Annotated in this window: 58 protein-coding genes and 2 tRNA genes (2 of these 60 cut by a window edge); 32 read left to right on the forward strand and 28 right to left on the reverse strand. The window is 68.6% G+C overall.

The window, feature by feature from the left end:
• The 4 genes from GN153_RS00495 to GN153_RS00510 all read left to right on the forward strand — a co-directional run.
• On the forward strand, positions 1 to 1,213 hold the 3' portion of the coding sequence (locus GN153_RS00495) for an AMP-binding protein (RefSeq protein ID WP_159898699.1). Its footprint begins 440 nt before the window's first position; 1,213 of the gene's 1,653 nt are visible here — the last part of the coding sequence; its start codon lies off the left edge, out of view; the stop codon is at positions 1,211 to 1,213.
• Positions 1,214 to 1,381: 168 nt separating this feature from the next.
• A complete protein-coding gene (locus GN153_RS00500) occupies positions 1,382 to 2,320 on the forward strand; it encodes a replication factor A (RefSeq protein ID WP_159898701.1) in 939 nt (312 codons plus the stop codon).
• Complete coding sequence (locus tag GN153_RS00505; protein ID WP_159898703.1) at positions 2,320 to 2,958, forward strand: RPA family protein; 639 nt, start codon at positions 2,320 to 2,322, stop codon at positions 2,956 to 2,958. Before GN153_RS00500 ends, GN153_RS00505 begins: the two co-directional genes overlap by 1 nt.
• A gap of 134 nt (positions 2,959 to 3,092) precedes the next feature.
• On the forward strand, positions 3,093 to 3,530 hold the full coding sequence (locus GN153_RS00510; protein WP_159898705.1) for a CopG family transcriptional regulator: 438 nt from the start codon (positions 3,093 to 3,095) through the stop codon (positions 3,528 to 3,530).
• A gap of 36 nt (positions 3,531 to 3,566) precedes the next feature.
• Here GN153_RS00510 and GN153_RS00515 read toward each other — a convergent pair whose 3' ends face one another.
• On the reverse strand, positions 3,567 to 4,022 hold the full coding sequence (locus GN153_RS00515; protein WP_159898707.1) for a DUF5814 domain-containing protein: 456 nt from the start codon (positions 4,020 to 4,022) through the stop codon (positions 3,567 to 3,569).
• 99 nt (positions 4,023 to 4,121) lie between these two features.
• Here GN153_RS00515 and GN153_RS00520 point away from each other — a divergent pair, with 99 nt between their 5' ends.
• Positions 4,122 to 5,024, forward strand: a complete 903-nt coding sequence (locus GN153_RS00520; RefSeq protein WP_159898709.1) for an alpha/beta hydrolase — start codon at positions 4,122 to 4,124, stop codon at positions 5,022 to 5,024.
• Between the two features lie 94 nt (positions 5,025 to 5,118).
• A tRNA-His gene (locus GN153_RS00525) sits at positions 5,119 to 5,191 on the forward strand.
• A 105-nt stretch (positions 5,192 to 5,296) separates the two neighbouring features.
• On the opposite strand, the gene cmk is transcribed toward GN153_RS00525, so the two are convergent.
• The gene (gene cmk, locus GN153_RS00530) at positions 5,297 to 5,911 is read right to left on the reverse strand and encodes a (d)CMP kinase (protein WP_159898711.1); all 615 of its coding nucleotides are present in this window, start codon (positions 5,909 to 5,911) and stop codon (positions 5,297 to 5,299) included.
• Between the two features lie 115 nt (positions 5,912 to 6,026).
• Between cmk and GN153_RS00535 the strand changes: the two genes are divergently transcribed.
• From GN153_RS00535 to GN153_RS00555, 5 genes are all read left to right on the forward strand, one after another.
• A complete protein-coding gene (locus GN153_RS00535) occupies positions 6,027 to 6,449 on the forward strand; it encodes a cupin domain-containing protein (RefSeq protein ID WP_159898713.1) in 423 nt (140 codons plus the stop codon).
• 48 nt (positions 6,450 to 6,497) lie between these two features.
• A complete protein-coding gene (locus tag GN153_RS00540) occupies positions 6,498 to 8,534 on the forward strand; it encodes a DEAD/DEAH box helicase (protein WP_159898715.1) in 2,037 nt (678 codons plus the stop codon).
• 81 nt (positions 8,535 to 8,615) lie between these two features.
• On the forward strand, positions 8,616 to 10,493 hold the full coding sequence (locus GN153_RS00545) for an SLC13 family permease (protein WP_394350866.1): 1,878 nt from the start codon (positions 8,616 to 8,618) through the stop codon (positions 10,491 to 10,493).
• Between the two features lie 45 nt (positions 10,494 to 10,538).
• Positions 10,539 to 10,919: a 2Fe-2S iron-sulfur cluster-binding protein gene (locus GN153_RS00550; protein WP_159898719.1), complete on the forward strand. Its 381-nt coding sequence runs from the start codon at positions 10,539 to 10,541 to the stop codon at positions 10,917 to 10,919.
• A gap of 7 nt (positions 10,920 to 10,926) precedes the next feature.
• On the forward strand, positions 10,927 to 11,814 hold the full coding sequence (locus tag GN153_RS00555; protein WP_159898721.1) for a prenyltransferase: 888 nt from the start codon (positions 10,927 to 10,929) through the stop codon (positions 11,812 to 11,814).
• On the opposite strand, the gene GN153_RS00560 is transcribed toward GN153_RS00555, so the two are convergent.
• Together GN153_RS00560 and GN153_RS00565 are read right to left on the reverse strand one after the other, a co-directional pair.
• Positions 11,811 to 12,536: a DUF547 domain-containing protein gene (locus GN153_RS00560; RefSeq protein ID WP_236544722.1), complete on the reverse strand. Its 726-nt coding sequence runs from the start codon at positions 12,534 to 12,536 to the stop codon at positions 11,811 to 11,813. The two genes, GN153_RS00555 and GN153_RS00560, sit on opposite strands and share 4 nt — an antisense overlap.
• Positions 12,537 to 12,600: 64 nt before the next feature.
• Positions 12,601 to 13,302, reverse strand: a complete 702-nt coding sequence (locus GN153_RS00565) for a hypothetical protein (RefSeq protein WP_159898725.1) — start codon at positions 13,300 to 13,302, stop codon at positions 12,601 to 12,603.
• A gap of 121 nt (positions 13,303 to 13,423) precedes the next feature.
• On the opposite strand from GN153_RS00565, the gene GN153_RS00570 reads away from it, so the two are divergent.
• Together GN153_RS00570 and GN153_RS00575 are read left to right on the forward strand one after the other, a co-directional pair.
• Positions 13,424 to 13,606 carry a ribbon-helix-helix protein, CopG family gene (locus GN153_RS00570; RefSeq protein WP_159898727.1) on the forward strand — a complete coding sequence of 61 codons (183 nt, stop codon included), beginning with the start codon at positions 13,424 to 13,426 and terminating at the stop codon, positions 13,604 to 13,606.
• Positions 13,607 to 13,904: 298 nt separating this feature from the next.
• Positions 13,905 to 14,366, forward strand: coding sequence for a PadR family transcriptional regulator (locus GN153_RS00575; protein WP_201287776.1), 462 nt, complete (start codon positions 13,905 to 13,907; stop codon positions 14,364 to 14,366).
• 29 nt (positions 14,367 to 14,395) lie between these two features.
• On the opposite strand, the gene GN153_RS00580 is transcribed toward GN153_RS00575, so the two are convergent.
• Genes GN153_RS00580 through GN153_RS00600 form a run of 5 tightly spaced genes read right to left on the reverse strand, consistent with a single transcriptional unit; the run spans position 14,396 to position 18,446 of the window.
• Positions 14,396 to 14,833 (reverse strand): DUF7500 family protein, encoded by a 438-nt coding sequence (locus tag GN153_RS00580; RefSeq protein ID WP_159898731.1) that lies wholly within the window; start codon positions 14,831 to 14,833, stop codon positions 14,396 to 14,398.
• Positions 14,834 to 14,835: 2 nt separating this feature from the next.
• The gene (locus GN153_RS00585; RefSeq protein WP_159898733.1) at positions 14,836 to 16,788 is read right to left on the reverse strand and encodes a hypothetical protein; all 1,953 of its coding nucleotides are present in this window, start codon (positions 16,786 to 16,788) and stop codon (positions 14,836 to 14,838) included.
• Positions 16,781 to 17,275 carry a hypothetical protein gene (locus GN153_RS00590; protein ID WP_159898735.1) on the reverse strand — a complete coding sequence of 165 codons (495 nt, stop codon included), beginning with the start codon at positions 17,273 to 17,275 and terminating at the stop codon, positions 16,781 to 16,783. The genes GN153_RS00585 and GN153_RS00590 overlap by 8 nt, the downstream gene beginning before the upstream one ends.
• A 4-nt stretch (positions 17,276 to 17,279) precedes the next feature.
• Positions 17,280 to 17,876 (reverse strand): archaellin/type IV pilin N-terminal domain-containing protein, encoded by a 597-nt coding sequence (locus GN153_RS00595; protein ID WP_159898737.1) that lies wholly within the window; start codon positions 17,874 to 17,876, stop codon positions 17,280 to 17,282.
• A gap of 3 nt (positions 17,877 to 17,879) precedes the next feature.
• Positions 17,880 to 18,446 (reverse strand): archaellin/type IV pilin N-terminal domain-containing protein, encoded by a 567-nt coding sequence (locus GN153_RS00600; protein ID WP_201287777.1) that lies wholly within the window; start codon positions 18,444 to 18,446, stop codon positions 17,880 to 17,882.
• Between the two features lie 190 nt (positions 18,447 to 18,636).
• Between GN153_RS00600 and GN153_RS00605 the strand changes: the two genes are divergently transcribed.
• The 8 genes from GN153_RS00605 to GN153_RS00640 all read left to right on the forward strand — a co-directional run bounded on the left by GN153_RS00605 (position 18,637) and on the right by GN153_RS00640 (position 26,463).
• Complete coding sequence (locus tag GN153_RS00605) at positions 18,637 to 19,611, forward strand: FlaD/FlaE family flagellar protein (RefSeq protein WP_159898739.1); 975 nt, start codon at positions 18,637 to 18,639, stop codon at positions 19,609 to 19,611.
• Positions 19,611 to 20,054: a fla cluster protein FlaF gene (locus GN153_RS00610; protein ID WP_159898741.1), complete on the forward strand. Its 444-nt coding sequence runs from the start codon at positions 19,611 to 19,613 to the stop codon at positions 20,052 to 20,054. The genes GN153_RS00605 and GN153_RS00610 overlap by 1 nt, the downstream gene beginning before the upstream one ends.
• Positions 20,055 to 20,507 carry a CARDB domain-containing protein gene (locus GN153_RS00615; RefSeq protein WP_159898743.1) on the forward strand — a complete coding sequence of 151 codons (453 nt, stop codon included), beginning with the start codon at positions 20,055 to 20,057 and terminating at the stop codon, positions 20,505 to 20,507.
• Positions 20,504 to 21,214, forward strand: coding sequence for an ATPase (locus GN153_RS00620; protein ID WP_159898745.1), 711 nt, complete (start codon positions 20,504 to 20,506; stop codon positions 21,212 to 21,214). Before GN153_RS00615 ends, GN153_RS00620 begins: the two co-directional genes overlap by 4 nt.
• Positions 21,211 to 22,887 carry a type II/IV secretion system ATPase subunit gene (locus GN153_RS00625; RefSeq protein WP_159898747.1) on the forward strand — a complete coding sequence of 559 codons (1,677 nt, stop codon included), beginning with the start codon at positions 21,211 to 21,213 and terminating at the stop codon, positions 22,885 to 22,887. Before GN153_RS00620 ends, GN153_RS00625 begins: the two co-directional genes overlap by 4 nt.
• Entirely contained in the window at positions 22,887 to 24,626 is a 1,740-nt protein-coding gene (gene flaJ / locus GN153_RS00630; protein WP_236544723.1) for an archaellar assembly protein FlaJ, read from the forward strand. Before GN153_RS00625 ends, flaJ begins: the two co-directional genes overlap by 1 nt.
• Positions 24,627 to 24,687: 61 nt before the next feature.
• On the forward strand, positions 24,688 to 25,128 hold the full coding sequence (locus GN153_RS00635; RefSeq protein ID WP_159898749.1) for a FlaD/FlaE family flagellar protein: 441 nt from the start codon (positions 24,688 to 24,690) through the stop codon (positions 25,126 to 25,128).
• A gap of 141 nt (positions 25,129 to 25,269) precedes the next feature.
• Entirely contained in the window at positions 25,270 to 26,463 is a 1,194-nt protein-coding gene (locus GN153_RS00640; RefSeq protein WP_159898751.1) for a type I restriction enzyme HsdR N-terminal domain-containing protein, read from the forward strand.
• Positions 26,464 to 26,733: 270 nt separating this feature from the next.
• On the opposite strand, the gene GN153_RS00645 is transcribed toward GN153_RS00640, so the two are convergent.
• From GN153_RS00645 to GN153_RS00675, 7 genes are all read right to left on the reverse strand, one after another.
• Positions 26,734 to 26,805 (reverse strand) — tRNA-Ala (locus GN153_RS00645).
• A 31-nt stretch (positions 26,806 to 26,836) separates the two neighbouring features.
• Positions 26,837 to 27,145 carry a 30S ribosomal protein S10 gene (gene rpsJ, locus GN153_RS00650; RefSeq protein WP_159898753.1) on the reverse strand — a complete coding sequence of 103 codons (309 nt, stop codon included), beginning with the start codon at positions 27,143 to 27,145 and terminating at the stop codon, positions 26,837 to 26,839.
• Position 27,146: 1 nt separating this feature from the next.
• Entirely contained in the window at positions 27,147 to 28,415 is a 1,269-nt protein-coding gene (gene tuf / locus GN153_RS00655) for a translation elongation factor EF-1 subunit alpha (protein ID WP_159898755.1), read from the reverse strand.
• A gap of 173 nt (positions 28,416 to 28,588) precedes the next feature.
• Positions 28,589 to 29,533, reverse strand: coding sequence for a homoserine dehydrogenase (locus tag GN153_RS00660; protein ID WP_159898757.1), 945 nt, complete (start codon positions 29,531 to 29,533; stop codon positions 28,589 to 28,591).
• Positions 29,530 to 30,060 carry an amino acid-binding protein gene (locus tag GN153_RS00665; RefSeq protein WP_159898759.1) on the reverse strand — a complete coding sequence of 177 codons (531 nt, stop codon included), beginning with the start codon at positions 30,058 to 30,060 and terminating at the stop codon, positions 29,530 to 29,532. Before GN153_RS00665 ends, GN153_RS00660 begins: the two co-directional genes overlap by 4 nt.
• Before the next feature lie 117 nt (positions 30,061 to 30,177).
• Positions 30,178 to 30,396, reverse strand: coding sequence for a hypothetical protein (locus GN153_RS00670; RefSeq protein WP_159898761.1), 219 nt, complete (start codon positions 30,394 to 30,396; stop codon positions 30,178 to 30,180).
• 77 nt (positions 30,397 to 30,473) lie between these two features.
• Positions 30,474 to 30,848: a DUF5518 domain-containing protein gene (locus GN153_RS00675; protein WP_159898763.1), complete on the reverse strand. Its 375-nt coding sequence runs from the start codon at positions 30,846 to 30,848 to the stop codon at positions 30,474 to 30,476.
• A gap of 175 nt (positions 30,849 to 31,023) precedes the next feature.
• Between GN153_RS00675 and GN153_RS00680 the strand changes: the two genes are divergently transcribed.
• Positions 31,024 to 31,191 (forward strand): hypothetical protein, encoded by a 168-nt coding sequence (locus tag GN153_RS00680; protein ID WP_159898765.1) that lies wholly within the window; start codon positions 31,024 to 31,026, stop codon positions 31,189 to 31,191.
• A 121-nt stretch (positions 31,192 to 31,312) separates the two neighbouring features.
• Here GN153_RS00680 and GN153_RS00685 read toward each other — a convergent pair whose 3' ends face one another.
• Positions 31,313 to 32,122, reverse strand: coding sequence for a CPBP family intramembrane glutamic endopeptidase (locus GN153_RS00685; protein ID WP_159898767.1), 810 nt, complete (start codon positions 32,120 to 32,122; stop codon positions 31,313 to 31,315).
• A gap of 196 nt (positions 32,123 to 32,318) precedes the next feature.
• Between GN153_RS00685 and GN153_RS00690 the strand changes: the two genes are divergently transcribed.
• Positions 32,319 to 33,191, forward strand: a complete 873-nt coding sequence (locus tag GN153_RS00690) for a CPBP family intramembrane glutamic endopeptidase (RefSeq protein ID WP_201287778.1) — start codon at positions 32,319 to 32,321, stop codon at positions 33,189 to 33,191.
• 305 nt (positions 33,192 to 33,496) lie between these two features.
• Here the strand turns inward: GN153_RS00690 and GN153_RS00695 are convergent, their stop codons facing one another.
• Positions 33,497 to 35,686, reverse strand: coding sequence for an elongation factor EF-2 (locus tag GN153_RS00695; RefSeq protein WP_159898769.1), 2,190 nt, complete (start codon positions 35,684 to 35,686; stop codon positions 33,497 to 33,499).
• Between the two features lie 217 nt (positions 35,687 to 35,903).
• Between GN153_RS00695 and GN153_RS00700 the strand changes: the two genes are divergently transcribed.
• From GN153_RS00700 to GN153_RS00730, 7 genes are all read left to right on the forward strand, one after another.
• Positions 35,904 to 36,818 (forward strand): spondin domain-containing protein, encoded by a 915-nt coding sequence (locus tag GN153_RS00700; RefSeq protein WP_159898771.1) that lies wholly within the window; start codon positions 35,904 to 35,906, stop codon positions 36,816 to 36,818.
• Complete coding sequence (locus GN153_RS00705) at positions 36,819 to 38,291, forward strand: molybdopterin-dependent oxidoreductase (protein WP_159898773.1); 1,473 nt, start codon at positions 36,819 to 36,821, stop codon at positions 38,289 to 38,291.
• 118 nt (positions 38,292 to 38,409) lie between these two features.
• Positions 38,410 to 38,685, forward strand: a complete 276-nt coding sequence (locus GN153_RS00710) for a winged helix-turn-helix domain-containing protein (RefSeq protein WP_159898775.1) — start codon at positions 38,410 to 38,412, stop codon at positions 38,683 to 38,685.
• 1 nt (position 38,686) lies between these two features.
• On the forward strand, positions 38,687 to 38,983 hold the full coding sequence (locus GN153_RS00715) for a hypothetical protein (protein WP_159898777.1): 297 nt from the start codon (positions 38,687 to 38,689) through the stop codon (positions 38,981 to 38,983).
• A gap of 43 nt (positions 38,984 to 39,026) precedes the next feature.
• The gene (locus GN153_RS00720) at positions 39,027 to 39,518 is read left to right on the forward strand and encodes a cation:proton antiporter regulatory subunit (RefSeq protein ID WP_159898779.1); all 492 of its coding nucleotides are present in this window, start codon (positions 39,027 to 39,029) and stop codon (positions 39,516 to 39,518) included.
• A 61-nt stretch (positions 39,519 to 39,579) separates the two neighbouring features.
• Positions 39,580 to 40,791 carry a cation:proton antiporter gene (locus GN153_RS00725; protein ID WP_159898781.1) on the forward strand — a complete coding sequence of 404 codons (1,212 nt, stop codon included), beginning with the start codon at positions 39,580 to 39,582 and terminating at the stop codon, positions 40,789 to 40,791.
• 123 nt (positions 40,792 to 40,914) lie between these two features.
• Complete coding sequence (locus GN153_RS00730) at positions 40,915 to 41,721, forward strand: DUF5781 family protein (protein ID WP_159898783.1); 807 nt, start codon at positions 40,915 to 40,917, stop codon at positions 41,719 to 41,721.
• A 24-nt stretch (positions 41,722 to 41,745) separates the two neighbouring features.
• Here the strand turns inward: GN153_RS00730 and GN153_RS00735 are convergent, their stop codons facing one another.
• The 5 genes from GN153_RS00735 to GN153_RS00755 form a co-directional block, all read right to left on the reverse strand.
• Positions 41,746 to 42,450 (reverse strand): energy-coupling factor transporter transmembrane component T family protein, encoded by a 705-nt coding sequence (locus GN153_RS00735; protein ID WP_159898785.1) that lies wholly within the window; start codon positions 42,448 to 42,450, stop codon positions 41,746 to 41,748.
• Entirely contained in the window at positions 42,444 to 43,148 is a 705-nt protein-coding gene (locus tag GN153_RS00740) for an energy-coupling factor ABC transporter ATP-binding protein (protein WP_159898787.1), read from the reverse strand. The genes GN153_RS00735 and GN153_RS00740 overlap by 7 nt, the downstream gene beginning before the upstream one ends.
• Positions 43,145 to 43,732 carry a biotin transporter BioY gene (locus GN153_RS00745; RefSeq protein WP_159898789.1) on the reverse strand — a complete coding sequence of 196 codons (588 nt, stop codon included), beginning with the start codon at positions 43,730 to 43,732 and terminating at the stop codon, positions 43,145 to 43,147. The genes GN153_RS00740 and GN153_RS00745 overlap by 4 nt, the downstream gene beginning before the upstream one ends.
• 143 nt (positions 43,733 to 43,875) lie before the next feature.
• Positions 43,876 to 44,478 (reverse strand): 30S ribosomal protein S7, encoded by a 603-nt coding sequence (locus GN153_RS00750; protein WP_159898791.1) that lies wholly within the window; start codon positions 44,476 to 44,478, stop codon positions 43,876 to 43,878.
• Positions 44,475 to 44,903, reverse strand: coding sequence for a 30S ribosomal protein S12 (locus tag GN153_RS00755; RefSeq protein ID WP_159898793.1), 429 nt, complete (start codon positions 44,901 to 44,903; stop codon positions 44,475 to 44,477). The genes GN153_RS00750 and GN153_RS00755 overlap by 4 nt, the downstream gene beginning before the upstream one ends.
• 561 nt (positions 44,904 to 45,464) lie before the next feature.
• Here GN153_RS00755 and GN153_RS00760 point away from each other — a divergent pair.
• A complete protein-coding gene (locus GN153_RS00760) occupies positions 45,465 to 46,340 on the forward strand; it encodes a winged helix-turn-helix domain-containing protein (protein ID WP_159898795.1) in 876 nt (291 codons plus the stop codon).
• A 231-nt stretch (positions 46,341 to 46,571) separates the two neighbouring features.
• A complete protein-coding gene (locus tag GN153_RS00765; RefSeq protein ID WP_159898797.1) occupies positions 46,572 to 47,345 on the forward strand; it encodes an SDR family NAD(P)-dependent oxidoreductase in 774 nt (257 codons plus the stop codon).
• Between the two features lies 1 nt (position 47,346).
• On the opposite strand, the gene GN153_RS00770 is transcribed toward GN153_RS00765, so the two are convergent.
• The 5 genes in view from GN153_RS00770 to GN153_RS00790 are tightly spaced (at most 6 nt apart) and all read right to left on the reverse strand, a layout consistent with a single transcriptional unit that may run on beyond the window.
• Positions 47,347 to 47,769: a NusA-like transcription termination signal-binding factor gene (locus GN153_RS00770; RefSeq protein ID WP_159898799.1), complete on the reverse strand. Its 423-nt coding sequence runs from the start codon at positions 47,767 to 47,769 to the stop codon at positions 47,347 to 47,349.
• A 6-nt stretch (positions 47,770 to 47,775) separates the two neighbouring features.
• A complete protein-coding gene (gene rpoA2 / locus GN153_RS00775) occupies positions 47,776 to 48,990 on the reverse strand; it encodes a DNA-directed RNA polymerase subunit A'' (protein WP_159898801.1) in 1,215 nt (404 codons plus the stop codon).
• Positions 48,990 to 51,899: a DNA-directed RNA polymerase subunit A' gene (locus tag GN153_RS00780; protein ID WP_159898803.1), complete on the reverse strand. Its 2,910-nt coding sequence runs from the start codon at positions 51,897 to 51,899 to the stop codon at positions 48,990 to 48,992. Before GN153_RS00780 ends, rpoA2 begins: the two co-directional genes overlap by 1 nt.
• Complete coding sequence (rpoB, locus tag GN153_RS00785; RefSeq protein WP_159898805.1) at positions 51,900 to 53,732, reverse strand: DNA-directed RNA polymerase subunit B; 1,833 nt, start codon at positions 53,730 to 53,732, stop codon at positions 51,900 to 51,902. It abuts the gene before it with no gap.
• Position 53,733: 1 nt separating this feature from the next.
• Positions 53,734 to 54,636, reverse strand: partial view of a DNA-directed RNA polymerase subunit B'' gene (locus GN153_RS00790; protein WP_159898807.1) — the 3' portion only. The gene runs 660 nt beyond the window's last position; the window shows 903 of its 1,563 coding nt (coding positions 661-1,563); its start codon lies beyond the right edge, outside the window; the stop codon is at positions 53,734 to 53,736.

Raw genomic sequence — 54,636 nt, forward strand, 5'->3', positions numbered from 1 at the left:
GGACTGCCCGGACCTCGAGTACGTCGTCGCCGTCGACGCCGACGACCCGGAGGACGCCCACGAGTTCGAGGCGCTCCGGCGGGGGTACCCCCGGAGCATGAGCCTCGCCGAGACCGGCCCGGAGACGCCCGCGATCATCATGTACACGTCCGGGTCGACCGGGCCGCCGAAGGGCGTCCTCCACGGCCACGGGGTCTGGGTCGGCCACTGTCCCGCCTTCTACATGTATTTCGAGCGCGACGTTGGCGACTCGGTGTTCTGGACCCCCGCCGACTGGGCGTGGATCGGCGCGCTCGGCGACCTGGTCTTTCCCGCCTGGCACTACGGCCGCCCCGTCGTGGGCTACCCGATGGAGGGGTTCGACGCCGAGCAGGCGTTCCGGATCCTGGAGGGACACGGCGTCACCGACAGCTTCCTCCCGCCGACGGCCATCCGGATGATGATGACCGTCGACGAGCCCGAGCGGCGGTACGACCTGGACCTGAAGGCGGTCTGTTCGGGCGGGGAGCCGCTCACCCCCGAGATCCTGGAGTGGGCCGACGGGACGCTGGATGGCGTGGCCGTCAACGAACTGTACGGCCAGACCGAGGCGAACCTGCTGGTCACGAACTGCCGGGAGTGGTTCCCCGCCCAGGCCGGCAGCATGGGCAAGCCCGTCCCCGGCCACGAGGTGGCGGCCGTCGACCCCGACACGGGCGAGCGCAAACCCGACGAGGAGGTCGGAATGCTCGCGGTCCGCCGGGACGCCGACGACCCGGTCGTCTTCAGGGAGTACTGGAACCGCCCGGAGAAGACCGCGGAGGTGACCGTCACCGACCCCGAGGGCAACGACTGGCACCTGACGGAGGACCTGGGCTACCGGGACGAGGAGGGCTACTTCTGGTTCAAGGCCCGCGACGACGACGTGATCATCACGTCGGGCTACCGGGTCGGGCCCGGCGAGGTCGAGAGCGCCATCCTCGAACACGACGACGTCGAGCAGGCCGGCGTCGTCGGGATCCCCGACGAGACGCGCAACGAGGTGATCAAGGCCTTCGTCCAGCCCGTCGAGGGGGTGGAGGGCGACGACGAACTCCGCGGGGAGATCCGCGACCTCGTGCGCGAGAATCTGGCGAAACACGAGTACCCCCGCGAGATCGACTTCGTCGACGAACTCCCGACGACCACGACCGGCAAGATCCAGCGCCGGAAGCTCCGCGGCGAGGAGGCGTAGCTGGCGAGCCGGGCGCCACGACCCCACCAGCCGGGCGGGGAGACCGCACGAACGGTCCGGTTCCCTCCCGCGGATACACTTTCACCCCGCCTGCGGAACCTTTTATACTATCGGGCGTGAATCAGCGTATGTCTCCCACCGAAACACAGACCGGAGACAGTGAGCCCAATGAGTGAGACAGATTTGCGTACCCACGCGAGCGAGATACACGAACAGTTTGCGGACCATCTCGACGTGACCGTCGAGGAGGTGGCCGAGCGCCTCGATACGCTGGTCAATGAGTACAAGGTCCCCGTCAGCGAGGCCCGGCGCAGCGTCACGAACACCTACCTCGACGAGGCCGGGATGGACCGCGAGGAGATCTCCCAGGGGGGCGGGAACGAGCGCGTCGAGGTCGCCGACATCGACGCCCCCGAGCAGTGGGTCGACCTCACCGCGAAGGTCGTCGACCTCTGGGACGCCACCAGCGACGCCGTCGCCCAGGTCGGCCTGCTCGGCGACGAGACCGGAACAGTAAAATTCACCAAGTGGTCGAAGTCTGACCTCCCGAGCCTGGAGGAGGGGAAAGTCTACGACCTCCGGAACGTCGTCACCGACGAGTACCAGGGCCGGTTCTCGGTGAAGCTCAACCGGACGACCGTCATCGAGGAACTCGACGAGGAGATCGAGGTCGGCGACGACGCCGTCGAGGTGGAGGGCGCGCTGGTCGACATCCAGTCCGGTTCCGGACTGATCAAGCGCTGTCCAGAGGAGGACTGCACCCGCGTCCTCCAGAACGGCCGCTGTTCCGAGCACGGCGAGGTCGAGGGCGAGTTCGACCTCCGGATCAAGGGCGTGCTCGACGACGGCACCGACGTCCACGAGGTCATCTTCGACGAGGAGGCCACCGAGGCGCTGACCGGGATCACCCTGGAACAGGCCAAGGAGATGGCCATGGACGCGCTGGACACGACCGTCGTGGCCGACGAGATGCGCGAGAAGACGCTGGGCCGGTACTACCGCGTCGTCGGGCCGACGCTGGGCCGGTACGTCCTGGCCAACGAGACCGAGCACCTGGCCGGCGGGGTCGACCCTGAAGCTGCCCTCATCAAAGCGAGGTCGATATAATGGCGAGCACCCCAACCCGCGAGGTCGCACGGCGCGTCTTCGCACGCGAGTTCAACGACGCGAGTTTCACGTTCAAAGAATCGGACGACGAGCGCGCGCCGGTCTACCTGCTGTTGCCGACCGGCGAGCGCGCCAACCGCGTGTTCGTCGTCGGCACGCTCACCGAGACCGAGGACGTCGGCGAGGACTCGGAGTACTGGCAGGGCCGGATCGTCGACCCCAACGGTGACACCTTCTTCACCTACGCCGGCCAGTACCAGCCCGACGCCGCCTCGGCGCTCCGGGAACTCGAACCCCCGGCCTACGTCTCGGTGGTCGGCAAGCCCCGCACCTTCGAGACGGACGACGGCGAGGTCAACGTCTCGGTCCGGCCGGAGTCGATCACCGAGGTGACCGAGGCCGAGCGGGACCGCTGGGTGGTCGAGACCGCCGAGCAGACCCTCGACCGGATCCGGGCCTTCGACAGCGAGACGCCGGAGGCGTCGCACGAAGGCGGCGACGCCGCCGGAGTGGACGAGTACGTCGAGATGGCCCGCGAGCAGTACGGCGGCTCCGTCGACGCCTACAAGCAGGCCGCCATCGAGGCCCTGGAGAGCCTCGACGCCGAGGCCGAGGCCGAACCGGAAGCCGGCGCGTAGCGGCCACACACCCCCCGCGTTCCCCTTCCTTCCCCGCGTCCCTTTGCCGTTGCGAGCGCCCCAGCCGTGACACGGTCGGTCATGCGTCCGTCTGACAAACGGTTAAGTAGGAGGAGCGACGACCAGTTCGCACGATGGGCAACAAAAACAAGACGATCTCCTTTCGCGTCAGCCAGGAGAAGTTCGAGACGCTCCGGGACATCGCGGAGGAGCGTGACATCTCGCTTTCGGCGGTCTTCCGTGACTACGTCGACATGCTCGTTGCCCACGACGGCCAGGTCGAGGTCGTCCCCGAACACGAGGTCAGCGAGTCCGAAAGCTCTGGAACGGAGAGCTTCCCGCCGAAAGTCGAGGTGCCGAAGAGTTTCGTCCGCGAGCACGAGCGCCTCGAACTCGAGGCCGAGCACCTCCGCGAACAGCTCGAGGAGCACAAGCGCTACGTGACGAAGCTCCGCCAGGAGATCGACGAGGCCGACCAGGAGGACGTCGTCCAGCTCGAGGAGCTCGACGGCGACGAGGAGGAGGAACCCTCCTACCGGATCGGCTCCAGCTTCGAAGACAGCTCCTTCTGACCCCCTTCCTGGCTGACCGCCCTTCTCTCCGCCTCGCTACCGCACGAGTCCCTGCTTGAGCGCGCGCACCTCGCGCGCCGCGTCGTCCTGTCCGTCGACGTCCGCCAGCGCCTCCGCCGCCTCCAGAGTGCGGACCGAGCTGTCGAGAAATGAGAGGATGTCGCCGGGGTAGGCGTACAACATGTAGTCGTCGCCCATCACGTCGACGATGGCGTCCGGCCCCAGTCCCTGCTCGCGCAGCTCCAGCAGGTAGCGGACGAACTTCCGCTCCGGGCAGCCACAGTGGGGGCTGGCCTGGCAGTCACAGTCCATGAAGTCCTCCGCGAAGTCGAGCACCCGGTCCCGGGTCGCGTCGTCGAGCTTCGAGAGCCCCTCCCCCGAGAAGAGGATGTCCAGTGTTGCCCCCTTGAACGCCCCCTTCGGGAAGGAGGTCTCTAACTGGGAGGCGAGCTGGCGGTGGTTTTTGATGTATATCTTGTCGGTGACAGCCACGCGTTGTAGGACCCAGCATGTCTGCGGACAAAAGCGACACGGACCGCCGGCTGTCGGTCCCTCCCCCGATGTTTAGTGGGCGGCCGCCGAGAGAGCCTCATGAGCGAACTCGACGCGCTGGATGTCGAATCGGCCGACGGAACACGGATTCGCGTCTGGCGGCGCGCCCCCGAGGAGGCGACCGAGGCCGTCCTGTTCGTCCACGGCGCCACCTACGGCGGGCGGGCCGCGTTCGCCCCAGAGGGGTACTCCTGGCTGGAGGACGTGGCTGACGCGGGCCGGGCCGCCTACGCGCTCGACGCTCGCGGGTACGGCGATTCCGGGCGCCCGCCCGAACTCGACGCGCCGGCCGGGGACGGCGACCCCGTGGTCCGCGCGGAGACGGCCGCCCGGGACGCCCAGGCCGCGCTCGACGCGGTTCGGGAGTCCGTCGAGACGGTCCACCTGGTCGGTTACTCCTGGGGGTCGATGACCGCCGGCGTCCTGCTCGGGGGGCTGGGTGTCGACGTGGCTTCGCTGGTCCAGTACGCCCCCGTCTACTCGCCGGCCGCCGACCGGGAGTCCGACTTCTCGCCGGGCGACCCGCCCGCGGCCTACCGGACCGTCACCGAGGCCGAGACCCGGGAGCGGTGGGCCGAGCAACGGCCCGACCCGGTCCCGGACGGGGCCTTCGAGGCGTTCTGGGAGACGCTGCTCGACTCCGGCCAGCACGCCGGCGAGGGCCGGGTGGTCGCCCCCAACGGGACGCTGGTGGACCTGACAGCGGCCGTCGACGAGCCGCTGTACGACCCCCGTGCCATCGAGGTCCCGACGCTGGTGGTCCGGGGGTCGCTCGATACGGCCTCGCGCCGCCCCGACGCGCTCGCGCTGTACGACGCGCTCGGAGCGGGGGACCGGACCTACACCGAGGTCGCCGGCGGCACTCACTTCATGCAGTTCGAGTCTGTCCGGAGGTCGCTTGTCGGAGCGGTCGGGAGCTTCCACGACCGGGTCGGCGGATAGGGACGTCTCGGAGCACCCCTCACCCAGGGCGGCGGCGCGCGGCTAACGTAACGTATTTGAGGCGCTCGCGGATTAGGTACGCGTGCACGCCGCGTCCGGGTTAGGGTAGTGGACTATCCTTCAGCCTTGTGGAGGCTGAGACGCGGGTTCAATTCTCGCACCCGGACTGACATTTTATACCCCGTCTACGTACGCGTATTTTCGCCAATATTATCTCTTTTCTTATAATTATGTGAGCACACGGAGCGGCAGAGTCGTCGACGGGGCCGCGCTCAGATGGGCACGTCCGGCGTCTCGAACGCCCCCTCGTCGCGGGCGGGGTCGTACTGTTCGATGGCCGCCCGCACGACCTCGAAGACGCCCCGTTTCCCCCAGCGTGCGGTGTTCAGGTGGAGGTCGTAGAACTCCCGGTTGTCGACGTCGATCTCGTAGTAGGCGTCGTACCGCTGTGCTTCGCCGACCTCGCGGACCTGCATCTCGGCGACGGTCTCCTCGCGGTCGCTCACGCGCTGTTTGCGGACTTCGTCGGGGGCGTCCAGCCGGACCCGCAGGTCCGCGCGGTCGCCGGCCAGCCACCCGGCCAGGCGGGACTCGAGGATGCAGGGTTTGTTCGAGGTTCCCCACTCCTCGGCGATGGCGCGGAGCCGCCTGTCCAGTTCGCGGTCGAGTTCGTCGGACTCCTGGGCTTTCGCGCTGAGCTGTGTGAGCGTGAGCCCACGGTCGTCGGCGAGCTCCCGGAACACGTCCCCGCCGGAGATGTACGGGCAGCCGATGGCGTCCGCGAGCTGCGTGCACAGCGTCGTTGCACCGCACCCGGGCGGTCCGGAGACGGTGATGAAGAGGTTCGTGTCGATCGATGCCGCCGGCCGGCTCCCAGCCCGACTCATGGCTGACCTGTCGTCCAGTGGACGGAAAAGGGACAGCATTTCGGCCGGGTCCGGGGTCGTGTGCCCGCCGTGCGGTCCCTGACGACTTATGCCAGTGGGGCGCCGACCCAGATTCATGAGCGAAACCGAGAGCCAGCCACTCGTCCGCCGAAGCGAAGACATCGAGGCCGAGACCGTCGAGGCAGGCGACGGGCTCACGAAAGCCGTGCTGCTCGGCGAGGAACACGGTGCGCCCAACGTCGCCATCCGTGAATTCCGGCTCGCGCCCGGCGGGACCGTCCCCCGCCACACTAACGAGATCGAACACGAGCAGTACGTTCTGCAGGGCGAGTACGTGGTCGGGATCGGCGATGCGCCGGAGGCGCATCGGAGCGACGGCGACGCCGTCAGCGCCGGGGAGGAGTACACCGTCGGGCCGGGCGACGCGGTCCATATCCCCGCGGGGGCGGTCCACTGGTACCGCAACGAGGGCGAGGAGGAAGGCGTGTTCGTCTGTGCGGTCCCGACCGGCGACGACGCGATCCAGGTGTTGGAGTAACGAGGTGGGTCCGGGGCACTGAAATACGCCGCCCCTCTACAGAAGGACGTGTCACAGCAGGTCGAGCGCGTCGACACCGTCTTCCTCCACGAGGACGGCGAGGAGTTCCGGGTCGTCGCCAGCCGGGACGGCGACCGGGTCTTCCGGGGCCGGCTGGAGGTCACAGAGCGCGACGCCGGCCCCCGGCCGGCCCGGCTCCGGGTGACTGACGGGTCCAGCGAACAGCTGTACAGCCCCGACGAGTTCGTCGACCTGGCCCGCGGGGCCGCCCGGATCCGCGTCTCCGAGCAGACTTCCCCGGCCGGCCGGGCGACCATCCGGGAGCTGCTCGACGCCTACCAGCTCGAGGCGAAGGTGGTCCGGACCTGCCGGTACTGCGCCAACAGCGGCCGCTACTCCCCGATCACCGCCGAGACAGCCATCAGCGCCGACGGGGAGGCCATCTGCCCGGACTGTGCCCGCGCGGAGCTCGACCGCGAACTCGCGTATCGGGGAGAGATCACCGGCTCGGCGCGGGACCGCCTGGAGGACCTGCTCCTGGAGGTCCAGGACCTGGACCGGATCACCGACCTGCTCTCGGGGGAACTCGACCCCGACCTGACGAAGTTCGACGAGATCAGCGCGACCGTCGACGAGGTCGACCCCGTGCCGACCGCCGAGCTGAGCCTCCACCCGGGCATCCAGTCGAAACTGGAGGAGCGGTTCGACACCCTCCTGCCGGTCCAGAGCCTGGCCGTCGAGAACGGCGCCACCGAGGGCCAAGACCAGCTCGTCGTGAGCGCCACGGCGACCGGGAAGACGCTCGTGGGGGAGATGGCCGGGCTGGACCGCGTCCTGAATGGCGAGGGGAAGATGCTCTTTCTCGTCCCGCTGGTCGCGCTGGCAAACCAGAAGTACGAGCAGTTCCAGGAGCGCTACGGCGATATCGCGGACGTGACGCTGCGGGTCGGCGCCAGCCGGATCAACGACGACGGCTCCGGGTTCGACCCCTCCGCGGACATCGTCGTCGGGACCTACGAGGGAGTCGACCACGCGCTCCGGACCGGTCGCGACCTGGGCGAGGTGGGGACGGTCGTCATCGACGAGGTCCACACCCTGGGCGAGCCAGAGCGGGGCCACCGGCTCGACGGCCTCATCGCCCGCCTGAAAGACTACTGCCGGCAACGGGGAACCGACGCCCAGTGGGTCTACCTGTCGGCGACGGTCGGTAACCCGGGGGCGCTGGCGGAGGCGCTGGAGGCGACGCTCATCGAGTTCGAGGAGCGCCCGGTCCCGATCGAGCGCCACGTCACCTTCCTCGACGGCCGCGAGAAGATAGACGTCGAGAACCGGCTCGTCAGGCGGGCTTTCGACAGCAAATCCAGCAAGGGCTACCGGGGGCAGACGATAATCTTCACCAACTCCCGGCGGCGGTGTCACGAGATCTCCCGGCGGCTGGAGTACGACTCCGCCCCATACCACGCCGGCCTGGACAACAAACGCCGCTCCCGCGTCGAGGGGCAGTTCGCCGACCAGGAGCTCGCAGCCGTGGTGACGACCGCCGCGCTGGCGGCGGGGGTCGACTTCCCGGCCTCGCAGGTGATATTCGACTCGCTGGCGATGGGGATCGAGTGGCTCTCCGTCCAGGAGTTCAGCCAGATGCTCGGCCGGGCCGGCCGCCCCGACTACCACGACAAGGGGACGGTCTACCTGCTCGTCGAGCCCGACGGCACCTACCACAACTCACAGGAGATGACCGAGGACGAGGTGGCCTTCAAGCTCCTGAAGGGGGAGATGGAGCCCGTCCGGACCCGCTACGACGGCCCCGCCGCGGTCGAGGAGACGCTGGCGAACATCACCGTCGCGGGCTCGCGGGCCAAGGCGCTCAACGAGTCGATGGTCGGGGAGGTCCCGACCAAACACGCCCTCGGAAAACTCATCGAGTACGGCTTCATCGACGGGCTGGAGCCGACGCCGCTGGGGCGGGCGGTGACCCGACACTTCCTCTCGCCGGGGGACGCCTTCGCCATCCTCGACAGCCTCCGGAAGGGCGAGGACGCCTACGACCTCGTCGCCCGGATGGAGCTGCGCGAGGACGACCGGTAGCCCGGCCGCCGACTCGTCGGGCCCGGCAGAACCCCCACCCGGGGCGCGGCCTTTTTGATGCCAGCGGGCGACCCCCGGCACGTGCCAGCCGTCACCGCCGGGACCGTCGTCGTGTTCGTTCTCATCCTCGCCGCGCTGGTGCTGTTTGCCACCGAGCCGGTCCCGGTCGACGTGACGGCGCTGACGCTTCTGGTCGCACTGGTACTCGTCGACCCGGTCACGCAGGGAATGGCCGACGCCGGGCTGCTCGCCGAGCCGGTCTACGTGCTCCGGAGCCCCGGCGAGGACGTGGCCGCGGCGACCGCGCGGGGGCTCTCTGGCTTTGCCTCGAGTGCGACGATCACCGTGCTGGCGATGTTCATCCTCTCGGGAGGGGTCCAGCGGACCGGCGTCGTCCAGCGGCTGGGCGAGCGGGTCGCCGGCCTGACCGGCGACAGCGAGGGTCGCCAGGTCGCCGCGACGATCGGTATCGTCAGCCCGCTGTCGGGGTTCATCAACAACACTGCCGCGGTCGCGGTCCTGCTGCCGATGGTGAGCGACCTGGCCCACAAGACCCGCAACTCCCCCTCGAAGCTGCTGCTCCCGCTCTCGTATGCCTCGATGTTCGGCGGCATGTTGACCCTGATCGGCACCTCGACGAACATCCTCGCCAGCGAGCTGTACGCGGAGTTTTCCGGCCGCCCGTTCTCGATGTTCGAGTTCACGCAGCTGGGGGTGGTCGTGACCGTCGTCGGCGCGGCATACCTGCTGACCGTCGGCCGGTGGCTCACCCCGACCCGGATCGAACCCGAGGCGGACCTGACCTCGGAGTTCGGGCTCGAGGAGTATCTCACCGAGGTCGTCGTCCGGGAGGATTCCGTGCTCGTGGGCAAGACCGTCAGCGAGGGGCTCTCGGCCGTGGAGTTCGACGTCGACGTCCTCCAGCTCGTCCGGGACGGACGGGCCTTCGCCGAGCCGCTCGAGCCCAAGACCATCCGGGCCGGCGACGTCCTGGCGGTCCGGGTCGACCGCGACACGCTGGTCGACCTGCTCGACGCCGAGGGGCTCGACGTCCTGGCGGACGTGGAGGTGACCGACGAGGAGCTGGAGGCGCCCGACGAGGCGAGCAACCTCGTCGAGGTGGTCGTCGCGCCCGGCTCCCGGCTGGTCGGGGAGTCGCTGGCCGGGATGGCCTTCCGCCAGCAGTACGACGCCACCGTCCTCGCGCTCCGGCGTGGCGGCGAGCTGATCCGCGAGCGGATGGACGACCTCACCCTCCGGGTGGGGGACACGCTGCTGGTCCAGGGTGCCTCCGAGAGCCTGACTCGGCTGGAGGACAACCCCGACTTCATCGTCGCCCAGGAGATCGAGCGCCCGGACGTCCGCTCCTCGAAGACGCCCGTCGCGGTCGGGCTGGTGGCCGCCGTCGTCGGGCTGGCGGCGCTGACCCCTATCCCGATCGTCGCCGCCGCCCTCGCGGGGGCGCTGGGGATGGTGCTGACCGGCTGTCTCCGGCCGACCGAGGTGTACGACACCGTCCAGTGGGACGTGATCTTCCTGCTTGCGGGGGTGATCCCGCTTGGGCTCGCGCTGGAGACCACCGGCGGGGCGGCACTCATCGCGGATGGCGTCGTGGCTGCCTCGGCTACCCTCCCCGCGGTCGCCGTCCTCGGGTTGCTCTACGTGATCACCGCCGTCCTCACGAACATCGTCTCGAACAACGCGAGCGTCGTGTTGATGGTCCCGGTGGCCATCGAGGTGGCCGGCAAGCTCCCCGGGGACGCCGCGCTCGCGTTCGTGCTCGCGGTGACGTTCGCCGCCTCGACGGCCTTCATGACGCCGGTGGGATACCAGACCAACCTCTTCGTCTACGGGCCCGGCGGGTACCGCTTCACCGACTACGTCCGCGTCGGCGGCCCGCTGCAGGCCATCTTCACCGTCGTGACGACACTCGGCATCGCCTTCTTCTGGGGCGTATGATCGAGCCGCCCGAACCGACAAGTCTCCCGGCCCCGTAACGTCCCTGTGCCAACCGTCGAGTTCGAGGACGCGACTGGCGAGCGGACGACCGTCGAGTGTGCGGCCGGAGCGACGCTCCGGGACGCCCTCCTGGCAGCCGACCTCCCGGTCCACAACGGGCCGCGGCTCGTCTCCTGTCACGGCCACGGGTCGTGTGGGACCTGTGCCGTCGCAGTCGATGGACGGGTCGAGCCGCCCGCGCCGGCCGGCCGCGAGCGGGTCCGTCTGTCCGTGCCGCCACACGACCCCGGTTCGGGGCTCCGCCTGGCCTGTCAGGTGACCGTCGAGGACGACCTCCTGGTCAGGAAGAGGAGCGGCTTCTGGGGGCACCACGCCACCGACGGCGACACCGGTGCCGGCGGCGAAGCCGACGGCCGCCAGGACTGAGCCGCCGATGCTCCGGGAGTCTCGTACCGTCCTGCGGACGCTCTGGGCGGCGAGCCGCCCGGCGCAGCTGTTGCTGGTCCTCGGGGTCTACCTGCTGGGGGTGAAGGCCGCGGACGCGCTCGGGGGCACCGTCGACGCCGCCGGGGTCGCCGCGGGCGCGGCCGCGCTCCTGCCCGTCGCCGCCAGCGTCCACTACGCCAACGAGTACGCCGACCACGAGACCGACGCGCTGACCGAGCGGACACCCTTCTCCGGCGGCAGCGGCGCGTTACAGGCCAGCGGACTCGACCGCTCGGTGCTGCTCCGGGCGGGCGCGGCCTGCCTGTTCGCCGGCAGCGCCCTGGCGGCAGGCCTGGTCGCGACGGGACTGCTCGACGGACGCGCCCTCGCCCTGATCGCCGTCGTCGCGGCCTTCGGCTGGCAGTACTCCGTCGGCCCGCTCCGGCTGGCCTGGCGGGGGCTGGGCGAACTCGACAACGCCGCGCTGGGCGGGCTGGCGCTGCCGGCCTACGGGGCGGCGGCCATCGGCGGCCCGACAGGTCGGGTCGCGCTCGTCTCGGTCCCCTTCTTTCTGGTCGTCCTGTTGAACCTCTTTGCGACCCAGTGGCCCGACCGCGAGGCCGACGCCGCGGTCGGCAAGCGGACCCTGGCCGTCCGGTGGCCCCGCCGGCGGCTCCGGGCGGCCTACACCCTCGTCGGCGCGGCCGCAGCCGGCTCGCTTCTGGCGCTGCACCCGGACCCGCTGCCGACGCCAGTCGCGCTCGGGAGTCTGGTCGCCGTCCCGCCGCTGGTGGTGGGCTGGACGGGGTACACCCGCCGCCGGGTCCCGTGGCCGACCGTGACCGGGATGGTCGCGCTGGCGGCCGGCCAGTTCGCCGGCTGGTGTCTGGTTTAGTGTGGAGCCCGCTCGCGCTCGGCGTACGCCCCGGGGTCGAACGACCAGTCCCACTCCCGGTAGGACAGCGACGGGGTCGCGCCCCTGGGGATCCGGTCGTACCGCCGGAGGAAGTCGTATATCCCGCGCTTGCCGCCGAAGTCCCCGCGGAACCACAGCATCACCCGCGGCACCAGCGCCGCGTCGGCCGCGGGGTCGTAGTCGACGTGTTCCTCGAGGTATCCGCGGGTCGCCAGGTCCAGTTGCTCGTCGACGGCCTCGCGGGTGTAGGCGGCGACGGGCGGACAGCTCTCGGCCCCGCAGTTCAGCGCGAAGTGGACCCGGGGGTCCCGCTCGTCGGGGGCGTGTCTGTCGGCGAACGCGCTCCGGAGCGGCCCGGGCACCCGGAGATAGCCCAGCGCGAGCTTGTGGTACGACCGCCGGAGGACCGCGTGCTCGATGTCGTCGAGGCTCAGCGGCCGGCCGGCGACCGCCACCAGGTCGGCCGTGAAGAACTGCCGTCGGTTGTCGTACCGCGACGGGTCGGCCGCGAGCGCCCGCTGGGTGGCCGCGTTGTAGACGTTGGTCCAGAAGGCCAGCCGCGCGGGGTCGGTGTCGAGCGCCGCCGCGAGCTCCCGGTCGCCGAGGTCGGCGAGGTCGGCCGCCGGCCCGGCGGTGGGCTCCCCCCGCCGGACGGCCAGCAGGAACTCCGCCGAGAGCGTGACTGGGTCGGCGTCGGTCACGTCCCCCGGTACGGGCCACGCCCTCATGACCGTTCGGCCGGCGTATCCCGGCAGCGCACGCGGGTCAGCCGTACCGCTCCGCGAGGTCGCGTTTCGTGTCGGCGATGACGGCCTCCTCGGCACGCCGCATCGCACGCAGCGCCTCGTCGGTGTAGTCTACCTCGACGGTCGGGAGCCCGCCCAGTGTCGCTCCGAGCCCCGCGAGCCCGCCCAGCACCTCGCCGGGGTCGAACGTGACTGCCATCCGGAACGCCCCCGGATGGTCGCGGAGCGGCCCCGTGAACGCGAAGTGGTTCTCGACGAGCGCGACCGCCTCCTCGTGGGGGAGTGTCGCCGTCACGGCGGGCCAGAACGCCTCCTGCTCGGCGGCCACCAGCGGGGCGATAGCCTCGCCGAAGCGACGCTGGCGCTCGACCAGCCGGTCGCGGACCCGGCCGCGCCGCTCGGCCGGCAGGTCCGGCCGGAGCGCGTCGTCGTAGGCGTCGGCCGCCAGCAGGGGTTCGCGGTAGCCCTCGATGTCGTCGCCGCTCTCGACGAAGTCGAGCAGCGTCTCGAATTGGTCGAGGACCTGCGCCCGGTGGGCGTCGAGCTCCGGGCGGACGACCCGCTCGCGGAGCAGGTCCGAGTTCCCCAGCAGCCTGTCGACGACCCCGCTGCCGGGGCCACCCTCCCGGAGCGCCCGGGCGACCCGGAAGGCCTCGGCCGTCCGGTCGAGCGCCCGGTCGACGTACCGCTCGAATCCCTCGCGGACTGCGGCGCGTGTCACACCTCCGGTAGGGCCGGAGTCCGCTTGTAGCTGACGCCGACAGGGAACGCGGGTGAGTGCCCGTCCGGACGACGCGCGTCTGACCGGGGTTTTTGTCCCCCGGCGGTCGATGTGGGCAACGATGACCGACCAGTCGCTCGACCTGACGGAGGTCACCGTCGAGTTCGACGAGGAGGTCCTCGAGCAGGTCGACGAACTCGCCTTCCGCGACCACCGCGACCACCGCGAGGCGGCGGTCCGGGAGCTGCTCGACCAGTGGTTGAAAGCACACGCCGCGGAACGCGGTTCGGGGGAGACCGAGTAGCCGCGGACTCACCGATACCCGGCTCGGAGCCACAGCTCGCCGGACCGCACCGCGTACTGTTTTTGCTTCTGAGAATTACGGGCAGAAAAAGGGAACTGGTAACGGGTTGGCTGTTTTTCAGAGATAGAAATAGCTGATCACGGTATAAGTGGAAACAACCCTTTGTACCGATCAGCAGATGAACCAGTCGAACTCGACAACGGAGCAGGCGAGGTCTCGTTCCCAGCACTCTCTGGAGGGCGCGTCCACTGCGTTGTCCGGAGTGGACACAGACACGAGCTTGGGGGGCGACGACGGTGTGACGCTCGGTCAGCTGTACAACGAGTTGCGCTCGGGTGATGTCATCTCCGACACCGACGGGGTCCGTCTGGTTCCCGAACAGCACTCCGAGGCAGTCCTCGAGGACGTGACGAGTACGCTGTTCGGCCAGTCCGGCTTCCAGTTCAGGGAGTCGGTCGTGAAAGAGAATCTCGACGAGATCCTGTTGCTGTTGGTCGCACACCGGAGCTCCGAGACCAACGGCAAGAGCCTGATGAGTGACCTGGCGGCGGTATTCGATACGCGTCTGAGCCCGGGGACACTCTACCCACAGCTCCACGAACTCGAGGACGAGGGTCTGCTCCAGGCCCAGGAGCTCGTCCGGACCAAAGAGTACCGCATCGACGACGAGGAGGCGTTGGCCGAGCGGGTCACCGCCGCCGCGGAGCAACACCTCACGTTGGGGCTGTTCTTCCACGCCGCACTCGAAGAGCTATCCTGAGCGCGGAGCAGCGGCGTCTCGTTTCCCGGTCAGCACGGCTCGACCTCGACGTCGAGGGCGGTGTTCTCGAGCAGGATAGCGAGGGCTGCTTCCGGTCGGTGCTCTCCAGCGACCAGGCCGACGTACCAGTACACCAGCGACTCGAAGGCCTCGGAGACGTCGTCGGTGTCGGCCACGACGGTGTCCTCGGCGTCCCCGGCGCGCGCACCAGCCACGAGGGCGTGTGCGCCCGTGAGGTCGGTAAGGTCGGCGTACGCGCCCGGGGCGGTCTCCGCGCCCGGCTGACCGTCGCGTTCGTGCACTCGGTGGTTGCCGGGTGGTCGCGAGCTGGGGTCACCGTCCGGCGGGACTCCCTCCCCACCGTCGGTGTGAACCACCCGTCGCCCGTCGTCCAGTTCGCGGACGTGTTCGTCGCTCGGTTCGAGTTCGTCCGGCGTCAGAACGCCGTTGGGGTTATCCTCTGTCATTGTTACGGAAGGACTGGGATTGCACGTTCGACGAGCCGCGCGACCGGAAGGAGATACTGCCGGTCGGCGGCGAAGTACTCGAGTCCGGTAAAGCCCAGAAACAGCGCCATCCCCGCCGCCGCCAGCCCGAGCACCAGGGCGCCGATCCGGTCGTCGTCCGGACAGACGACGAGCCAGAGGACCAGCCCCGTTGCGACTGCGAGGTTCACCAGTGCGTGGGTCTGCATCAGGGTTCCGACGGCCGGCTCGACCGCCGCGAACGCGACGACCCAGACGGCACCGCCGGCTCCCGCCGCGAGCAGCGACGTCGTCGTGACCTGCCGCGGGGCGCTTTGCACCACCCGACGGACCGGCGTCAAGCGGAACACGCCGTAGGCGAGCAGCGGGACGGTCGGGACGAGATACCGGACGGTGACCGTCGAGTGAAGCGGGAGCCGCGGGAGGTGGGGCAGCGCGAACAGGATGACGAAGGCGAGCGCGAACAGGTCGGTCGCCCGGCGTGGGTCGCTGGTGTCCGGCAGTTTCGCCACGAGGTGCTCCGGAGACCGTCGCAGCCAGACGACCGGAGCCGCCAGAAGACCAGCCAGGAGCGGCGCGGACTCGAGCAGCGCCAGGTCGATCGTCTCGCCGCCGGTCTCGGCGTAATCGACCCCAGGGATCCGTCCGCTCCGGAAGACGACGTGGTAGAGGCGCTCCGGCGACAGCGCGGCTACCCCCTGCTCGACTCTGGCCGCCGCCCGGAACGAGAGGTCCACTCCGGTGGTGGCCGTACTGGTCAACAACGAGGCGGCGACGTCCAGGGGGCTCCCCGACGACCCGCCCTCCGACCTCGAGGCGGTCGACGGCGACTGCCCCCCGGCGGTCGCGCCTGCCGGGTCCGCCCGGGTCGCCGCAGTACCACCCGGACCGGCGGCACCGGGGTGGCTCCCGGCCAGCCCGGGGTCGAGTGCCAGTGGGTCGCCGGCGGCGTACGCGGTGAGCAGCCGGGGCGGCACCAACGGGTTCCCGGCGACAGCAGCGTTGGTCAGCAGGAACGGGACCAGCGATACTGCCAGCGCGGCAGCCGCGGGCGCGAGCGCACGCAGGTCGTTTCGCGGGCTCGTCGCCAGGTCGACCGGGACGAGCGCGACGAGCAACAGGAACCCCTCGGGGGCGCTGATCCACGCCGCGAGCCCCACCGGCAGGTACGCCGCGGCCCGGTCGCGGACCCGACCGGTGTAGCGGCTCCGGGCGAAGAGATAGGCCGTGAGGACGACCAGAAACGCGGTGATGACGTGTCGTTTCGGGATCGTCGCCCAGAAGCCGATGGGTCCGAGCAGAAGCGTCCCGACCCCGGCGGCGACGCCGGTCCGGCGGTCGTACAGCAGGCTGACCAGGAGATACGAACCCGCGACGAGGCCCGCGGCGGCGAGCACGGTCACCGTCTGAAGCGCCACGAGCGGGAACAGTCGCGGCGCGAGCGCGGTGGCGAAGGCGACGTTGGCGACGAACGCGAGGGTGCCGACGACGATGCCGGCGGTGCGGAGCCGCGGCCGCCCGAAGTGGGTTGCGAGCCGACCGCCGAGGCCGGCGAGACAGAGGCTCCAGGCCCCGGCGAGCAGGAGCCGCGGCGCCGCGACCGTCGAGACGGCCTCCAGCAGGTAGAGGACGGGCAGCGCCGCGACCACCTGGCCGTAGTTGCGGCCGTAGAGCTGTCCGCCGGCGACGTAGACGCCGGGCGTCGCGGCGTCCGCGGGGCCGAAGTACACCTGCGTGAACGCCAGCGACCCGTCGGCGAGGTTGGCGAGCGCGTTCGCGACCGCCACCGTGTCAACGATGAACACGTCGACCCGCCAGGAGGCGCCGAAGAGGACGAGCGCGGCGAGAACCAGCGTCGCCGCGGGCGAGTCGGCCGCACGGCCCAGCGGCTCGCGGAGGCGGCGGCCCCGCAGCCACCCGCGGGAGGCGTCAGGCATCGCTCGTCACCTCGAGCGTCCCGTTGTGGAGGGTGTAGGTTCGCCCGTCGACGGCCGCGGTGACCCGCAGCGTCGCGGTCGGGGTGGAACCGAATGCGTCGGTGTCGGGCGCGTCGACGGTGAGTGGTTCGGCGACTGTTCGCGTTTCGCCGGCCGGGACGACGACGGTCCGGTTCGTGGACCGGTTGCCGACCTGCAGCCGGTATCGAAGCGCGACGGGGTCGGTCCCCGCAGCGACGGTGACGGCCGTCGGCCCCGTCGAGACGGTGCCGTCGGCGGCCGTCGCGGCCCCGGGCGTCTCGTCGACGGCGTAGGAGAACCGCTCGGAGACGCCCAAGTCGCTAGTCTCGGCGAAGCCGTCGAAGACCGGTTCCTCGGCGCGCGAATCGCGCGGAAGGTCGACCGCGGACACCGCCGGACCGAACGCGACTGCCGTGAGGACCACGGCCGCCGCGAGCGCGACCGTCGGTGTGCGGTCGGTGGTCATTTGCTTAGACCGGGACGTACTTTCCGGTGAGGACGTCCGGGACGTTCACGCCGTAGACCGTCGACGCACCGGACTGGTCGACGATCTTGAGGTCGACGTCCGAGCCTGCCGAGAGGTCGGTCGATCCTTCGACAGCATCGGCGTCGATAGTAATCTTCGCACGGTCAGCGCTGTTTGCAAGCACGTTACTTGCACTTATTTCTCCCGAATCGTCGACTACGCTGGTGACTGAGAATTTATCACTCGCTAAACTCCCTTGTTCAAGTGATTTGACCGCTGAACCACTATTGTATTGGATCGTTGTCGAGCTGAGGTCAATCGGGTCAGAGCCGGCTGACTTCTTTATTACCAGTTCGATCTCATCGATCTTGTTGTTATCGCTGGTGTCAATGCCAGTCGCCGAAACAACTTCGACCTGGTTGGAGACTTCTGCCTGTGCGTCTGCGCCGGTATCGGACGCCCGGGACTCGAGTTGCCCGGACGTGTCGATCAGGACCCCGGCCGCAACCGCCGCGACCAGCACCAGCGCGATGAAGATGATCAACGTGCCGATGCCGACCTGCCCGCGGCTCTCGGTATCGGTCGCCAAGTACTCTTTCATACTTTACACACCGACATACGTTTGCGAACTGATCACGTCCGGAACATTAACGCCGTAGACGGTCGACGCACCGGACTGGTCAACGATCTTGAGCTCTGCCGATTCGCCTCCGTTGAGCGTGTCATCGACATCACCACTGCTGCCAACCTCGATCGTGACCGCCTCACGGTCTCCAGTGCTCGAGAGAACTGGGCCATCGTCGTCACCAGTGTCGAGATTCGAAACGTCTATTGTTTTTGACGCTTCGTCACTGGTGTACTGGATAGTGGCCGAATCGAGATCGATCGGGTCTGCCCCTGCTGACTTCTTGAGGACCAGTGTGATCTGTTGAACCTTACTACTATCAGTTTCAGCAGTCGCCGAGACGACCTCAACTTGGTTCGAAACCTCTGCCTGTGCGTCTGCGCCAGTATCGGACGCCCGGGACTCGAGTTGCCCGGACGTGTCGATCAGGACCCCGGCCGCAACCGCCGCGACCAGCACCAGCGCGATGAAGATGATCAACGTGCCGATGCCGACCTGCCCGCGGCCGGAGTCGTCGGGTGTTGGTATGTTCATTTCGTCTATCACACCTGTTTGCTGGGGTGTGCCCACCGGGACGAACGAACCACACCCACTTAGACCGGCGAACGGTTTCAGGGGCCGACTCGGGACTCGAATCGAGTCTCGAATCGCGGCTCGAATCGTACCTTGAGGCCGTCCGCCGGACTAAGAGGGACGCTCCGTTATCGCCGTCAAGGACCGCCACACACGAGCAACAATGTTTGATAGACTGTTCGGACGGAACGACGGTGACGAGGAGGACCGAGCCGACCAGAGACGGGACGGCGGACAGCCTCCGGGTGACCCCGCCGCACCCGGCCAGCCGGGACAGCCGGGGCAGCCCGGCGACCTGATGGCCGGCGACGGCGACAGCGAGGGCGCGGACGACGGGCCGGACGTCGGCGAACTCGACGTGCGCCTTGGCGAACTCGAGGAGGACGTCGACTCGCTCGAGTCCTCCCTGCGCGCAGTCCGGAGCTCGCAGGAGGAGTTCGCCGACAGCATCGAGGAGATGGACGACAGGGTGCGCCGGCTGGTCGGCATCTACGACCGTCTCAACGCGGCCGAGAACCCGTTCGTCGACGACCCCGACGCCCGCGCGCGAGAGACGAATCAGCAGGGTGGGGCTGACGCCGCGGGCGGGTCCGGTGGGGCTGGCCCGGGAGGGCCGACCACACCAGCCGGAACCGACCACGTCGGCGAGGAGGGGTCGGTCGTCAGCTTCGACGACCTCGAGGGGGGAGACCACGGCGACGGCGACGGCGACGGTGATCTCGGCCGGAGCCACGAGGACTCCTCCAGCGACGGCGAGCACCCTCCCGGGGGGGCGTCTGACGGCGCAGGCGCGGACGGTGACGGCGCGCACGCGCCGGTGAGTGAGGCGGTGAGTGACCCCGACACGCGGCCGGTTCTGGAGTCGGTTCCGGACAGCTACGCGGGCGAGATGCTCGTGATGGAGTGGCTGTCGGTGCTGATGGAGGGGTCTGGCCCCGCGGACGCGCTGCGCGCGGTCGGGCACTACGAGGACGCGGGGTGGATCTCCCGGGAGGTCAGAGACCATCTCGTCGACGTGATCGGCGGACCGACACTCGACGTGCACGTCGACCCGACCCAGTCCCATGAGTCGACGGCCGACGAACACGCAATCTCGTACCGCTATCTGAGTGTCCTGGCTCAGCTCGACGACGTCTGATGGGCTTCAGCGTGAGTGGGGCCGTGGCTGTGGTGTTCGTCGGCTTGCTGGTCAGCGCCGCGACCCTCTACCCGGCCGTCGACCGGGCGAGCGAGCGACGCGCCGACGCGGTCGACGCGCGCAACGAGCGCGCCCTCGAGCGCCAGAATACGGCGATCAGCCTGGTCAATGCCACGTACAACACGAGCCGGGAGACGCTCACCGTGACCGTCAGGAACACCGGCGCCTCGACGCTCGACGTTCGGGCGGTAGACCTGCTGGTCGACGGGACGTACGCGACACCCGCGGCGGCCAACCGCACCGTCGAGGGAGACGCGGCGACCGACGTCTGGGAACCGGGCGAGACGCTGACGCTCACGCGGAGCGAGCCGGACGCGCCCGAACGGGTGCTCGTCGCCTCCGGACTGGGGGTCGCCGTCACCGGGACCGTGGAGGTGGTCTGAGTGGCCAGCACCTCCGTCTCGACGCTCGTCATCTTCATCGCCGCAGTGAGCATCGCGGCCGCCGTCTCGGGCGTGATGGTCACGACTGTTGGCGACATCGCGAACTCGGTGGACGAGCGCGGCGGCGACGTCGCCGCTGACATCGACACCGACATCGAGATCATCAGCGACCCCGGCAGCGGTGCGGTGTACGACGACAGCCAGGAGGAGGTGACGGTGCTCGTCAAAAACACCGGGAGACGGACGGTACAGGCCCGGTCGTCGGCGGTCGAAGTGCTCGTCGACGGACGGTACGTCCCCCCCTCAGCGTACGACGTCACTGTCCTCGACAGCGATGCGTGGCACACCGGAACGGTCGCCAGGGTCGTGGTAAACGAGTCGGTGACAGCCGGAGACCACCGCGTCACCGTCGTGGTGGATAGCGAACGCGAGACCCTCAGGTTCCGAACATGAACCACCTCTCGCTGGGCCTGGAGAAACGCGACCGGGTCAACAACGCCTTCGGTGGCGGACTCCCCGAGGGGAGTCTCGTCCTCGTCGAGGGCGGGACCGGGGCCGGGAAGTCCGTACTCGCTTCCCGGGTCGTCTACGGGCTCTGCGAGGAGGGAACGACCGTCGGAGCGGTGTCGACGGCACTGTCGGTCGGGGAGTACGTCAGGCAGATGCACTCGCTGTCCTACGGCGTCGTCGACCACCTCCTCGAGGACCGCCTGCGGTACTTCCGTGCGCGGGTCGACGGCGACCAGCGGTTACTGGACCGGTTTCTGCGCCCGAGCCCGCTGTGGGACCGGGCGGCTGTTGTCGCCGACGGGTTCGGAACGCTCTGCCGGAACGACCCGGGGCTGGGGCCGGTGCTCGGCACCGACGACGCGGACCTGGCGATGGAGCGGGTCGTCTCCCGGCTCGAACCGGCGCTCGCGGCGGATACGGTCGTGGTGTTGACCGTCGACCCCGCCACGGTGGGTGACCGTGCGCTGGGACCGCTCCGGTCGGCCGCCGACGTGCTCCTGGAAATACAAACCGAGGTCGTCGGGCAGTCGGTCCGGCGGAGTGCGGTTGTCCGCCGGTTCGCCGGCATGAAAAGTCCCGTCGACGACACGATCAGCTTCTCCGTCCAGCAGGGTCGGGGGCTTGTCATCGAGTCGAGGACCGTCGCATGAGAGCGAACACCCGTCTCACGGAGCCGCTACGCGCCGTCATGGACGACCACGACCACGTCGCTGCCCACCTCCAGTCGTTCCATGAACGGACCGGGACCTACCCCGTGTACGCCGAGGAGCCGACAGACGAGCACGCCACGGGAAAGCCGAACCTCCTCTACCCGGCTGAACCACCGGTGTACGTCCACGTCCACGGCGAGCCCGGCAGCGACACCACCTACTACTGCCTCGAGCCGTCGCTGTCCCCCCGCGAGGAACGGCTCTACGGCCGGCTCCGGGAGGAGGTGCTCGACCGCTCGGTCTCCAAGCCCGTCCCCGGCGAGAGTGAGGATTTCGACACCCACATCGACGACCTCGTCGACGCCGTCCTGACCGTCGACGGCGACGGGAGTTCGGTTCTGGGTCGGGTGCGGGAGGCGGTCACGGGTGGTCAGTTCACCGTCGACCGGCGGACCTACGACCGGCTCCGGTACGTCCTCAAGCGGGACATCGTCGGGCTCGGGCCACTGGAGCCAGTGATGGCCGACTCGATGAACGAGGACATCCACGTCATCGGGCCCCACGCCTGCTACGTCGACCACGGAGTGTTCGGGATGGTCGAGACGACGGTCGACTTCGGCGACACCGAGCAGTTCGACAGCTGGATCCGGAACATGGGCGAGCGGATGGACCATCCGGTGTCGGATTCGGACCCGATCATCGACTCGACGCTCCCGAACGGCTCCCGGATCAACATCATCTACTCCGACGACGTGAGCATCAAGGGGCCCTCACTGACGATCCGCCAGGGGGAGGAGGTCCCGCTGTCGATATTCCAGATCACGAAGTGGGGGACTCTGTCGCCGGAACTCGCGGCGTATCTCTGGCTGTGTATGGAGAACGAACAGACGGTGTTCGTGGTCGGCGAGACGGCCTCTGGGAAGACCACGACGCTCAACTCGATGTTCTCGTTCATCCCGCGGGACCACAAGATCTACACCGCCGAGGACACCGCCGAGGTGATGCCCCCCCACGACAACTGGCAACAGCTCCTCACCCGCGAGGGCAGCGGCGGTGACGACTCCGCGGTCGACATGTTCGACCTGGTCGCTGCGGCGCTGCGGTCGCGTCCGGAGTACATCGTCGTCGGCGAGGTACGCGGCGCCGAGGCACAGATGGCGTTCCAGGCGGCACAGACCGGCCACCCGGTGTTGCTCACCTTCCACGCCAGCGACATCGTCTCCATGATCCAGCGGTTCACCTCCAACCCGATCAACGTCCCCGAGACGTTCATGGACAACTGCGACGTCGCGCTGTTCCAGAACCGGGTCAAGCAGGACGACGACATCCTCAGACGGGTAACGAGCGTCCAGGAGATCGAGGGCTACTCCGAACAGGAGGGTGGCGTCGTGACCCGCGAATCGTTCACCTGGGACCCCCGCGACGACGAGGTCGTGTTCAAAGGCCGGAACAACAGTCACGTCCTCGAGAACCAGATCGCGACCCTGCTGGGCTATGAGGATACCCGTGAGATCTACGACGAACTCGACCGTCGTGCGGAGATCATCCGCCGGCTGATCGACGCGGACGTCGTGGGGTACCACGAGGTCAACGAGGCCATCGAGACCTTCCAGCGCGACGGGGTCGAAGCCCTCCCCATCGACATCCAGGGGCTCGCGGAGGTGAGTCGGTAGTGGCGACCCGTCGTGACTCGGCCCCGGACGCCGACCCGGGGGGCGTGGCTGGCCAACTGCGCCGGCTCTTCCGGTCGGTCGCCGATGCGTACCGGTTCATGGAGATGCCGGCCGAACGCTACGCACTCCTCGTGCTCCTGCCGGGGCTCGCGGTCCCGGTCGTGACGTTTCTCGGCCTCGTGGTCACGACACCGCCGCTGTTCGTCGCCATCCCGCTCGGACTGTTGAGCCTCATCCCGCCGGTGGTCGCGGCCATCTATCCGAAGATCGCTGCCGACCGGCGCCGCCGCGAGGTCCGGGAGCAGTTTCATCTCCTGTTGACACACATCACCGTGCTCTCGACGACGAACATCGACCGCGTGGAGATCTTCCGGACGCTGGCTCGGGTCGAGGAGTACGGCGTACTCGCCGAAGAGATGGGACGGGTCACAGCCCTCGTCGACACGTGGAACCAGTCGCTGGACGACGCCTGCCGGCGCCGGTCGAGACGCGTCTCCTCCGAGCTGCTCTCGGACTTTCTCGAACGGTTGGCCTACACCGTCGGCGCTGGACAGGCGTTGGACGAGTTCCTGATCGACGAACAGGAGTCGATCATCCAGGAGTTCGTCATCCGGTACGAGTCGGCGCTGTCGAAGCTGGACGTGATGAAAGAGCTGTACCTCTCGATGATGCTGTCGACGACGTTCATCCTGGTGTTCGCCACAGTGTTGCCGCTGTTGCTCGGGACCCCACCAACGCTGTTGATGGGCGGTGTCATCGCGATGTTCGGAGTGGTCCAGGTCGGCTTTCTGGTGTTGATCCACACGACTGCTCCCAGCGACCCGCTGTGGATCGAGGCCGGCAGCGAACACTCCCCCGCCTACCGGGTATGGCCGGCAGTCATCGCCGGCGCCGCCCTCACCGTGGTGGCGACGGTCGTGGTGGCAGCCGTCGGCCTCGGGTACACGCCGCTCGCGCGAGACGTGCTCCCGTTGCCGGTGTATCTCGCCATCCCGACCACGCCGATGCTCATTCCGGGGCTTGCGATGCGACGCGAGGGACGGAAGGTTACCGACCGCGACCGGGAGTTTCCCGCGTTCATTCGCGCACTCGGCAGTGTCGAATCGGTCAAACAGACCTCAACCGCGAACGTCCTCGAGTCACTCCGACACAAGGATTTCGGCTCGCTGACCGACAACGTCGACAACCTCTACAAGCGGCTCCGGACACGGATCGATGTCGAGGGGTCCTGGCAGCTCTTTGCCGCCGAGACCGGGTCGTATCTCATCCACAAGTTCGGGGATATGTACGTCGTCGGGCGGCGGATGGGCGGTGACCCACGGCAGCTCGGGGGGATCATATCCGCAAACATCAATGAGGTTCTGCGGGTGCGCGAGCAACGCCAGCAGGCGACGCGGACGTTCATCGGCGTCGTCTACGGAGTTACCGCCGCCGCGCTGTTCTCCGCGTTCATCGGGCTGGAGATCGCCGAACAGATGCTCTCGATCGCCGACGGACTCGGCGGACAGAACGGCGACCTGATCGGGTCGCTGTTCTCGACCGGCAACTACGACATCGCGCTCATGGAGTTTCTGCTGCTCGTGGTCGTGCTCCTGAACGCCGTGCTTTCTGCGCTGATGATCCGTGTGATCGACCGCGGACACTTCGTGAGCGCGCTGACTCACTTCGTATTCCTGACGTGGACCGGCGCGCTCGTGGCCACCGCGACACAGGTGGTAGCCGGCGGCCTCCTGGCATGAGCCCGACTCACCGTTCGATTCGAGACCGACGTTTTAGCCCGGGGAACACCACGCTGGGTACATGGGAGACGCCGACCACACGCGGCCGTACCTCGACGGCCCGGTCGACACCGACCGGGCGGAGACGCTCATCCAGTGGGCCAAGTACCTCGGGACGACGTTCGGGACCAGCGGCGCACTCTGTGCGCTCCGGTACTACGAACGGCTCGGCTGGCTCACTCCGGCGGCCAGAGTCGAGGTCGAGCAGCAGCTCCAGGGGCTCTCGATCGAGGAGATCCACTCGAAGAAATACGACGAGCCGGGCCATCTCACTGGACCGCTCGCGTCGCTATCCGGAACACCGTTCGGCGCACACGCCAAGTCACTGGAATTCATCGCGAATCTCGCCGGCGCGGACCTTGAGGGCGACATCCTCCGGACCGAGCTGGCAAAGAACCGGGCCGGGGTCGACCTCCCGGACCCGTCCAGTGGGGGAGCGACTCCAGTCCCATCCGGGGAGTGAGACGCGCACCCGACCTCCGCGACCGCCGGGAGCACCGTGAGGTGCCGGTGGATCGACGAGCACAGCTAACCGGGCGAAGACCGGTAACGATCCGCCTGGCTTGCACCATATTAAAAGGGACTCGCTACGGACGGCCTGGCAATGGACCGGGAGGAAATCGACGAGTACGTCCAGCGGTGCCAGCAACTCATCGAGTCGTCACCGCAGATGGACGAGGAGAACACGAAGGTCAAACTCATCCAGCCGTTTCTCGAACTTCTCGGGTGGGACCTCTACTCGACGGAGGTCGCACTCGAATACACGATCCCGATGGCCTCGGGGAGCACTCACGTCGATTACGCCCTGCTCGTCGGGGACTCCCCGGTGGTGTTCGTGGAGGCAAAGCCGGTCCGGTCGACACTCACCGACGACGAGGTCCGGCAGTTACGCAGCTACATGCGACAGGAACTGGACGTCGACTGGGGAATCCTGACCAACGGGAAATCCTTCGAGGTGCTGACGAAGAACCGCCGCGGGAACGGCGGCGAGGAGGTCTCGGTCGTCCAGTTCGACCTCGACGACCTCGCCGAGAATCCGGAGGTGCTGGAACTGCTCACGAAGGAGTCGATCCGCTCGGGGAAATCCGACGAAGTGGCGGAGCAGGTCGCCCAGACGAACCGCGCGATCCGGCATCTGGAGAACCACGAGGATAGTGTGACCGAATCCGTCGCCGAGGCGGTGGAAAACGAAGTCAACGGACTCACCATCGACATCGAGGAGCAGTCTCGGGAGTTCGTTCAGAATCTCGTCTCGGTGCTCCGCGAACAGCGACACTTCGTTAGCGAGGAATCGCCCAGCGACCCCGATGGACGGAGCGAGAGAACGAAAGAAGCAGCCAGTGATGTTCCCGACGAAACCGACCCGCTCGAAAACCGAGTAGCGGGCAAAATAGCGCGGAAAGACATAGAGGGCGACCCCGATGCGCGCGTTGCGGTGTTTCCGACGAAAGAATCCGGGCTCCCGTTTCTCAAAGAAAACGAGGCGTGGGGATTCGTCCGGGTTGGGAGCGACTTCGATTATGTTGCGATGTACGTTACCGGGAATGTTCGAGAGGTGAAATATTTCGCCACGGTCCGGGACGTCGTCGATCCCGCGGACGCTGAGTTGGTGCGCGAGCCTTCCGGCTACAAGGACGGGGCAAAAATCGAAGAAGGAAAGCAGGTGGTCCGGTTCCAGCCGGGTTCGCTCTACGAACTCGAAGACCCGGTCCCGTTCGAATCGAAATATCCGCAGGGACTACGGTATACGACTCTCGGTGACCTGCGAACCGCAGAGACGACCGACGACATGCTTTGACTGAGGGGCCAATTTGAAGCGGCCGTCGCGAGCATCCGCGCGAGCGCAGCGAGCGCGGTTCACTCGCCGCGAACGGAGTGAGCGGCGAGGTCGTTTTTCCCCACGTTTTTACGAGGAGTGGTTCCGCAGCGAGCCGAAGGCTCGCGAGGAAACCCGACGAAGTAAAAAGTGGGATGGACTCGCGGGGGTCTCGCGAGCGAGCGAAGCGAGCGAGTGAGACCACGCGAGGGAATGAACCACTGACCGAGCGCAGCGAGGGAAGGAAGTGAATGGACTCGCGGGGATTTGAACCCCGGGCCTCTTCCTTGCGAAGGAAGCGATCTGCCACTGATCTACGAGCCCGCGAAAGCCCCTGCGCGGGGCGAGGCGGTCCTCAGTCCTCGAGGACGATCTCGATGCTGACGTCGTTTGGCACCTGGATGCGCATCAGCTGGCGCAGCGCGCGTTCGTCGGCGTCAATGTCGATCAGCCGCTTGTGGACGCGCATCTCCCAGTGCTCCCAGGTGGCGGTCCCCTCGCCGTCGGGCGATTTCCGGGTGGGGACCTCCAGGGTCTTGGTCGGGAGCGGCACCGGGCCCGACAGCTTCACACCCGTCTTGTCCGCGATGTCGCGGACGTCGGCGCAGATGTCGTCGAGGTCGTCGGGGCTGGTGCCCGCCAGCCGGACGCGTGCCTGCTGCATCTTATCGCTCGTTGACGCTGCGGACCTTGCCCGCCGCGATGGTCTGACCCATGTCGCGGATGGCGAAGCTCCCCAGTTCGGGGATCTCGTCGGCCGGCTCGATGCTGAGCGGCTTCTGTGGCCGCACCGTCACGATGGCGGCGTCACCCGACTGGATGAAGTCGGGGTTCTCCTCGCCGGCGCCCTCGCCCGCCGGGTCCATCTTCTGGTCGATGGACTCGATGGTACAGGCGACCTGGGCGGTGTGGGCGTGGAAGACCGGGGTGTAGCCCGCGGTGATCACCGAGGGGTGCTGCATCACGACGATCTGGGCCTGGAACGTCTCGGCGACCGACGGCGGGTCGTCGGCGGGGCCACAGACGTCGCCGCGGCGGATGTCGTCCTGGCCGATGCCGCGGACGTTGAAGCCGACGTTGTCGCCGGGCTCGGCCCGGGGGATCTCCTCGTGGTGCATCTCGATGGTCTTGACCTCCCCGCCAACGTCCGAGGGCTGGAAGGAGACGTTGTCGCCGGTCTCCATGACGCCGGTCTCGACGCGGCCGACGGGGACGGTCCCGATGCCCGAGATGGTGTAGACGTCCTGGATCGGGAGCCGCAGCGGCGCGTCCGTCGGCGGCTCCGGCTCGGGCAGGCCGTTCAGCGCCTCGAGCAGGATCTTGCCGTCGTACCAGCCGAGGTTGTCCGACCGCTCGGCGACGTTGTCACCCTCGAACGCCGAGACGGGGATGAAGCTGGCGTCGTCGGCGTTGAACTGGACCTGCTGGAGCAGCTCCTCGACCTCGGCGACGACCTGGTCGTAGGTGTTCTGCTCGTAGTCGACCAGGTCCATCTTGTTGACCGCGACGATGAGCTCGCCGATGCCCAGCGTCCGGGCGAGGAAGACGTGCTCCTGTGTCTGGGGCTGGACGCCGTCGTCGGCAGCCACGACGAGCACGGCGTTGTCGGCCTGGCTCGCGCCCGTGATCATGTTCTTCACGAAGTCACGGTGGCCGGGACAGTCGACGATGGTGAAGTTGTACTCGTCGGTGTCGAACTCCTGGTGGGCGATGTCGATGGTGACACCCCGCTCCCGCTCCTCAGCGAGGTTGTCCATGACGTAGGCGAACTCGAAGCCGCCCTTGCCTTTCTCCTCTGCCTCTTCCTTGTACTGTTCGATCACGTGCTCCGGTACCGACCCCGTCTCGTAGAGGAGTCGGCCGACGAGCGTGCTCTTTCCGTGGTCAACGTGGCCGATGATGGCCAGGTTCTGGTGCGCTTGGTCTTCACTCATGATATCTCACGCGCAGGGGCGCTCTGTCGGGTTTGTAGCGCGGTTGTTCATAAAACCATTTCGATACGGGGTACAGGCCGTCCTTCTGCCGTCCGGTGATTTGGGAGCCCGTGACACGCCGACGGCGACCGGATGCCGGACGCGCTCCACGGACCCGGTGGCCCCGCGCCGTGTCACTCCGACAGCCGGCCGATGTCCGCGAGCACCGCCGTCGCCGTCTCCGGGCCGCCGGCTCCCCGACCGGAGATATCGAGCAGGCCGGCATGTTCGGTCTCGAGTTCGACGATGTTGCGGGTCCCCGTCACGGCCAGCGCGCCGTGTTCGGGGATCAGCCGGGGTCCGACCCGGATCGCCCCGTCCTGGACCTCGCCGATCAGCCGGATCGTCCGGCCGTCCTCGGCGGCGAGTTCGAGCGCGCTGCCCGGCAGGTCGCGGATCCCCTCGACGGCCGCGTCCGAGAGCGTGTACTCCCGGTCGTAGAGGACGTTCGCCAGGATCACACACTTGAGAGCGGCGTCGGTCCCCTCGACGTCGAAGGAGGGGTCGGCCTCCGCCACGCCCAGGTCCTGGGCCTCCGCGAGGACGTGCTCGTAGTCCAGTCCCTCGGCGGCCATCCGCGAGAGGACGAAGTTGGCGGTCCCGTTGAGCACGCCCCGGGCGGCCTCGATGTGCTCGGCCCCGAAGTCGGCGATGGTCGAGAGGACGGGCATCGCGCCCCCCACCGTCGCCTCCAGGTACACCTCGCCGGCGCTTTCCCGTTCCAGTTCCCGGACCTCGCCGTAGCGCTCGGCGACGGGCCCCTTGTTCGCGAGTACGACGTGACGGTCCCGCTCCAGGGCCGTCTTCACGTTGCCGAAGCCGGGCTCGGCGTCGCCGAGCGTCGTCGGCGTCGCCTCCACGAGGACGTCATAGGCACCTGCCAGCGCGTCCGCGACGGAGGCAGTGCCGACGGTCCCCTCCGCGTCCTTGCGCTCCAGGGCGCCATCCACGTCGATCCCATCAGGGTCGACGACGGCGCCACCGGAGTCCGCGAGCGCGGTGACGGTGTGGCCGTACTCCCCGGCCAGCTCCGCGACCGAAGAGCCGACCGCCCCCGCACCGACGACTGCGAGTCTCACGCGGTCTCACCCGCCGTCAGCGGCTCGATGACCCGCAAGTCCTTGTCGTCGGCGACCGCACGGATCGTCTCCAGGGCCGACTCCGCCCCACCGGCGTTGGTCGATAGCCTGACCCGGGCGCTCGAGATCCCCTCGTCGCCCTCCGGCGCCGACAGCGAGAGGTCGTCGACGTTCGCGCCCGTCGCGCTCTGGATCCGCTCTAGGGTGTTCGAGAGGTCGGTGTTGACGAGGTGGCCGACGAGCACGACCGTCAGCTCCTCGGTGTACTGCTCGGCGCCCGCCTGGATGACGTTGATCCCCTCATCGCGGAGCGCGTCGACGATGCCGTCGAACTGCTCGGGGGTGGCCTCCATGTCCACCTCGACGGGGATGTGCCCGCGGGGCGTGACGTTGCCCCGCTCGTGGAAGATCGACAGGAGGTTCCCGCCGTGCTCGGCGATGGGCGACAGCGCCCGGAGGAGTTCGCCGGGCCGGTCGACCAGCTCCAGCCGGACGGTGTAGGACCTGACCTCCGTCGAGTCGCTCATCCGCTGGTCACCTCTCGGCGGCTCATTGGCCACCCTCGGGTGGCCTCGTATAAGAATCCCGCCGTTCGAGAGCGGGAGCCGGCCGGTCGCCCCCGGCCGGGGCGCCAGCTCCGGCGGTCAGGGAAGATACCGGTCGTAGACGTCGTCGATCATCTCGTTGTACCGGTCGCCGTCGGGGCTCCCCCAGGGGTTGCGCGAGAAGTAGAACGTCGCCGCGAGGAAGGCCCCGACGGAGATGGCCAGGTACGCCTGCATCACCGCGCTGAAGGCGAAGGTCGAGACGCCGGCGATCAGCCCGCCCACGACCACGTCCGCGACCTGGTGAACGAGGGACATACCGGGCCTACCCGCCGCTCGCACCTAAGTGCCGCGCTCGCTTCGCTCGCGGGCCAGGCCCTGGCGACCAGCGCGACTCAGCGACCCACGTCGGTTTCGGTAGCGAGATAGACGCCGAGATACCCGCCGAGCGCGCTCAGTCCGATGACCCAGACGAGCGCAAACACCACCCCGAACAGAAACACGACGACGAACCCACCGGGCACGCCCATACCACCCCCCATCATGGACCCCGTGAACAGGAACCCGCCAAACACGAAAAACAACAGGAGAAACGGCAGGATCGCGATAGCGCCGGAGAGCGCACCGACGCGGACGCCGTCGGTACGGTCCCCCCGCTGGAGGTAGCCGGCGACCATCCCACCCAGAACCGGGGAGAAGCCGGTGAACGTCAGGACGACCGTCACGACTGCACCGATCACTGCGTTCACAACCGTGTCTCCCTCGCTCATCTGTCCTGGCTCTCTCACAAGCCGGTATAATAATCCACGACCTACCCGGGTGACTCGGCCGGCGCCCCGCCGCTGCCGGGGTGGGTACGCGGTACCGACGCGCTCGCAGCGGCCGCGAGTGCTTGTGTATAACTTCGACAATATTATACACAAGCGTGGGCTACCGTGGGATACGATGCTCCTCCAGATGTTCGGGGTCAATCCGCTCGGCGGCCTGGTGATAGCACTCGTGGTCCCCGTCGTGGCGATCGCCTTCGGGACGTACGTGGGCGTGCTCATGGCGCTACAGTCGTTTTTCGGCGAGTCGTCGTGGCAAGACGTCTCGACCTCCGACGCGGAGTGAGACGGTCTTCACCGTCCGATGCGGCGCAGTCGGTCGTACAGCCGTGGCTGGTCGCAGAGACGCGTCCGGGCCGGCCCCACCTATCTCGTCGACCACCGACGGTCACTCGGACGACAGTGCCCTACGTAGGGTGCGGTGCGAGGTCGCTCGGCCCGTAGGCCACCACCAGCAGCGAGGCGACCCCGAGAAGCGTCGCGACGAGGAGTCCCAGTCCCAGCGCGGAGGTCGCTCCTGCGACCCCGCCGACCGGGTAGTAGTTCAGGACGGCGTTCCCACCGGCGTGCAACAGGACCGCCGGGACGACACTCCCTCCCACGGCGTTCGTCAGCCACGTCAGTACGACCGACATCGCCAGTATCTGGGAGAGATACAGCACCAGGGACATCTGGCTCTGGACGGTCCCCGGCAGGACGAACAGCGGGAGGTGCCAGCCCGCCCAGACGACCCCGACCACGAGCGCGGCGACGAGAGCGCTGTACCGCCGCTGGAGCTGTGGCAGGAGATACCCCCGCCAGCCCGGCTCCTCGAGACCGCCACCGAACAGGAGGATAAACCCCAGAAAGAGCGGATATTCGTAGGACCCGGGGAGGGCTTCGAGCGTCAACCCTCCGTCGAAGACGACGGTGTGGACCGCTCCGGCCACGAGAATAACGGCGACCGGCAGGGCCAGAGCAGCGGCGTAATATCGGACGGGGACCTGAATGCGGAAGATGGCCGCGAGCCACGACCGGACCTGCCGGCGTGAACGATACGTCAGCGCCACACCGACGAGGAACGGCCCCAGGCCGCCGAGCACGAAGAGGACAGTCCCGAGGGCTGACGGTCCGGCCGGGAGCATTCCCCACAGCCCCCAACTCGTCCACGAAACGGCGTACGTGAGACAGGTGTAGACCGCGAGCGAGCGCAGGGGGGATCCCCCGTCGCGACCCATACTCGCCGGTACGACGCAGCGTCTGTTCAATCTACCGACGAATAGGCGCGCTGGTCGTCGTATCTCCACCTCGTCCTCACGCCCGCTACGCACACGGTGAGGATCCGGAGCGCACGGTCGTCGCGGCGCGAAATAAGTAACATATATTATACACAATTCACCAACATTATCTCTCCGGATCCTGCATACCTCCCCTATGGACGAAAGCCGCCTCTCCTGGGTCGACGCGCATCCGGTGGCGTCGTTCGCCATCGGTGCGTACGTCTACACGTGGGTGGTCTCATCCCCCGCCTTTTTTATGGAAGAGAGCTGGACCCCCTGGCTTCTCATCTATCTCGGCAGCTTTGGCCCGCCGATAAGTGCCGCTGTCGTCACCTGGCTGCAGGGTGAAAGCGTCCGCGCCTGGGCCCGTCAGATCGGCCGATGGCGCGTCGGTTGGCCCTGGTGGCTCGCCGCCTTCGGCGTTCCAGTCGCCATCGTCGTCGTCACGACCGGTCTCCTGGTGGTTATCGGGGGCCCGGTCGACCTGGCCCAGCTCTCGGCATCGCCTGTCCTGGTCGCTGTCATCTTCGTCTTCGGCCTCACGGTGAGCGGCGGTTTGAACGAGGAGCCGGGGTGGCGGGGGTTCGCCCAGCCGTATCTGAACGACCGGTACGGTGCGCTGACGGCGAGTCTGATCGTTGGAGTCGTCTGGGCGGGCTGGCACCTCCCGTACTTTTTCATCCCGATCACCCCCCACTCGAGCTTCACTCCGGTCAACCAGGCCGGCTGGTTTCTGGGGATCCTGCTCCTCTCGGTCATTCTGGCATGGGCCTACAACAACACCGGCAGCGTGCTGGTCGTGATGGTTCTCCATGCGATGGTCAACACCGCTGATGTCCTGTTGCCACTCGCCCCGGACCAGCTTGTCAGAGACGGTTTCATCGTCGAAAGCGCCGTCGCGACGGTGACGGTGACCCAGCTGACAGTGCAGGCGGCCGTCGTCGTTGCCGTCGTCGCGTACTTCGGCCGCCGCTCGCTCGCACGCCGCGAGATACCGGGCAGTGCCTACGTCCGGGGCGGGGACTGACCGAGCCCCGGGTCCGGCTCGCGCGACCCGTTCGAGACCTGTCGAGTAACCTCTCTGTATCCAGCACACCACCTCCGTCGGCGATCAAGAACGCACTGGGCCCGGCAGACACAGGGGTCGCGGTCCAGCATCCGCGCGCCGCAGGCGCGCGGTTCGCCGTCAGAGCGCAGCTCTGACGAGCCCTCGTTCGGTCCCCTCACGAGGACACCGCTCGCGCCCGGCGGGCGCGAGCGGCCTTTTTCGCCCACGTTTTTGCGCCGAGTGGTTCGCCTCCGGCGAACCCGAGGCGGAAAAAGGTGGTGGGTCTAGAGGTAGTCGACGGTCTGGGGCAGCTCCAGCTTCATCCCCTTGCGCTCGCGGATCTCCATGATCGTCTCGCGCTGGAGGTTGTCGGCCATCACCTGGAAGCCGGCGTTCTCGGTGTTCCAGGAGGCCCGCCCCTCCGTCGCCGAGCGGATGTCACTGGAGAAGCCGATCATCTCTTCGACCGGAGCCACGCCTTCGACGACCATCAGGTCGCCCTCCTGGTACATGTCGTCGACGCGGCCCCTGCGTCCCTGGATCTCGCCGGAGGCCGCACCCATGTGCTCGTTGGGCACGTCGATGCGGACCTCCTGGATGGGCTCGAGCAGGCGGATCTCCGAGTCGATGAGCGCGTTGTGCAGCGCCTCCCTGACCGCGGGAATGACCTGTGCGGGGCCGCGGTGGATGGCGTCCTCGTGCAGGCGGGCGTCGTGCAGGCGGATGAGCGCGCCCTCGACGGGCTCGGCCGCCAGCGGGCCGTCGTTCAGTGCCTCCTCGAAGCCCTCCAGCACCAGCTCCATCGTCTCGTTGAGGTGCTGGATCCCCTTCGTGTCGTCGATGATGATGTTGGCGCCGTGGACGTGCTCGACCTCCTGGGAGGTTTCCTTGTCCAGCCCGGCGTCCTGTAGGGCCTCCCGGCGCTCGAGTTCGGGCATGTCCATCGTCGCCTCGCCCAGCTTGAGCGCGTCAATGACCGACTGCTCGAGGGGCTCGACGGTCAGGTAGAAGCGGTTGTGCCGGTTCGGGGAGATCCCCTCGACCTCGCGGCTGGACCCCTGGGGAGCCTCACGGAAGACGACGATCGGTTCGCCGGTCGTGACCGGGATCCCCTGGTTGCGCTCGATGCGCTGGGTGATGACCTCGAGGTGGAGTTCGCCCTGTCCCGAGATGAGGTGCTCGCCGGTGTCCTCGTTGATCTCCACCTGGATGGTGGGGTCCTCCTTGGCGACCTGCTGGAGGGTCTCGATGAGCTTGGGCAGGTCGTCCATGTTCCGGGCCTCGACGCTTTTGGTGATGACGGGCTCGGAGAGGTGTTCGATGGACTCGAAGGGGGTCATCTCCACGCTGGAGACGGTGGAGCCCGCGATGGCGTCGTCAAGCCCCGTGACGGCGGCGACGTTCCCGGCGGGGACGCGGTCGACCTCCTCGCGTTCCCCGCCCATGAAGATGCCGACGCTCTGGAGGCGGTTGGTGCCGACGGTGCCGGAGACGTACAGCTCCTGGCCCTTCTCGAGGGTGCCCGAGAAGACCCGGCCGGTGGCGATCTCGCCGGCGTGGGGGTCCATCCCGATGTCGGTGACCATGAAGACGACCTCGCCGTCCTCGTCGACCAGCTCCATCTGCTCGGCGATCTCGGAGTCAGCGTCCCCGCGCCAGATCCGGGGGATCCGGCGGGGCTGGGCGTCCACGGGGTTGGGGAAGTGCTCACAGACCATGTCGAGCACGACGTCGGCCAGCGGCGTCCGCTCGTGGAGTTCCTGGCGCTTGTCGGCCTGCTCGAGGTCGATGATGTCCCCGAAGTCCATCCCGGTGCGCTGCATGGAGGGCATGGAGACGCCCCACTTGTACAGCGCCGACCCGAAGCCGACGGTCCCCTCCTCGACGGAGACCGTCCAGTCCTCGTTGATATCCTCCATCTCCTCGGTCATTCCCCGGATCAGCTCGTTGACGTCCCGGATGACGCCGGTGAGCCGCTCCTGCATCTCGGCGGGGCCCTCCTGGAGCTCCGAAATGAGGCGGTCGACCTTGTTGATGAACAGGGCGGGCTTGACCCCCTCACGCAGCGCCTGCCGCAGGACGGTCTCGGTCTGGGGCATCGCCCCCTCGACGGCGTCCACCACCACGAGCGCGCCGTCGACGGCGCGCATCGCCCGGGTGACGTCCCCGCCGAAGTCGACGTGACCCGGCGTGTCGATGAGGTTGATGAGGTGGTTGGTCTCCTCGTACTCGTGGGTCATCGAGACGTTCGCGGCGTCGATCGTGATGCCCCGCTCCTGTTCGTCCTCCTCGGTGTCCATCGCGAGCTGCTCGCCCGCGGTGTCCTCGGAGATCATCCCCGCACCGGCCAGCAGGTTGTCGGTCAGGGTTGTCTTCCCGTGGTCGACGTGGGCGGCGATGGCGATGTTCCGGATGTTCTCCGGCCGGTCCATCAGCGCCTCACACTCCTGGACGATCTTCTTGCGTCGGCCCATTCTTACCCCGATTACCGGCAGGAGGGTCAAAAGGGTAGTGTTTCGACCGGCGGCTGTGTCCGCGTGACACGGCCGAGGGACCCGGCACGGCCGAACCCGGGGCCAAATCCGAACGAATTCTAGAGAGTGTTTGGCCCGACCCCGGAGACATCTTGCCCCGACTCCGAAGACATGTTGAAAAATTTACTTTCAACAGTCCTCCCTCGGTCCGGCCGTGATGTCAGACGACACGACGCGGCGACGGTTCCTCGCGGTGGCGGGAAGCACGACTGCGCTCGCCCTGGCCGGCTGTGCCGGCGGGGGCGACGACGGGGACGGCGGGGACGGTGGCGGAACCGAGTCCATGGACGACGGGATGACCGAAACCGATTCCATGGACGGTGGGATGACCGAGACGGACGAGGGGATGATGCGCGGGCCGACGACGGTGACCGTCCGGATCGAGAACGTCGCCCCGACGGACTTCTACGGCGCCGAGACGTCGACGGGCGGCGCGATATGGGTCACCCCGGGCGCGTACGCGGTCCACACCGGCGAGAATCCCATCTTCACCGAGGGGGAGGAAGCCTCGGTCGGGCTCGAAGCGCTGGCGGAGGCCGGCCCGCCGACCGGCTTCATGAACGAGCCGGGGCTGGTCGACGAACTCCAGGACATGGCGGGCTCGATGGGCGTCGACGCCGCGGGAGCCTACACGCCCGAGAACACGGTCGCGGACCCTAACGACCCGATGGGAGAGGTACCCGGCGCACCCCCGATCGCCCCGGGTGGGGCCTTCGAGTTCGATGTCGAGGCCGAACCCGGCCAGCGGCTCTCCTTCGCTTCGATGTTCGTCCCCTCGAACGACCTCTTCTTCGCGCCCGGCGCGGAGGGGATCGAGCTGTGGCCCGAGGGCGGCGAGCCGGTGGCGGGTGACGTGACCGACAGCGTCGGGCTGTGGGACGCCGGCACCGAGCCCAACGGGCAGCCGGGCCGGGACCCCGACCAGGCGCCCGCCCAGGACAGCCCCGACCAGGGCGCCGACGAGGGCGGCGTCGTCCGGCCCGTCGACGGCGTCATGGACGGCTACGACTACCCCGCGGTGAGTGACGCCATCCGGGTGACCCTGACGCCGGGCGGGTCGATGGACGGGTAGATGGTCGACATCCCCTCCCGGTACGAGCTGGGGGCCGCGGGCCTGACGGGCGCGGCCGGCGTCGCCGGCTCCTTCGCCGTCGCGGGCTACACCCGGTCGTTCGTCGCCGCGCCCATCGACGCCGCCGTCGTCACGGCCACGCCGGGGCCGGTCGTGGCGTTCATGATCGAGAACGTGGGCGCGGAGGCCCACCTGCTGCACATCGGGCTGGCGCTCGCGATTGCGGTCGGGCTGTTCGGCGCGGCCGCACTCGGCGGGGTCCGGGTCGCCGAACGTCTCGACAGCCGGCTCGCCGGCGGCCTGCTGGCCGGGCTGGCGGCCTGGGCGCTCGCGGCACTGCTCACGCGAGCCCCCGCCCTCGCACTCGGGGCCGCCGTTCCCGTCGCTGTCGGAGCAGCGGCGGGCCCCCGGCGCACTCCGCCCGAACTCGACGCCTCCCGCCGGCGCGCGCTCGGGAGCGTCGCGGGCGCCGTCGCCTTCCTGGGGGCCGCGACCGGCGTCGGCGTTCTCCGCTCGGGTACCGACCCGCTCGGTGCGGCCCCCGGAGCGGACGGTGCAGAGGTCCGACTGCAGGAAGCCGAGGAGCGGTCGCTGTCCGTCGAGAGCGACGAGCTCCCGGGGCTGGTCAGCGAGATCGGGAATTTCTACAACGTCGACATCGCGGAGTTCGAGCCCGAACTCCCGGCCGAGGAGTGGTCGCTGACTGTCACCGGCGAGACCGAACGGGGGCTGACCGTCGACTTCGCGGACCTGCTGGAGCGGCCGGTCGAACACCGCTTCGTGACGCTGCGGTGTGTCGGCGAGGACCTCAACGGCCGCAAACTCGACACCGCAGTCTGGACCGGGACGCCCATCGCGCCGCTGCTCGACGCGGTCGACCCCGAGGGGGAGTGTGGCTGTGTCGTCCTGCGGGGCGAGGACGGCTACTTCGTGGAGTACCCCATCGAGGTCCTCCGGGACGGCTTTCTGGCCTGGGGGATGAACGGGAAGGAACTCCCCGCACAGCACGGCCACCCGGTCCGGATACTGGCCCCCGGTCACTGGGGGGAGACCAACGTCAAGTGGCTCACCGAGGTCGAGGTGCTCGACCGGGAGGTGGACGGCTACTGGGAGCAGCGGGGCTGGGAGGGGACCGGGCCGGTCAACACCGTCGCGAAGCTCTGGGAGGAGGGGGTCACCCAACTGGAGGACGGTCGGGTCGAGCTTGCCGGCCACGCCTACGCCGGGACCCGCGGGGTCGACGCCGTCGAGGTGTCGACCGACGGCGGCGACACCTGGGTCGAGGCGACCCTCTCCGACCCGCTGCCCGACGAGGACGTCTGGCGGCAGTGGCGCCACCGCTTCGTACCCGAGGGGAGCCACGACGTGGTCGTCCGGGCGGTCGACGGGACTGGAACCGTCCAGCCCGGCGAGCGCTCGGCGTCGTTCCCCTCCGGGGCCTCCGGGTGGGTCCGGCGGACGGTCGGTGTGTAGCGTGGCGCCCGTCCGGCCGGATCGAGCCACCGGTGCCCGTCACGTTTTCCGGCCCCGGTCGGCCGTGACACGGTGTCGAAACGACTTTCAGGATACTCCCGGCATCAAGGGACAGCCAATGGAGAAGGCCCTGTGGTACCTGTTCGCGGGCACGCGCGGCGGGGCAAACAGGGTCCGTATCGTCCGCGAACTCGAGGCCCGGCCCCGGAACGCAAACGAACTGGCCGACCGCCTCGACGTCGACTACAACACCGTCACCCACCACCTGGACATGCTCGAGGAACACGACGTCGTCGAACCCGGCGGGAGCGACTACGGCACGCTGTACTTTCTGACCGACCGGTTCGAACGACACTGGGATACGTTCGAAGAGATTACCGAGGAGGTGAACTGAGATGGCGATGGGACCGGCAGTCATGGGCGCGATGGGGCTGGCGGGAGTCAACGCCCTCATCCTGGTCGTGCTCTCGGGGGTGTGGGTGCGCAACTACCGGACGTTCCGCTCGAATCTCACCCTCGCGCTGCTGGCCTTCGGGGTGGTGCTTCTCCTCGAGAACCTCATGGCCATCTACTTCTTTTTCAGCATGGGGTCGCTGTACGCCGATAGCCCGCTGGTCGGCGAGGCGGTACTCGTCCTCCGGGCGCTACAGTTTCTCGCGCTGGTCTTTCTGAGCTACGTGACGATGCAGTGACCGGTCACCTGGATACTTACCCCGGGCGAGCACAAGGTCGGGTATGGACGTTACCGAGAGCGACCTCCCCGGGGTCGGCAAGCGCCACAAGGTCCCGCTGGGCGACGGGCGGGAACTCGTCATCGTCACCCACAACACGGGCACACGCGAGGTGTTCGTGAGAGAAAGCCCCGACGCCGACTCGGAGAAGCTGCTGGAACTGTCCGACCGGCTGGCCCGGACCGTCGGGACGATCCTCGAGGGGGCGTACTTCCAGCCCGTCGAGTCCGAGCACGTCGAGACGATGCTGAGCGAGGGGACGCTGCTCGAGTGGTACGCCGTCGACGAGGGGTCGCCGCTGGCCGGGCAGACCCTCGGAGACGCCGCGGTCGGCGAGCGGACCGGGGTGACCGTGGTCGCGGTCCAGCGGGACGGCGACGTCATCGCCGGGCCCGGGCCGGAGACGACCATCGAGGCCGGCGACACGCTGGTCGTGGTCGGCGACCGCGAGAGCTGCGAGGCCTTCGAGGCGACGCTTCTGGGGAGCGCCGAATGAGCGGCGGGCAGAAGACAACACGGGCTGTAATCGGCCCGCCGGCACGCGAGGGGGGACGGTAGTGGCCGACCTGCTCGAGGTCGGGGTCCTGTTCGCCGCCGTCGCGGCCGTCGGCGCGGTCGCGGCCCGGCTCGACAAGTCCGTGATCCCCTTCTACATCCTCACCGGGATCGCGCTCGGTCCCTCGGTCGCCGGCGACCTCTCCGTCGCGGGCGTCGCCGTCCCCTCGGTCACCGCCTCGGAGTTCGTCGACCTCGGCGCCGAACTCGGGATCGTCTTTCTGCTTTTCTTTCTCGGGCTGGAGTTCAACCTCGACCGGCTGCTGGCCAGCCGGAGCCGGATCGGCACCGCCGGTACGGTCGACCTCCTGGTGAACTTCGGCGTCGGGCTGGTCCTCGGGTTCGCGCTGTTCGGGGAGGCGCTGGCCGCTCTGCTGGTCGCGGGGATCGTCTACATCTCCTCGTCGGCGATCATCACCAAGTCGCTGATCGACCTGGGGTGGATCGCGAACCCCGAGGCCGACCCGATGCTGGGGACGCTTGTCTACGAGGACCTGTTCATCGCGGTCTACCTCGCGGTGGCGGCCGCGCTCGTCGCCGGCGGGGACGGCCTCGGCGACGCGGCGCTGTCGGTCGGGGTCGCGCTGGGGTTCATCGCCGTCCTCGTCGTCGCCGTCCACGTCGGGACGCCCGCCTTCGAGCGGGCGCTCCGGACCGGCTCGAACGAACTGCTGGTGTTGCGGGCGGTCGGCGTCACCGTCCTGGTGGCCGGCGTGGCGCTCGCGGTCGGGGTCAGCGAGGCCGTCGCCGCCTTCTTCGTCGGGATGGGCTTTGGCTCGACCTCGCAGGTCGAACGCCTCGAGGGGTTACTCGAACCGGTCCGGGACGTGTTCGCCGCCGTCTTCTTCGTCTGGATCGGGCTGGAGACCGACCCGGCGCTGCTGCCCGGTGTCGCCGGGCTCGTCCTGGTCGCCGTCCTCGTCACCACGCCGACCAAGCTCGTCTCGGGATACCTGGGCGGGCGGACCTACGGACTCAGCCCCCGGCGGTCCGCCAGGGTCGGTCTGGGGATGGTCTCCCGGGGGGAATTCTCCCTCATCATCGCGACGGCGGCCCTGGCGGGTGCCGGTGCGGGGCTGTCGACCGAGGTGGCTGAGACCCTCTACGCCTTCACCGTCGGCTACGTGCTCGTGATGAGCGTGGTCGGGACGCTGCTGATGCAGTACTCCGGCCCCTTCGAGGCGTTCGCGACGGCGCGGTTCGGTCCCGGATGACCGGCCGCGGAGACGACGGGCGGCACGTGGCGGGACGGCGGGCGAGAACGACCGTCGCAGGACGGGGACGCAAACCCTGCGACCGGCGCAAGCGTCATACGGTCACGTCCCCCCACTAGAGGCATGGACGTGCAGGTACGCGGACCGGGGCCGGCCGACCCGTTTCTCGGGGCACGGGACCTCTTTGCCACCGAGTGTGACCTCGCCCGGCCGGTCACCGTGCGGATCGTCGACGACCCCGACGAACGGACCCGGGCCAGCCACACCGACGACGCCCACCGGCTGACTATCTCCCGGCAGGCCGCCACCTCGGCGATGGCCCGCGAACTCGCACTCCACGAGTTCGCCCACATGCACCACTACGAGGCCGACCACCCCTCCCACACTCAGTCCACCGAGGAGGCCATCTTCCTCGCGCTCGCAGGGAGGAGCGTCGAGCAGCGCAAGCTCACCCACTGCTACCAGATCGCCAACCACATGAAGGACATCTACGCCGACGACCTCTGGCTGGAGGTCGCCCCCGCCGACAAGCTCGTCGCCTTCCTCGAGTCCTCGCTTGCGGCCGCGGTCGCCGACCGGCCCGCCGAGCCAGGCACCGGGACCCGGGAGCACGTGGCGGCGAAGCCGCCCCGGGACGGGGAGTCGGCGCAGCCGGTCTCCCGACTGACTCCTGCTGCCGACCCCGAGATCACTGCCGTCAACGCCGCCTTCGCGCTCGCGCTCGTGGAGCGCCACGGGCTGGTCGACGAGGACCACCGGCTGTACGACCTCGCGCACGCGGCCGCGGCCGACGCCCCCGAGGTCGACCTGGCGGAGTTCAAAGGGCACTTCCGCTCGCTGTCGCCGGAGCCCGACGAGAGCGAGTACCGGAAGGCCCTCGTCGACGTCACGCGCGCGTACGCGGGCGGTTCCGGGCCGGCGGCCGACTAACCGGCGGCGCCAGGTTCGCGGCCATTAGAGAAGCGGCGTCGCGGCCAGCAGTACAGCCAGTGCGAGCACCGGGTAGTCCGGCCGCGAGAACCGGAGTGCCGGCAGTGTCGGGTCGTAGGCGAAACACCGGGCCCGGAGTGCGAGTGCCAGCCGGTCCGACCGGGCCAGCGCCCGCAGGACCGACAGGGTCGCCAGCCGGCTCGCGCGGTCCCGCAACGACCGCCCGTCACCCCCGCGTGCGCGAACGGCGTCCCGGACGCGGCGCACGTCCGCGCGGACGACGGGCACGAACCGGACGGTCAGCCCCACACCGACGCCCAACAGCTGCCCGGGACGGCCCGGGACGGTCCGCTGGACCGCGGCCCGGGTGTCCCGGACGGGCGTCGAGCGGATGAACGCGGCACTGACGAGCAACACCGGCACCACGCGCGCGACCGCCCGCAGTGACTCGAGAGCGGGGCCGACCCGGAACCACGGCGGCCCCGGCACGACCCCGCCGAGGACCGGCCCGAGTGCCAGGACGACGAGCACGACGCGGTAGGCCCACAGCGCGCGAAGCGGGGAGAGTCGCGCCACGGCCAGACAGCCCGCCGCGAGCGCGGTCATCGCGGCGAGCCACGCCGGCGTCGGCCCCGCGAAGACGGCGACGGCAAACCCCGCCTGGAAGGCGAGCTTCGAACGGGGGTCGAGCCGGTGGGCGAGACCGTCGCCGGGCCGGTAGTTCAGCATCCCGGGACGCGCACACCCAGGTCGGGTAACCGGTCGCGGGCTGTCTCGGGGTCGGCGTCGACGACGAGTCGACCGTCCCGCAGGCCGAGCACCCGGTCGGCCCGCGACAGGACGTCCCTGAGGTCGTGGGTGACGACCACGACACCGGTCCCGTCGGCGTGCAGGGCATCGAGGTGGGCGAGGACCGACTGCCGCGCCGGCCAGTCCAACCCCGCGAAGGGCTCATCGAGCACGAGGTGGTCGGGCTCCATCGCGAGCGCGCCGGCGACCGCGACCCGGGCCTGTTCGCCCCCCGAGAGCGCGTCGACCCGCTCGTCGCCGCGGCCGGCCATGTCGACGGCCGCCAGCGCCGCCTCGACCCGGCGGTCGACGGCCTCCCGGGCCAGCCCGAGGTTCTCGGGGCCGAAGGCCACGTCGGCGCCGACCGTCCCGGCGACGAACTGGTCGCGTGGCCGCTGGAACACCATCCCGACGGCCGTCCGCGCGGCGACCGGGTGGTCGGCGGCCGACCGCCCGTCGACCAGCGCCTCCCCCTCGTCGGGCACGAGCAAGGCGTTGAAGTGTCTGACCAGCGTCGTCTTCCCGCTGCCGTTCGGGCCGGCGACGACGACCCACTCGCCGTCCGGGATAGTGACGGAGACGCCATCGACCGCGGGCTCGCCGTCGTACCGGTGGACCAGGTTCCGGACCTCGATCATGTGGCCCGACGGAGCGCCTCGTTCCCGCTCGCGACGGCGCCGACGGTCAGCGCCGCCTTCAGCACGTCCGGCGGGAGAAACGGCGCCATGGCCGTCGCTGCTGCCTCCAGGGGGATACCCTGCGCCCACGCGAACCAGGGGACGCCGACGGCGTAGATGGCGGCGACCCCGACGCCGAGTGCGACGGCGAGCGTGACGACCGACACCCTCCGGAGGTCCCGGGGTTCGACCCGGCGGTGGACGACGGCGCCGACCAGGACCGCCGCGAGAAGGAATCCGACCAGGAATCCACCCGTCGGACCCAGAACGTACCCGAGTCCCGCGTTGCCGTTGGAGAACACCGGTGCCCCGGCGAGTCCGACAGCGAGGTACAGCGCCAACCCGAACCCGCCCCAGACCGGCCCGAGCAGGAGGCCGGCGAAAAAGACCCCGAACGGCTGGAGCGAGAACGGAACGGCGATCCCCGGGACCGGTATCGACACGTACGCCAGCACCGCCGTCAGCGACGCGAGCAGGACGGCCGACGCGACGTAGCGGACGGTCCGGTCGCCGACCAGCTCGACGGACTCGTATCGTTCTGCCATACCCGGCGGTGCGACGTCAACGATAAAAGAATCATTGGTTTACGAGCCGGGCGGACACCCCGGACCGACGGCCGGCTCCGGGCACAGGTGAACGACGGAGCGAACGCGCAAAACGAACAGGGTGAGGCGAAGAGCCGGTCGCGTTACCGTGCTGCGGCGGCGACGCGCTCTTTCTCTTCTTTCTGGTTGACCGCGTAGGTGGAGACGTCGTTGTTGGCGGCGCCGATGAGCTGCTGGGCGACGGCGTCGGCGGCGTCGGTCTCGGTCTTGAAGGAGTCGCTGTGGACTCCTTCGGCGATGAACTTCAGCGCCTGGTCGACCCGGCGCTGGGGGGAGATGTCGACGGCCTTGGGAACCGAGATCCCGCCGTACTTCAGGCGGACGGTCTCCTCGCGGGGGGCGCTGTTCTCGATGGCCTCGACGAGCACCTGGACGGGGTTCTCGCCGGTCCGGTCGTGGATGGCCTCGAAGGCGTCCCGGACCAGGGAGGTCGTCAGCTGCTTCTTGCCGGTGTTCTCGTCGGTCTGCATCAGGCGGTTGATCAGCCGCTCGACGATGCTGATCTCCGACTTCTTGAACTGCTTGTCGGCGTGGCGCCCCATCGTGTGGGCGATGGGCGTGACGGTGATGTACCGCTCGGTGGAGGGGTCGGTGTACTCGATGTCGTCGACGCTCCAGCGCTGAAAGAGGAGGGCGTCGCTGTCCTCGCTGCCTGGAGCCTCGGGTTCGGGCTGGTCGGTGCTCATCTGACTGGCTTCTCCGCGTTGCCCCGCACCAGTTCGATCATCGACACGCCGTTGACCTTCTCAACCTTGTAGTTGACCCCGGAGAGGTCGCCCATCGCACGGCCCTTCGCGCCGCCGATGCCCGCGATGGTCACTTCGTCGTGCTCGTCGATGAAGGAGATGGCGCCGTCGCCGGGACAGAAGGCGGTGACCTGCTTGCCGTTTTTGATGAGCTGGACCCGGACGCACTTCCGGATCGCGGAGTTGGGCTGTTTCGCTTCGATGCCGACCTTCTCGAGGACGATACCCCGGCCCTGCGGGGCGCCCTCCAGGGGGTCCGATTTCTCGCCGAGCCCCCGCTCGCGGCGCGCGTACTCCGAGTCGGACCACCGTCGCTTCTGGCGGTCCTTCTTGAGTTTCCGCGCGGCGTACTTGCCGTTTGCCATAGTGCACTCCGCTACCTCCCCGAGCCACTTAAGCGTCGTCTTTCGCCACGGGGTGTCTCGTGAAGGGATTCAGGGCGGGAGAGACCTGAGAGCAGCAAGAAAGCCCCCGCTCGCTCGGCTATTGCGACTCGCTGTCTCCGGAAATCGGAGATTTCCGGGATGAGCGCGGGACTCCGTCCCGCGAACCGTGCGAGCGGGCGCGTTGCGCCCGCGAGCAGATGACGAGAGACGGCTTCGCCGTCTCTCGAACCACGCTCCTCACTCCGTTGCGGTGTCTGCTCACGGCAGCTTCGCTGCCGTTCGCACGGGCCGAGGCGCCTGCGGCGCCTCGCGGCTTGCGTCGTCTCAGGCGCCGAGCGCGAGGTCGGCGCCGCCGACCTCGTCATGCCGTGGCGGCGAAGCCGCCACGCGAGCGGCCCCTTTCAGTCCCGCCCGGCCTGGACAGCCGAATTGGGCGGGGCTTTCTTGCTGCTCTCAATATCCCTGCAGCACGACAGCCCAACTACACGCTACCTTCGCCACCGGCGGGAGCCTTTTGTGCGCGCCGGCCGACCCGCCGGCATGTCCGAGACCGGTGACGGCGAGCAGTTCCCCGACGCGCTCGACCCCGCCGACGCCTTCGCCGCCCTGGCGGACGGGACCCGCGTCGCCATCCTCCAGGCGCTGTGGGAGGCCGACGACCAGACCGCCACCTTCTCCGAGCTGCGCGAGGCCGTCGGCGTCGGGGACTCCGGACAGTTCAACTACCACCTCGACAAGCTCGCCGGCCACTTCCTCCGCAGGACCGACGACGGCTACGAACTCGCGCTGGCCGGCCGCCGCGTCATCGGGAGCCTGCTCGAGGGTGCCTACACCAAACGCGGGTCCATCGACCCCATCGCGCTCGACCGGCCCTGTTCGTACTGCGGTGGGGACCGCACCTTCCGGTACGAGGACGAACGGGTCACCATCGACTGCGCGGACTGCTCGCTCTCGGCCCGCTTCGAGGTCCCCCCGGGGGTGTTCGCCGGCTACGACCGCGGGCAGTTCCCCGTCGTCGCCCGGCAGTATCTCCGGGTGATGCTGTACGAGGCCGCGAGTGGCTTCTGCCCGTTCTGCGAGGGGCGCTTCGACGTCGCTGTCGACCCCGCGGGGGTCGCTGCCGACGACTACGAGTACGACTTCCCGACCGCGCGGTACACCTGCGCCCGCTGCGGGGAGGAACTCGTGACCGACCTCGGGACCGCACTCCTGTTCGAGCCCGCGGTCGTCGGCTTCTACGCCGACCACGGCCTCGACGTCCGGGAGGGGCCGCTGAACCGGTTCATCGTCACCCACGACGTCGATGTCCTGGCGGACGACCCGCCCGAAGTCGCCGTCACCTACACCGCCGACGGCGAGCAGTTGCGGGTGGTCGCCGGGCCGGGCCTGTCCGTACGCGAGACGGAGCGGGTCTAGATGGGCCACACCTCGCGAACGGTCACCGAGACGGTCCCCCCGACTGCCACCGCCGGGCCCGCCGGTCGCGAACAGCACGGCAGGCAGGGCGTCGAGACGGCGGCGCATGAGTACGCCTCCGGCAGCCGTGGTGAACACGCGCCCGACAGTTGCCAGCCGCCGGGTCCCGGCGATACCAAGACATACCAGCCCGGCCGGCGAACGGGGCGGCATGAACGGGCGTGAACGGCGATGACGGTGCTCGACCGGTTCCGGCTCGACGGCGACGTGGCCCTGGTGACGGGTGCTGCGGGCGGCATCGGCGGCGCCCTCGCGGAGGCGATGGCCGAGAGCGGGGCGGACGTCGCGGTCGCCGACATCGACGAGGAGGTCCACGCGGTCGCCGACCGGCTGGCTGCGGAGACCGACGCGGCTGTCGAGCCGGTCGTCGCCGACGTGAGCGAGGAGAGCGAGGTCGAGGGGATGGTCGACCGGACGGTCGAGGCGCTGGGCGGGCTCGACGTCGCCTTCGCCAACGCCGGCGTCGCCATCCGCGGCGGCCCGGCGCCGGAGTACGACATGGACGCCTGGGACGAGCTGATGGACGTCAACCTCAGGGGCGTGTTCCTGACCGCGCGGGCAGCGGCCGCCCACATGCGGGACCACGGCGGCGGCCGCATCGTCAACACTGCGTCCATCCTGGGATTCAACGGGACGAGACTGGAGGGACTGGCGGGATACACTGCGGCGAAGGGTGGCGTCGTCAACCTCACCCGCCAGCTGGCGGCCGAACTCGCCGACCACGACATCCGGGTCAACGCCATCGCGCCGGGCTTCATCGAGACGGCGATGACCGAGGAGGGACTCGGCGAGGTCGACAGGGACGTACTCGTGGGTCAGATCCCCGCCGGCCGGATCGGACAGCCGGCGGACCTCAAGGGACTGGCTCTCTACCTGGCAAGCGAGGCCTCGCCGTACACGACCGGCGAGACGGTCCTCGTCGACGGCGGGATGGACGCGGCCTGAGCTACGTCAGCTCGATGCCGTCGATATCGAAGTGTCGCTGGGCCAGCTCGCGGGCGGCCTCGATGTTCTTGCCGCCGGTACCGATGGCGGCCCCGTGGTCCTCCTGAGCCACCTCGGCGTAGGCGACGGTGTCGTCGTTCTCGCTGATGGTGACGTTGTAGACTGCCGCCGGAGCCAGGGCGTTCGCCACGAAGTCCTCCGGGGTGGCGGCGTCCTCGACCAGCTTCACCTCGCGGTCCAGCCGGTCCTCGACGCGCTTGACGTTCTCGCCGCCGGCGCCGATCGCCTGGCCCATCTCCCCGGCCGCCACCAGATAGACCACGCGGTCGTGTTCGTCGTCGACGATACAGTCCCGGGCGGTCGCGTCGGTCTCCTCCTCGAACAGCGCGAGCAGGCGACGAGCCTCGTCGGACAGGCGGATCATCTCGTCTCAGTCCGCGCCCGACTCGGAGCCGGTCTCGCGCTCGCCGGAGGCCATCCGCAGGTCCACGTCCCCGGTCCCCAGTTTGATCGGCTTGCCGACGATGACGTTCTCCGTGACGCCGTTGAGGTCGTCGACCTCGCCGTGGATCGCGGCGTCGAGCAGGTGCGAGACGGTCACCTCGAAGGCCGCCCGCGCGAGCACCGAGTCCTTCGAGCCGGAGATGCCGTGGCGGCCGATCGACTCGATCGTCCCCTCGTTTGTCATGATGTCCGCGACCAGCATCAGGTGGCGGATGTTCACGTCGTCCAGCCCCTGCTCTTCGAGGGTGTTCATCGTCTCCTCGATGATGGCCTCGCGGGCCGCCTCGACGCCCAGGTTCCGGTAGATCTCGTGGATGTTGTTACAGGTCGTCCGGGAGGCGTCGACGCCCTCGATGTCCAGCGCGTCGCCGAACGCCGACCCCTCCGTGTAGAGGACGAACTCTTCGCCGTCTTCGGTCTCCTCCTTGCGGATGACGACCCGGGAGACCTCCTCGATCCCCTTGAAGACGATCTCCCGGAGCTCCTCGACGAGCTGGAGCAGGTCCCGGTAGGAGGGCTGTTCGGGCCCGAACTGCACCACGAGGTCGCGCTGGGTGGTCTCGACGCCGAGTTCGGCCTCGATGGTCTCGGCGATCTCTTCGGCGACGGCGACCGGGTCCTCGGCGGTCGGCCACCGCTCCATCAGCGTCTCCTCGTTCAGCGCCACCTGCACCACCATGTCCGCGACGTTCGTCGACACGTCGCCCAGCTGGAGGATCTTCGTCGCCTCGATGTTCCAGACCACCTCGTGGGCCTTCTCGCGGTCGGCCGCGTACTCCTCGTCGAGGTGGACGGTCATCATCGGCGTATCCGGTTCCTTCCGGGCGTCGACCAGCTCGATGAGCCGGGGCAGCCCCTGCGTGACGTCGATCTCCGCGACCCCGGCGTAGTGGAACGTGTTCATCGTCATCTGGGTGCCGGGCTCGCCGATCGACTGGGCCGAGACCGTCCCGACCGGGTCAAGCGGGTCGACGCGGGTCTCGCGGTACTCCGCGACGGTCGCCTGGATGACCTCGTCGGCCTCCTCGGCAGTCGCGTCCCGTCCCTCGAGCGCCTCGTACAGGTTGTCCTTCAGCCGGCGCGGGAGGTCGGCGTCCTCGACGAGTGCGGCGACGTCCTCGGAGACGTCGTAGTCGGTCATCAGTCGTCACCCTCCGCGGCCCAGTAGCCGTCGGCGTGTTCGGAGAGGTTCGTCGGCTCCGTCCGTTCGCCGAGGAACCGCGCTTTCTCGCGCTCGTCGTCGAACTCCTCGTCGAGGACGCGCTCGGCGATGGCGTCGACATCGACGGCCTCGCCTTCCTCGGAACTGGAAACCTCGACCGGCGAGGTGCCGTCCTCGCCGAACTCGAACTGGACGACCGTGTCCGAGGTGTCCCGGACCGTGCCGTCGTACTGGGTCTCGAGTTCGGAGAGCGCGTTGATCAGCCGGCGCTGGAGGTAGCCGGACTTGGAGGTCCGGACCGCCGTGTCCACAAGCCCCTCGCGGCCACCCATCGCGTGGAAGAAGAACTCCTTGGGCTCGAGACCCTCGCGGTAGGAGTGTTCCACGAAGCCGTGGGCGTCAGCCGAGAGGTCGTTGGGCTCGAAGTGAGAGAGCGTGCGACCCTCGTAGCCGCGGTTGATCCGCTCGCCCCGGACCGCCTGCTGGCCGACACAGCCGGCCATCTGCGTGAGGTTGAGCATCGACCCACGCGCGCCGGACTCGGCCATCACGACCGCGGGATTGTCCGAGCCGAAGTGGTCCTCGGCGATGTCGCCCGCGCTGTCACGGGCCTTGCCCAGCGTCTGCATGATCTTCATCTCCAGGGTCTCGTCGACCGTCCGGCCCGGCAGCGACTCGAGGTCGCCGCGGCGGTAGGTCTCGATGAGCTCCTGGACGCGCTCGCGGGCGTTGCCGATGGCCTCGTCGACCTGCTCCTGGGCCTCCTCGGGGATCGACTCGTCGTCGATCCCGATCGAGAAGCCGAAGTGCATGATCGTCCGGACCGCGAGCGACGACACTTCGTTGATGAAGATGCGCGCCCGGGTCCGCGAGTAGGCCTTGGCGATGGTGTCGACGACTTCGCCGCCGAAGGCGCCGACGGCGTCCTCGTCGATGGTGCCCTCGAGTAGCTGGCCGTCCTCGATGACGACCTCGTCGCCCGCCGAGGAGGTGAACTGGAGGTCCAGCCCGTCGGGCAACAGCTCCGAGAAGATGGTCCGGCCGGTCCAGTAGGCCTCGCCGTCCTCCTCCCCGTCGGGTGCGGGCAGCTCGTCGATCCGGGTCGCCCGCAGCAGGTCGAGCGCCTGCGTCTCGTTGAAGTGGGGGTTCTGATTCGTGAGGAGGTATGTCGCGGTGACGTGGTCCTGGATGGCGCCGAGGATGTTCTCGCCGAATCGCGGGGAGAGCATCTGCTCCTGGACGCGCATCAGCACGCGGGCCTCCGCCCGGGCCTCCTCGTTCTGGAGGGCGTGCATGTTCATCTCGTCGCCGTCGAAGTCGGCGTTGTAGGGGGGACACACGGTCGTGTTCAGACGGAAGGTCTTGTACGGCATCACGACGACCTCGTGGGCCATGATCGACATCCGGTGCAGCGACGGCTGGCGGTTGAACACGACGATGTCGCCGTCGATGAGGTGTCGGGAGACCTCCCAGCCGGGCTCGACCTTCTCCGACAGCTCCTCGCAGTTCTTCTCGGTGACCTTCAGCCGGCGTCCGTCCGGGCGGCGCACGTAGTTCGCGCCCGGGTGGGCCTCGGGCCCGTTGGAGACGTAGCGGCGCGCGGTCTCCAGGTTGCGCTCGTTGACGTTCATCGTCTGGGTCATCTCGGAGGCCACCCGCTCGGGGACGCCGACCTCGTTCAGGCTGAGGGTCGGGTCCGGCGAGATCACGGTCCGCGAGGAGAAGTTCACGCGCTTGCCCGACAGCGAGCCCCGGAACCGCCCCTCCTTGCCCTTCAGGCGCTGTGAGAGGGTCTTGAGGGGGCGACCCGAGCGGTGTCGCGCTGGCGGCGTCCCCGAGATCTCGTTGTCCATGAACGTGGTAACGTGGTACTGCAGCAGTTCCCAGAGGTCCTCGATGATCAGCTGGGGAGCGCCGGCCTCGCGGTTCTCCATGAACCGCTGGTTGATCCGGATGATGTCGACCAGCTTGTGGGTGAGGTCGTCCTCCGAGCGCTGCCCGTTGTCGAGCGTGATCGAGGGCCGGGCGGTCACCGGCGGCACCGGGAGGACAGTCAGGATCATCCACTCCGGCCGGGATTTCTCGGGGTCGATCCCCAGGACGGCGATGTCCTCGTCCGGGATGTCCTCGAACCAGTCCCGGATGTCGGAGGGCATGAGCTTGTTCATGTCCTCCTCGGTGAGGTCGACGTCCAGCGCGGACTCGATGGCCCGGCGGTCCTCCTCGCGGGGGCGGAACTCCCCGGAGAGGATCTCCTGGACGCGGCCGGCGTCGATCCCCGTCTCCTCGGCCAGGTCGGTCGGCGTCACCCGCTCGCTATCCTCGTCGGGCTCCATCGCCGCCGTGATCCGCTGGGGGTACTCCGCGGCCAGCACCTGCTGGACCTCGTAGTAGGTGGTGGGCTTCTCGTGGTTGATGTCGAACTGCTGTTCGCCACAGTACGGACAGCGGTCCTTCTTGCGGGCCTGCCGGATCGCGGCCTTGGTGACGTCGCTGAGGTCGTCCCCCAGGTCCCGCGAGCGCTGGAGCCGGTCGCGGAACTCCGCCTTCTCCTCGTCGGTGAGACAGAGCCGGGAACACTCCCGGCAGGTCCCCCGGAGCAGCCGGCGGATGAGCTTCGCGAAGCCGACGTGGATCACCGGCGCCGCAAGCTCGATGTGCCCGAAGTGGCCGTTACAGGAGCCGGAGTGTTTCCCGCAGGTCTTGCACTCCAGCCCGGGGTCGATGACACCCAGCCGCGGGTCCATCAGCCCCATGTCGATGGGGAAGCCGTCGTCGTCGTAGGTGTCGGCCGTTATCACCTTCGTGGCCGACATCTCGCGGTACTCCTCTGGGTCCATCAGCCCGAAGCTGAGCTTGCCGATCTCTTTGGGTGCTTGTGTGCTCATTTATACAGCGTCCTCCAGTTCGATCCGCGGCGCGATACCCAGCGCCTTCATCTCGTCGAGCAGGAGCTTGAAGGCGTAGCTCATCTCGATCTCGTGGACCTCCGTCTCCTCTTCGCAGTTGGGACAGTAGACGCGGCGTTGCTCGACGTTCTCGACGGCGGTCATCCCGCACTCGCCACAGACGTTGATGTACTCGCGGTCCGATTCGTCGAGCAGCCGTTCCTTGAGCGCCATCGCGGCGCCGTGACCGATCAGGACGTCCCGCTCCATCTCCCCCACACGAAGGCCGCCCTCGCGGGCGCGACCCTCCGTGGGCTGGCGGGTCAGCACCTGCACCGGCCCCCGCGAACGGGCGTGGATCTTGTTCGACACCATGTGGTAGAGCTTCTGGTAGAAGATGGTGCCGACGAAGATCTCCGCCTCGATCTTCTCGCCGGTCACGCCGGAGTAGAGCGTCTCCTTGCCCGAGGAGTCGAAGCCGTGCTCCTCCAGCGAGGTGCGCAGTTCCCCCTCGTCCTCGCCGGTGAAGGCGGTGCCGTCGACCCGCCGGCCCTCCAGCGAGCCGACCTTGCCGCCGATCATCTCGAGGATGTGGCCGACGGTCATCCTGGAGGGCAGGGCGTGTGGATTGAGGATCAGGTCGGGAACGACGCCCTCGTCGGTGAATGGCATGTCCTCCTGGGGGGCGATGTGGCCGACCACGCCCTTCTGGCCGTGCCGGGAGGCGAACTTGTCCCCGAGTTCCGGGATCCGTTCGTCCCGGACCGAGACCTTCGAGAGCTTGGAGCCGTCCTCGCCTTCCATCAGGGTCACGGTGTCGACGACGCCCGATTCACCGGAGCGCATCGTCACGCTGGTCTCGCGGCGCTTCTGTGGGGAGAGTCCGCCCATGTCGTCGGGCTCCTCCAGAAAGCGGGGCGGGGACGTCTTCCCCAGCAGGACGGCGTTCTCGTCGACCCGCGTCTCGGGATTGACCAGGCCGTCCTCGTCCAGGTGCGTGTAGGCTTCCTCGCCGCGGGCGCCCCGGACCTCGTCGTCGGGGATCTCGAAGCGGTCCTCCTGGCCGCCCGGGTACCGTCGCTCCTCGCCCTCGTAGGTCCGGAAGAAGTGAGAGCGGGCGAGCGCCCGGTCGACGCTGCCCTGGTTCATCACCAGCGCGTCCTCGATGTTGAACCCCTCGTAGGACATGACGGCGACGACGAAGTTCTGGGCGGCTGGCCGGTCGTCGTAGCCGATCTGCTCGGTCGTCTGGGTCTTGACAAGCGACAGCTGCGGGTAGTGCAGGAGGTGCTGGCGGGTGTCCGGGCGCACCCGGTAGTTGGCGCTGGGCAGCCCCAGGGACTGTTTGATCATCCCCGACCCCATCGTGATCCGCGGGGAGGCGTTGTGCTCGGGGTAGGGGATCATGCCCGCGCCGATGCCGAACATCAGCTGTGGGTCGATCTCCAGGTGGGTGTGGTTCGGGGTGAGCTCCTCCTCCTCGACGGCGACGTAGATGTCGCCCTCCTCCTCGGCGTCGATGAACTCGACGTAGCCGTGTTCGACGAGGTCCTGAAACTCCAGCTCGCCCTCCTTGAGCGCGTCGACCTCCTCCTGGGAGATGAGCGGCTCGCCGTCCTCGACCACGAACAGCGGGCGCCGGGCCCGGCCGGCGTCGGCGTTGACGATCACCTCGTCGGTGTGTTCGTTCACCGAGACGTTGACCATCTCGCTGACGTCGCCCCGGCGGCGGGCCTGGCGGATCTGGTGTGCGAGCTGTTCGGGGTCGGGGTGTGTCCCGACCAGGCTCCCGTTGACGTAGACTTTGGCCTCTCTGGCCTGTTGCTGGCTCATGTTAGTCGTCCGCGGGCTGTTCGACACTCTCGATGCCGGGGATGCCCTGGACCCCCATCTCCGCGAGTTCCTGTTTCAGCTCCTGTTCGTCGGCCACGTTCTGGGACAGTTCCATGGCCTGGGCGAAGTTTTTCACCAGGCCACAGTTGGGCCCCTCCGGCGTCTCGGAGGGACAGATGCGACCCCACTGGGTCGCGTGCAGGTCGCGGGCCTCGAAGTGCGGTTGCGAGCGGGAGAGTGGGGAGCGCAGCCGCCGGAGGTGTGAGAGGACGCCCATGTAGTCTGTGCGGTCGACCAGCTGGCTCACGCCCGAGCGGCCGCCGACCCAGTTGCCCGTGGCGATGGGATGCTCGAGTCGCTCGGTCAGCACGTCCGACCGGACGACCGTCGACACCGAGAGGTTCCGGTTGCGCATGTTCGCGCGCTCGAGCTGGTATTTCACGTCCCGTGCCAGCTTGTTCAGCGCCGTCCGGAACAGGTCACGCATCAGGTCGCCCGACACTTTCAGGCGCTTGTTGGCGTAGTGGTCCTTGTCGTCCGGGTCACGGCGGTCCAGCGCGAGCTCGAAGCAGGCCTCGGCCATCCGGCAGAGGTAGTAGGCCTTGTTGATCCGGACGTCCTCCTCGTCGACGCCCTCCTCGTGGAGATGTGGCAGCAGGTACCGGTCGATGACGTAGTTTGCGCGCTTGAGCTGGTAGTTTTTGCCCTGGCCGGAGGCGACCCGCTGGCCCAGCGTCTCGATGGCCTCCTCGGTGGTCTGGACCTCCGCGGCCTCCAGGTTCTCCAGCATGAACTTCACGATCTCCGGGTCGTCGGAGACCCGGTGGACGATCTCCTCGTCGGACTCCAGTCCGAGTGCGCGCACGAGCGTCACGAAGTTGACGTCGCCCGACACGGAAGGGAA

The organism is Salinirussus salinus (genome assembly GCF_009831455.1).
Lineage (GTDB): Archaea > Halobacteriota > Halobacteria > Halobacteriales > Haloarculaceae > Salinirussus > Salinirussus salinus.

Excerpts from the sequence above, each read along its gene's own strand:
- rpoB (WP_159898805.1), bottom strand. The coding sequence starts at position 53,732 with ATGAGCCAGCAACAGGCCAGAGAGGCCAAAGTCTACGTCAACGGGAGC.
- GN153_RS00680 (WP_159898765.1), top strand. The coding sequence starts at position 31,024 with ATGCTCCTCCAGATGTTCGGGGTCAATCCGCTCGGCGGCCTGGTGATA.
- GN153_RS00585 (WP_159898733.1), bottom strand. The coding sequence starts at position 16,788 with ATGCCTGACGCCTCCCGCGGGTGGCTGCGGGGCCGCCGCCTCCGCGAG.
- GN153_RS00720 (WP_159898779.1), top strand. The coding sequence starts at position 39,027 with ATGGACGTTACCGAGAGCGACCTCCCCGGGGTCGGCAAGCGCCACAAG.
- GN153_RS00715 (WP_159898777.1), top strand. The coding sequence starts at position 38,687 with ATGGCGATGGGACCGGCAGTCATGGGCGCGATGGGGCTGGCGGGAGTC.
- GN153_RS00760 (WP_159898795.1), top strand. The coding sequence starts at position 45,465 with ATGTCCGAGACCGGTGACGGCGAGCAGTTCCCCGACGCGCTCGACCCC.
- GN153_RS00770 (WP_159898799.1), bottom strand. The coding sequence starts at position 47,769 with ATGATCCGCCTGTCCGACGAGGCTCGTCGCCTGCTCGCGCTGTTCGAG.
- GN153_RS00535 (WP_159898713.1), top strand. The coding sequence starts at position 6,027 with ATGAGCGAAACCGAGAGCCAGCCACTCGTCCGCCGAAGCGAAGACATC.
- GN153_RS00705 (WP_159898773.1), top strand. The coding sequence starts at position 36,819 with ATGGTCGACATCCCCTCCCGGTACGAGCTGGGGGCCGCGGGCCTGACG.
- GN153_RS00520 (WP_159898709.1), top strand. The coding sequence starts at position 4,122 with ATGAGCGAACTCGACGCGCTGGATGTCGAATCGGCCGACGGAACACGG.
- GN153_RS00700 (WP_159898771.1), top strand. The coding sequence starts at position 35,904 with ATGTCAGACGACACGACGCGGCGACGGTTCCTCGCGGTGGCGGGAAGC.
- GN153_RS00745 (WP_159898789.1), bottom strand. The coding sequence starts at position 43,732 with ATGGCAGAACGATACGAGTCCGTCGAGCTGGTCGGCGACCGGACCGTC.
- GN153_RS00555 (WP_159898721.1), top strand. The coding sequence starts at position 10,927 with ATGCTCCGGGAGTCTCGTACCGTCCTGCGGACGCTCTGGGCGGCGAGC.
- GN153_RS00740 (WP_159898787.1), bottom strand. The coding sequence starts at position 43,148 with ATGATCGAGGTCCGGAACCTGGTCCACCGGTACGACGGCGAGCCCGCG.
- tuf (WP_159898755.1), bottom strand. The coding sequence starts at position 28,415 with ATGAGTGAAGACCAAGCGCACCAGAACCTGGCCATCATCGGCCACGTT.
- GN153_RS00695 (WP_159898769.1), bottom strand. The coding sequence starts at position 35,686 with ATGGGCCGACGCAAGAAGATCGTCCAGGAGTGTGAGGCGCTGATGGAC.
- GN153_RS00625 (WP_159898747.1), top strand. The coding sequence starts at position 21,211 with ATGAGAGCGAACACCCGTCTCACGGAGCCGCTACGCGCCGTCATGGAC.
- GN153_RS00500 (WP_159898701.1), top strand. The coding sequence starts at position 1,382 with ATGAGTGAGACAGATTTGCGTACCCACGCGAGCGAGATACACGAACAG.
- GN153_RS00675 (WP_159898763.1), bottom strand. The coding sequence starts at position 30,848 with ATGAGCGAGGGAGACACGGTTGTGAACGCAGTGATCGGTGCAGTCGTG.
- GN153_RS00635 (WP_159898749.1), top strand. The coding sequence starts at position 24,688 with ATGGGAGACGCCGACCACACGCGGCCGTACCTCGACGGCCCGGTCGAC.
- GN153_RS00610 (WP_159898741.1), top strand. The coding sequence starts at position 19,611 with ATGGGCTTCAGCGTGAGTGGGGCCGTGGCTGTGGTGTTCGTCGGCTTG.
- GN153_RS00735 (WP_159898785.1), bottom strand. The coding sequence starts at position 42,450 with ATGCTGAACTACCGGCCCGGCGACGGTCTCGCCCACCGGCTCGACCCC.
- GN153_RS00690 (WP_201287778.1), top strand. The coding sequence starts at position 32,319 with ATGGACGAAAGCCGCCTCTCCTGGGTCGACGCGCATCCGGTGGCGTCG.
- GN153_RS00505 (WP_159898703.1), top strand. The coding sequence starts at position 2,320 with ATGGCGAGCACCCCAACCCGCGAGGTCGCACGGCGCGTCTTCGCACGC.
- GN153_RS00755 (WP_159898793.1), bottom strand. The coding sequence starts at position 44,903 with ATGGCAAACGGCAAGTACGCCGCGCGGAAACTCAAGAAGGACCGCCAG.
- GN153_RS00580 (WP_159898731.1), bottom strand. The coding sequence starts at position 14,833 with ATGACAGAGGATAACCCCAACGGCGTTCTGACGCCGGACGAACTCGAA.
- GN153_RS00730 (WP_159898783.1), top strand. The coding sequence starts at position 40,915 with ATGGACGTGCAGGTACGCGGACCGGGGCCGGCCGACCCGTTTCTCGGG.
- GN153_RS00710 (WP_159898775.1), top strand. The coding sequence starts at position 38,410 with ATGGAGAAGGCCCTGTGGTACCTGTTCGCGGGCACGCGCGGCGGGGCA.
- GN153_RS00780 (WP_159898803.1), bottom strand. The coding sequence starts at position 51,899 with ATGAGCACACAAGCACCCAAAGAGATCGGCAAGCTCAGCTTCGGGCTG.
- GN153_RS00590 (WP_159898735.1), bottom strand. The coding sequence starts at position 17,275 with ATGACCACCGACCGCACACCGACGGTCGCGCTCGCGGCGGCCGTGGTC.
- GN153_RS00685 (WP_159898767.1), bottom strand. The coding sequence starts at position 32,122 with ATGGGTCGCGACGGGGGATCCCCCCTGCGCTCGCTCGCGGTCTACACC.
- GN153_RS00750 (WP_159898791.1), bottom strand. The coding sequence starts at position 44,478 with ATGAGCACCGACCAGCCCGAACCCGAGGCTCCAGGCAGCGAGGACAGC.
- GN153_RS00595 (WP_159898737.1), bottom strand. The coding sequence starts at position 17,876 with ATGAAAGAGTACTTGGCGACCGATACCGAGAGCCGCGGGCAGGTCGGC.
- GN153_RS00605 (WP_159898739.1), top strand. The coding sequence starts at position 18,637 with ATGTTTGATAGACTGTTCGGACGGAACGACGGTGACGAGGAGGACCGA.
- GN153_RS00570 (WP_159898727.1), top strand. The coding sequence starts at position 13,424 with ATGACCGACCAGTCGCTCGACCTGACGGAGGTCACCGTCGAGTTCGAC.
- GN153_RS00620 (WP_159898745.1), top strand. The coding sequence starts at position 20,504 with ATGAACCACCTCTCGCTGGGCCTGGAGAAACGCGACCGGGTCAACAAC.
- GN153_RS00665 (WP_159898759.1), bottom strand. The coding sequence starts at position 30,060 with ATGAGCGACTCGACGGAGGTCAGGTCCTACACCGTCCGGCTGGAGCTG.
- rpoA2 (WP_159898801.1), bottom strand. The coding sequence starts at position 48,990 with ATGACCGACTACGACGTCTCCGAGGACGTCGCCGCACTCGTCGAGGAC.
- GN153_RS00510 (WP_159898705.1), top strand. The coding sequence starts at position 3,093 with ATGGGCAACAAAAACAAGACGATCTCCTTTCGCGTCAGCCAGGAGAAG.
- GN153_RS00640 (WP_159898751.1), top strand. The coding sequence starts at position 25,270 with ATGGACCGGGAGGAAATCGACGAGTACGTCCAGCGGTGCCAGCAACTC.
- rpsJ (WP_159898753.1), bottom strand. The coding sequence starts at position 27,145 with ATGCAGCAGGCACGCGTCCGGCTGGCGGGCACCAGCCCCGACGACCTC.
- GN153_RS00765 (WP_159898797.1), top strand. The coding sequence starts at position 46,572 with ATGACGGTGCTCGACCGGTTCCGGCTCGACGGCGACGTGGCCCTGGTG.
- GN153_RS00670 (WP_159898761.1), bottom strand. The coding sequence starts at position 30,396 with ATGTCCCTCGTTCACCAGGTCGCGGACGTGGTCGTGGGCGGGCTGATC.
- cmk (WP_159898711.1), bottom strand. The coding sequence starts at position 5,911 with ATGAGTCGGGCTGGGAGCCGGCCGGCGGCATCGATCGACACGAACCTC.